Here is a 57,671-nt window from a genome sequence, read left to right on the forward strand (position 1 = left end):
ACATAGATTAATCGCATGTAACTTACCAGTCAGCGTAAGATTTATTTAGAGAAAATTATTAAAAAAAATAACGGCTTGGAATAAATTTTCCTAAACCGTTATCTAATCTTTTTTAAGTTTAACCGCTACATGTTCTTAAATTCACGATTCACTTTAAACGTGTCTGAGGTGACATAAGCTTCCATGTTGCGGACACTGGTCTCTAACTTCTGGAAATCACCCTCTAAAGTGTTCAACAGAGACTCTGCAGTTTGCCCTTTTTCCCAAGGCTTCTGCTTGAGCGTATGCTCTTGTTTGGCCTTCATTTGGTCAACATACTGAGGTGGTTGTTTTTCGAGCATAAATGTCAAAGCTAAATACGCTAATAACACCAGAAAACTACCACCAAGCAGTGCAGCAGAGATAACCATGATGCGAACTAACCAAACTTCAAGGCCGAAATAGTTCGCTAACCCTGCACACACGCCAGACAACTTACCGTTAATTGGATCGCGATACAGATCTCTACTCATAGTTTCGTCTCCAGTTAGGTGACTCCGCATCCAGTATTTTTTCTAGCGTTGTTACGCGGTCTTGCATCGATTCTGCCTGTGCTGAAAGCTTATGCAGACGTTGAAGATCCGTTTCCGATAGCCCATTACTGGATTTCTTCTTGCTGCGGTAATGTAGGAATAACCATAGCGGTGCCACGAAGATCAAAAAGACAATCAGTGGACCTGCAATTAGAAATGTGGACATAGACAACTCCTGAATTATTTATCGCGGTTTTCAACTTGTTGCTTCAGCTTCGCTAGCTCTTTTTCAATTTCATCTTGAGCCTGCAGTTCTGCAAATTCTTGGTCTAACGATTTTGCATTGCCTGTCTTCGCGTAAACATCCGCTTCAGCTTCTAATTCATCCACTTTACGCGAGAATTGCTCAAACTTCGCCATCGCTTCATTAGTTTTGCTTGAGTGCAGGTGTTTTTGAACATCACGACGGTTGCTCGCTGCATTGTTGCGGATCATCAGTGCTTGTTGCTTGGCACGAGTCTCAGCAATCTTAGTTTCAAGCTTGCCAATCTCGCTGGTCAGTTTTTCAATCGTTTCATGCACTAACGTTTGCTCTGTATGTAGACTCTTGATGATGTCTTCCAGCTTTTGCTTTTCGATCAGCGCTGCTCTCGCTAAATCTTCGCGTTGCTTAGTCAGTGCCAGTGTCGCTTTATTCTGCCAATCAAGAATTTGAGTTTCGATTGCTTCAACTTTACGTGCTAGCTCTTTCTTGTCTGCTATCGCTTTTGCTGAGTTAGTGCGCACTTCAACTAGCGTGTCTTCCATCTCTTGGATAATCAGGCGAATCATCTTTTCAGGATCTTCAGCCTTATCTAATAGTACGCTGATGTTTGAATTTACGATGTCTGCAAAGCGAGAAAAAATACCCATGAGGAACTCCTTAATTACAATTGAAGGCAAATGCGTTTTAAATCGTTGTGCGACTCATCACCACTTGCTCGCTAATTTACATTTGTTGTTAAACCTACCATAAGTAATCCAAGTAGCGTGCCAACTTTTAAGACATTAATTATCAGTCACTTACAATGTAATGGCGATTAACCTGAACCATGCTATGATGAATTTAACCAAGTATTGGTATTTTTCACCATTACAGCCCTTATATGATCTCCACCAGCGCTCAGCTACTACAAGGACCCGCTATGCAGCAGAATCTTATTGGTGAATCACCTAGCTTTCTCTCTGTTTTGGACAAAGTTTCTCAACTGGCTCCAATAGAGAGACCTATTCTGATCATTGGCGAGCGTGGCACAGGTAAAGAGCTGATTGCACAGAGGCTCCATTACCTCTCAAAGCGTTGGGACCAGCCCTTGATCTCGCTAAACTGTTCAACACTAAGCGAAGGCTTGATTGATTCAGAGCTGTTTGGTCATGAGTCAGGCTCCTTTACCGGTTCAAAAGGTCGCCACCATGGCCGATTTGAAAGAGCAGAAGGCGGCACACTGTTTCTTGACGAACTGGCGACAACTCCCCTTGCAGTTCAAGAGAAACTATTGCGGGTTATTGAATACGGACAATACGAACGTGTTGGTGGGCAAAAAGCGCTAAGTGCAAATGTAAGGCTGGTATGTGCCACCAATGCAGACCTACCAGAAATGGCATCTAAGGGCGAATTCAGAGCCGATTTACTCGATAGATTAGCGTTTGATGTAATTACTATCCCGCCGCTTCGTGAACGTAAAGAAGACATCACATTACTGGCCGAATATTACGCAATTAAGATGTGTCGAGAGTTAGAGCTTGATTTGTTTGTTGGCTTTGCACCATCGGCCATTGAATCCTTATTGGCATACTCTTGGCCAGGTAATGTCAGAGAGCTCAAGAACGTCATTGAGCGTGCCATCTACCAACATGGCAAGAATCCATATCCTATTGAATCTTTGGTATTTAACCCGTTCAAGCCAGCATGGGACACGAATCAAGAATCCTCTCAAGAAACTGGCAATGATCCATCCAACAGCCATACTTCTTCTGAAGGTTCATTTTCTTTGCCCCTTGATTACAAAGCATGGCAAGAGCAGCAAGACATCAAGCTGCTCAATCAAGCGTTAAAACAGAGCAAGTACAACCAAAAACAAGCCGCCGAATTACTCGGACTCACCTACAACCAATTAAGGGGAATGGTGAGGAAGTACGCGATTGTCGGACAAGGCAGTGAGAAATAGCCACACTCATAGGATTATTATTTGGAGCCGAATAAATAAAATGTTAAATTGTCCGGATCTTGAGGCACCTCTAACGCCTCGTTTCGAAAAGTATTTCTTTTTATGAAAGCACTAATAAGACTATCACTGAGCATCTGCACGCTGAGCTTTTTAGCCGGATGTGGTGAGAGTGTGAATCACGAGCAAATTCGTGAAAAAGGCTTCATTTATTGTGGCCAAGGCAATCCTAGTACCTTCAACCCTCAATTGGTTGATAGCGGAATTACAGCTGAATCGCTGAGCCCGCAAATCTTCGACACGCTGCTCACACTCGATCCTATGACCTATCGACCACAACAGAACCTGGCAACAAGCTGGTCTGTCGATAAATCAGGTACAGAATACACTTTCAAACTGCGCCCTAACGTCGCGTTCCAGACCACAGATTGGTTTACGCCAACCCGTTCTATGAACGCGCAAGATGTGGTTTTTAGTTTCGAACGTATCATTGATAGCTCAAACCCATTCCACTATGTGGGTGGTGGTCTATACCCATGGTTTGCGGGCATCGACTTCAAGAATTTGATTGTCGATATCACGGCAGTGGACGACTTAACGGTTAAATTCCAATTAAGTCGACCAGATAATTCCTTTCTAAATAACATCGCGACCAGTTACGCGGTGATCCACTCTAAGGAATACGCTAACCAACTCGTGGCTGCTGATGAGAAGAATGAAATCGACTCAAAGCCGGTTGGTACAGGTCCATTCTATTTGGATGAATATCAAATCAATGACTTGGTGCGTCTTAAAAAGAACAAGCATTACTGGAAAGGTGATGTGCAAATGGACCAAGTGGTTTTCGATACCTCACAACGCGGAACCGGCACCCTCGCTAAGTTGCTGCGCAATGAGTGTGATGTGTTGAACTCGCCGATTTCTAGCCAGATCCCAATCATTCAAGCACATGAAGAGCTGCAGATATCCGCGACACCAGCGGTGAATGTCTCTTTCATCGCCCTTAATACAGAGCACCCAGCCCTACGCGACTCTCGCGTACGTAAAGCGCTGAACTTGGCTATCAACCGCCAGAATATTCTTGATTCGGTGTACTACGGTACAGGCACCAAGGCTTATACACTGCTGCCTCCGACATCTTGGGCTCATCAGAAAGACAACGTTCAAGTGCGTTATGACCGAAACTATGCGATAGCCCTTCTCAAAGAAGCTGGCGTAGAGCCGGGATTAGAGCTTTCAATGTGGGTGCCGCTAGAGCCAAGAGCTTACAACCCAAGTCCGCGTAAAACTGCGGAACTTATCCAAGCTAATTTAGCGGACATCGGCATCGAATTGAAACTATACACTGACGATCGATTCGACCGTACACAGCTGTCTTCAATCGCCTCAACAGATCTCCTGCTAACAGGTTGGATCGGTAATACTGGTGACCCTGATAACTTCTTACGTCCCCTACTCTCGTGCAGCTCTGAGCGCGCAGGTCTCAACGTATCGATGTGGTGTAATTCAGACTTTGATTTCCTTCTGGATTTAGCCTTAGAGATCAACCAACAAAGGCACCGTGTCAACTTGTATCGCCAAGCCCAAAACATTCTCAACGAGGAAGTTCCTGTGATCCCTCTGGCTCACGGAGTGCAGTTCCGCGTACATGATCGTTCACTAACCGGCTTTAAACAGAGCCCGTTCAATGCCCAACCTTTTGATCAAGTCAGAAGAGAGGTGCACTGATGTTTTGGTATACATTAAGACGTATTAATCTGTTCGTGATCACGCTTGCGATCCTGACGATGGTCGGCTTTTCGTTGCTGCGACTCGATCAAACCTCACCGTGGGCGATTCAAGATTTCTGGCCCGGTTGGATCAGCTATATCACAGAGCTATCAACACTAAACTTTGGCTTAAGCAAGCACGGTACACCAATCATTGATGAGCTTGTGGTTGTTTTCCCAGCGACATTAGAGCTGTGTTTCTTTGCCTTTGTATTAGCGCTCTTAATTGGTATCCCTTTTGGGACCATCGCGGGCATGAGACAAGGTAAATTTGTCGACACCACTATCTCGTTTACCTCGATGGCAGGTTACTCTGCACCTATATTCTGGGTCGCACTCTTGATGATCATGGTTTTCTCACTGCATTTTGAGATGTTCCCTGTTGGCGGTCGATACGATCTCCTTTACGAGATTGAACACGTGACTGGCTTTGCAATGATTGATGCCTTTTTCGCTGAAGGCCGCTACCGTGCACATGCTCTACAAAGTGTTATCGAACACATGGCGTTGCCGTGTCTCGTTTTAGCATTAGCACCAACGACTCAAGTTATTCGTCTCATGCGAGCATCAGTGGCTGAAGTAATGACGCAAAACTACATTCGCGCGGCACGTATTAAAGGTCTTTCAACAAGAGAGATCGTGACTCAGCACGTATTGCGCAATGCGATTCCACCGATTATTCCTAAGGTCGGTGTTCAACTTTCAAGTATGTTAACGCTTGCGATCATTACGGAATCTATCTTTAACTGGCCTGGCATTGGTCGTTGGTTATTGGACGCTTTATCGAATCAAGATTACGTTTCAATTCAAGCGGGTGTAATTGTGGTGGCAACTCTGGTTTTGACTGCAAATATACTGTCTGATCTGTTAGGCGCTATGGTCAACCCACTGGTAAGGAAGGAATGGTATGCTAACAAATAACGTCTACCAAGAAGAACAGATTCCTACCCAGTTTGAGCGCTTCTGGCGTAGCTTCCGCTCTAACAATCTTGCGATGTTTGGCTTGTGGTGTTTGATACTTATCATTCTGGTGACGATCACCTCTCCGTGGTTAGCGCCCCATGATGCGCAAGAGCAAACGGGTCATCTATTAACACCGCCATCTTGGGATCCAGCAGGCACTGTTGAATACTTCTTAGGTACCGATGATTTAGGTCGAGATATCCTTTCTCGCTTGATCATTGGCTCCCAGCTTACCTTTGGCGCTGCGGTCGTGATTACCTTTATCGCTGCGGTTATCGGCTGTCTCATTGGCGTACTTGCCGGTATGACGCGTGGTTTGCTATCAAGTACCCTAAACCACCTGCTTGATACGGTGATGTCGATTCCGTCTCTGTTACTGGCGATCATCTTTGTGGCATTTCTTGGCTTTGGCGAGTTCAATATCTTGCTGGCCTTATGTTTGGCATTGATCCCGCGCTTTATTCGCTCGGTCTACATTGCCGTGCATGCTGAAGTAGAGAAAGACTATATTCTTGCTTCTCGCCTTGATGGTGCGAACGACTTCTACCTGCTATGGAACTCGATTCTTCCAAATATTCTTACCGTAGTAGCACTAGAAATTACGCTGGCGTTATCGGTCGCAATTCTTGATATCACCGCCTTAGGTTTCCTTGGTCTTGGCGCTCAAGCACCGAGTACCGAATGGGGGTCTATCCTAGGTGATTCTGTAGAGCTGATTTATCTCGCACCATGGACAGTAACTCTACCCGGCTTAGCCATTATGTTTACAGTGATTGTGATTAACCTCGTCGGTGAAGGTGTTCGCCAAGCGTTAAATGCAGGAATCGAATAATGCCATTACTTGATATTCGACATCTAACCATCGAAATTGAGACCCCTCAAGGGATGGTTAAAGCGGTAGATCGAATGAGTATTACCCTCAATGAAGGGGAAATTCGTGGTTTAGTAGGTGAATCAGGCTCAGGTAAAAGCTTGGTTGCTAAAGCGATCGTTGGTGTTTGTAAAGAAAACTGGAAGGTATCTGCTGACCGTATGCGACTGGGGAACGTTGACCTGCTTCAACTGACACCAAAAGAACGCAGACGTGTGATTGCTCGTGACATCGCGATGATCTTCCAAGAGCCTTCTACGTGTCTTGACCCTTCTGAAAAAGTAGGCAATCAACTCATTGAAGCGATCCCTTCACACGCCTTTGAAGGTCGATGGTGGCAACGATTTAAGTGGCGCAAGAAGCAAGCTATTGCCCTTTTGCACAAAGTCGGCATCAAAGATCACTCTCGCCTAATGGACAGTTACTCATATGAGCTTACTGATGGTGAGTGTCAAAAGGTGATGATCGCAATGGCGATCGCAGCCAAGCCGAAAGTGTTGATCGCTGATGAGCCAACCAACGACTTAGACCCGATTACCCAATCCCAGATCTTGCGTTTATTGAGCCGAATGAATCAGATCAATAACACAACGATCATTCTGATCGGCCATGACTTAACCACCATCACTCAATGGGCAACTCGAATTACCGTTATGTACTGTGGTCAGTCGGTTGAATCTGCGGATACACAAAAGCTGTTGGATGCACCAAAGCACCCATACACAGTAGCTCTATTGAAAGCGATGCCAGACTTTAACGACTGGATCCCACACAAAGAGAAGCTTCAGTCGCTGCCAGGGTCGATCCCTCCACTACAGCATCTTCCTATTGGTTGTCGATTGGGCCCTCGTTGCCCATATGCGCAAAGACAGTGTGTGGAAATCCCACATACCAAACGAATCAAAAACCATAAGTTTAACTGTCATTTCCCTCTGAATATGGAGAAGAAAAAGAAATCATGAGTGCATTATTAGAAGTCAGTGAATTATCTAAAGACTTTACGACTCGCTCTGGTCTTTTCCGTAAGAAGATTCATCAAGCGGTTAAGCCGGTAAGCTTTACTCTTGAAGCGGGCCAAACGATCGGCTTTATTGGTCAGAACGGCTCTGGGAAATCGACATTAGCAAGAATGCTAGCAGGCATGGTAGAACCGACTGCGGGTGAGATTCGTGTAAACGGCGAAAAGCTAGAGCATAAAGACTATTCGACGCGCTGTAAGTTGATTCGCATGATCTTCCAAGATCCCAACACATCGCTTAATCCGCGTATTCAGATTGGCCGTATTCTGGAAGGTCCACTGAAGCGAAACACCAACATGCCGCCAGAAGCCCGTATGCGCCGTGTAAAGGACACACTATTACGTGTAGGTCTACTACCAGAACATGCTTACTTCTACCCTCAGATGCTTGCTGCGGGCCAGAAGCAAAGAGTTTGTCTCGCTCGTGCCTTGATACTTCAGCCATCAATCATTGTCGCTGACGAAGCTCTGAATGGTCTTGATATGGCAATGCGTTCTCAGATAATCAATCTGTTCTTGGAACTGCAGGAAGAGATGGGCGTATCATTCGTTTACGTATCTCAGCATCTCGGTATTGTTAAGCACATCACTGACAAGATCATCGTGATGCACGAAGGTGATGTGGTTGAGAGTGGGGATACCGATGAAGTGCTGACCAACCCAACTCACCAAATCACTCAAAGACTGGTTGAGAGCCATTTCTCCAAAGCACCAAACCACTAAGTTGCTACAAGGCTATATTCGGTAAGAGGGAAAGTATGTTAAGAACCGCTTCACTGCTTCCCCTTTTGCTTGCTGCTGTTTCTTTTAATGCCGTAAGTACACCACTCACTTGGTTAGACAAGTCGTTTGTCGAAACGGCCTTCTACAACGTCGCACTGCAACACGAATATTCCTCAGGTAATAAACCACTCGCCAAGTGGCAACAACCGATAAAAATTTGGATTGACCATCGTGTCGGCGATAAAGAGCTTCATCAAGAGCTCACAGAACTTCATATCAAACACTTATCTGAAGTTACCCAGCATCCGATAACAATCGTCAGTAAAGAGTCCGAAGCGAACGTTAAGTGGATATACACGAGGCAGAGTCAGTGGTTGTCTGAGGCGAAATCAGTACTCAAGCTCAAATCAACTCAGCATTTAAATAGCGCCATCTGTACGGCGGGTTATCGAACCAATTCTCAAGGTGAGATTGTTTACGCTGGGATTGTAATTCCCGTAGATCAGGCAAGATCTCGAGGCAAGCTCGTCGCCTGTATCGTGGAAGAGATCACACAGGTTCTTGGCCTGCCGAATGATTCAGACAAAGCCTACCCTTCTATTTTCAACGACCACACGCCAGAAGACTTATTATCGCCGTTAGATGTAGTGCTACTGCAACTATTGTATGAACCAGAACTAAAAGCTGGAATGACAAAATCTGAAGTAAAACCTATCGTTCGAAAGATACTCAGGAGATACAGCAAAACAGGTGTGCTTCAACAAGCTTCTAAAACCGCACAGCAAGCACCCTTGTATCAATTGATTGGATATTGACGAATATAAGTTGGAAGCGACTTAGATGGGATAATTGAATGATAGCGCTACCTAAGAAAGGCAGCGCTGACTTACGATGTTACTGTATGACGAAAGAACTAGCGCTTAGCAGCCTGTTTCTTCAGCTCGAAGTCGAATTCATCAGGGAACAGGATAACGCCTTCTTCTTGCTCATTAGGGAATACAACCACAGCAAGTTCGTCGTCTTCTAGGCCATTTGTCCAGCGGCTGTGCCATTTGTTCAATGAGATAGACTCAGCCTTACACTCAGCCCAGTCACCTGTCGCCCATGACTCAGCAAACTCTTGGTTTGGCCATACAGGTACGCAATCTTCGTCTTCTGTGTTTAGCATTACACAACCGTGCTCATCGGTTAAGATCCATACTTCACGGTTTGCTACGATTTCTTTCACACAGTACTTTAGGCGTTGCTCACCCGTATACTTATTGATTTCTGCGATTCTTTTATCGTCTAGCTGTGTAGTCATCTTAATTTCCTACTTTAGTCAGTAACTTTGCGCTTAAAGTTATTTTATGCAGAGTGCTTTTAACTGCAAATATTATCGATGAAGAAAAGTGCTCACTTCAAAGAAAAACGCCTGCTAAATTTAGCAGGCGTTTATTATTAAGTGACTTGATTAAACAAGCTCACCTTGTAGCCAAGGCCAGCCTTGCTTCTTACGGCTCAATGTGTTTTCCATCATTAGCATGCCGTCTTTTTCGTGCTTAACCAATTTCTCAGCCCATTCACCTTTGTAAAGAAGACGAGTTTGAGCAGTAGTGATGTCAGTTAGCATTACAGCTGCGAATGCTAGACCGTCTTTCTCACAACGCTCTTCAAGATCCGCTTCAAGCGCTTCGATCATGCCGTCAACTTGCTCAAGAGTCGCAAGCTCAACTTGACCAACAACGACATCGCGGCCATTGAATGGGTAGCCTTTAAGGTCTTTTTCTACTAGTTGTGCAGCAGATAGGCCTTCGATGTTTGTTTTAGCGATTAGAAGTGCTTTGATGAACGCATCAACGTCTTCTACGCCAGCGATTTCAGCAAGTTCAGCAACCGCGTCTTTGTCTTTTTGAGTACAAGTTGGAGATGCGAAACCAACAGTGTCTGAAAGAATTGCAGACATCATTAGCTTAGCGATTTGTTGAGAGATAGCGTGACCTTCAATCTTGAACATGTTGAAAAGTACTGTGTTTGTACAACCAACAGGCCAGATCCAAGCTTCCATAGGGTTTACTGTCATCACGTCGCCTAGACGGTGGTGATCGACAATACCTAGGATCTCTGCATCAGCAACATCATCTGGTGCTTGTGCTAGATCTGAGTAGTCTACTAGCCAGATTTTCTCACCAGCAACAGAAGTACGAAGTTCTGGCATGTCTGCACCAGCAACTTCAAGAATGTGTTGAGTTTCGCGGTTGATCTCGCCTTGGCGAATTGGTGTCGCTTCCTCGCCACGAGCTTTAAGAAGCTCAGTTGCAACTAACGCACTACAAATACTGTCACTATCAGGGTTTTTGTGACCAACAACTAAAATCATGTTTCTTCCTATTACACTAACAATTACGACTCTACCTATAGAGCCTCTCTTTATTAGGCATACTTTACCCTATTTTTTTAGATTGGTCATGTTTCGTCGGTTTCTCCCACATCCAGAATAGATAAAAAAACAAAGATGCAATTGATAATTATTATCATTCGTATATATTAATCCTAAGACATCTATTTTGAGTAACACCTATGGACCGACTAATCTCTTTATTACCAAGCAGTCGCGCTTCGAAAACAACTCAGTTTTCACTCTCATTCAAGCGCCTACTGTTACCTATTTCATTAGCAGCTTTGGTCGCGGCACCTGCAACGCGTGAATTGACCGTAACCACATTATCAGACGCCTTCTGGGCGGTATCTTGTTATGTCGCTTTAACCCTAGCGGTCTACCACTGGTTGAGCCTTTACATCAACAAAGACAACGTATTCAGCAAGCTGGTTCATCAGTCTCGTTCTAACCAAGTTGTGTTTGCCGCCTTAATGGGCGCCTTACCCGGCTGTGGTGGCGCAATCGTAGTAACCACTCAGTTTATTTCAGGTAAGCTCGGGTTTGGCGCTGTCGTCGCCGTGCTCGTATCCACTATGGGTGATGCTGCCTTTCTACTCATCGCCAGCGAACCAAAAACGGGATTAGCTATGATGGCGATGGGGGTCATTGTCGGTACTGCGTCAGGCCGAATCATTAACCTATTCCATGCCGATGATTTCTTACGTCCAAAACAAGCTGAGACAAATGTATCTGCCGTTAACTGTTCGTCTCAATCTCAGACCAAAGAAGCTGTGTCTAAAAAAGCGATTAACCTGCAAGGCTACCTTTGGTCGGTTCTAATTATTCCTGGAGCAGCGGTTGCCCTTCTTGGCTCTTTTCAAGTTGATGTCAACGAACTGCTCGCCTTACCCGAGATGTCTATGGAATGGGTCGGCGCTATTCTGTTGATTAGCTCAATGTTTCTTTGGGGGCTAACTCGCGAGATTGAAGATTACAAATCGGCGGTAAGTGAAGATGAAAAGTGTGTCGGCTCTCACCCACTGCAAAAGACCGCTCAGGACACAAACTTTGTTACCGCTTGGGTGGTGGTTGCCTTTTTGTTCTTTGAGTTTGGTTCTGTGATAGCAAATGTTGATTTTGCGACGCTATTCTCAAGCTGGGGAATTATGCTCCCCCTGGCTGGAGTCCTGATGGGTTTGCTACCGGGCTGTGGGCCACAATTATTGGTGACTAGCCTTTACCTTTCAGGTGCGCTTCCACTTTCAGCACAGGTAGGTAATGCAATTTCAAATGATGGTGATGCCCTATTCCCTGCCATTGCAATGGCACCTAAAGCTGCATTGGTCGCTACGTTGTACTCTAGTGTGCCCGCATTAATCTGCGCATACGGATATTGGTTTATGTTCGAGGTTTAGATCTCACAGCTCGATAGGTCTCTATTTAGGTCGGTACTTGGTATCGACCTTTTTGCTTTCTAACCCTTTGTCACTCTAATCACTACCCTCCACCGCTCTTATTTGTAAACGCCCTCTAACCTATACAGTTACTAGCTCCCCCTCAATACGCTCTACACCGTTGCTTTACCGTAAATACAAGGCTCGGTAGATAAAATACAAAAAGCCCCTGTAAGAGTGCTTACAGGGGCTTTAATTCAAGCTTTAATCTTAGTTTTTAAGCGAGATGCTTAAGAAACTTCGATTGGGCCACCGAATGAAGTTACTGGAGGCAGTTTGCCTTGGAACTTCTCGAAGTCTACCAAACATGTGTTTGCTGACGTCGCCTGAGCTAGCTCAGAAGTACCGATGTCTTGAGTCAGTGTGTTTGGATCGCCGTATGTATCTAGCGCGCCCACTTTCTCGTTGATCGGACCGTACCAAGCGCCTTCTTCGATACGTACAACACCAGGAGCGTAGCTATCCATTAGAACAGCACCTGCTAGTAGTTGACCACGGTCGTTGAACACACGTACTACGTCACCGTCTTTGATGCCTTTCTTCTTAGCATCAACTGGGTTGATGTAGATTGGCTCACGGCCTTGTACCGCGTAAGTCGCACGCCACTCTTCAGATTCACACATCTGAGAGTGAAGACGCTTGTCTGGGTGACAAGATTGTAGCCAGTACGGGTGTTTGTCAGAGCCTGGACCACCGTGTGAACGTTCAGATTTCTCGAACCACATTGGGTGTTCCTGACAGTGCTCGTAACCCATGTTGCCAACAGTACGGCTTGTGATTTCGATGAAACCAGAAGGTGTACCTAGAGCATTGATCTCTGGATCTTCACGGAATGAAGCGTGACGAGTCCATGGCTTACCTTTACCGAAGTCTAGGAAACCTTTTTCCCAGAACTCAGCGAACTCAGGCATTTCGAAGCTGCCTTCGTTTGCTGCGCGACATTCGTCGTACAGAGATTTAACCCACTGCATTTCGTCCATACCACGCGTGTAATCGTCGTAACGACCCCAACGTTTAGTTAGGCTAGACATGATCTCGAAGTCAGTCTTAGACTGGAACAGAGGATCCACTAGTTTGTGCATCGCGATCAAACCACGGCCAGAGTATGCACCGTAACCATCGATATCGTTACGTTCCCACTGAGTACATGCTGGAAGCACGATGTCAGAGTGACGACAAGTTGCAGTCCAAGCGAAATCAACAGCAACTACAGTTTGTAGGCTCTTGAATGCTTTACGCATCTTGTTGCGATCTTGGTGGTGGTGCCACGGGTTGTTACCACTGAATACCATCATCTTGATATCAGGTAGTGTTACCGTTGCGCCATTCGCTTTGATCTTCTTACCAGGCTCTAGCAAGCTATCAACCCAACGAGCAACTGGGATTACGCGGCTGTAACCGTTGTAATCTGTGTTTGTGTACTTAGGCTTCTGACCTTGGTCGATGTTCAGCGGGAAAGAACCCGGAGCAGCGAAACCAGTTGAAGATACACCGATACCAGAGTAGTGGTGACCGTAAGAGATACCACCGCCAGGTAGACCGATTTGGCCAACCATTGCCGCGATAACTGCACACATCCAGTAAGGCTGTTCACCGTGTTGTTGACGCTGGATACTCCAACCAACAAGAATCTGTGTACGACCGTTAACCAGCATCTTAGCGAAGTCACGGATAGAATCCGCGCTAGCGCCACAGATAGCAGCAGCCCACTCAGGAGTCTTCTCAACTTTATCTTTCGTTTCACCTTGAACGTACTTGATGAAGTCTTCAAAACCTAGACAGTAAGTTTCGATGAATTTCTTGTCGTATAGACCTTCATTGTAAAGTACGTGAGCAACACCAAGCATGAACGCCACGTCAGTTTGTGGGTTGATGTAGAACTGCTCGTTTTCTAGGTAACGACCTGTTTTGTTCTTAACAGGGTCAACAGAAACAACATTGATTTCTTTCTTAGCAACTTTTTCTTTCAGCTGTTCTAGGTATGCGAACGACTCGTGAGTCTCACATGTCCAACCTACTTGAAGGTTTTTAACTGGATCGTTACCCCAAAGAACAATGTTGTCACTGTTTTCTAGGATAAGTTCCCAAGATGTACCTTGTGCATAAACTTCAGTAGAACCTAGTACGTAAGGCATGATCGTTTGACCAGCACCTGTCGAGTAGTCACCGATTTTCTTCACAGAGTATCCGTGAAGCGCCATTGCACGTTGCATGTGGTTAGTACAGCTGTGGAACTGACCAGTTTGTCTCCAACCAGTTTGACCTGTGTGAAGTGCCCATGGACCGTAATCTTTCTGTACGCGCTCTAGTTCGCGGTAAACAAGGTCTAGTGCCTCATCCCAAGTCACACGAATAAAGCGGTTGTTACCACGCGTGTCTGCGCTGTATTTATGCTTCTTAAACCAATCTAGGCGAACCATTGGGTAACGCACACGAGATGGGCTGTAGATAATACCCTTGATACCTTTCAGCATTTCAGTTGGGTGCTGATCGATTTCTAGAGGTTTAATTTCTTGTACTTTACCCGCGTAAACGCGAGCTCGGAATGCACCCCAGTGAGAACCAGAGACTTTCCATGTGCCGTCTGTTTCTGCAGCAGATGCTGAAGCCGACGCCAATAAGCTTGGACCGATAACCGATGCCGCACTCGTCGTTGCGACACCTTTCAGAAAACTTCTTCTTGTAATTGCCATTGTGTTACTCCAATTGACGTCTTATTAGTGATGGCCTTCAGAAAAATCTGATGAGTGCTTCTGTAGATACTTAAGAACCAATGCTTCTGTATCTGTATCGAAGTTAACGAATGCAATCATACCATCTAGCATGCCTACCCAACCGTTAGCACTGAAGTGCGCTTCATCTGGTTGTGAGTGACAAGTTGAACAGTTAGATTGATACGCTTGACCAGCTGCGTTCCAGATTGGATCGAAGTTATCAACCATAGACTCTTTCTTCATCCAAAGTGCTAGGTTAACTTCTTCCCATGGAAGGCCAGTTAGCTCATCTTCTTTCTTCTCGCCAACAGTGATTACGTCACTTTGAGATACTTCTTTCGTCAAGATCGCCGTTGAGATGTTCATACCGAAGTCTTCTTGGATTACACGTCCGAAGCCTTTCGCTTTACGCCAACCGTCGATTTGAATCTTGATCATGTCGCCTTTCTCATCGATCACAGCAACTTTACTTGCAGGGCTTAGTAGACCCGCTTCAACGGTTGCAGTCTCATCCGTGTACATTGGAAGGTGACGAATTGAAATCACGTCTGAACCGTTAGAGTAAGAAGTGCTGCTAGCAACTTGCTCAAGCTCACCAACGATACCACTAGCCGATTCCATATCTAATGGGAGGTTGTGAGCAATACCTTTGTGACAGTCAACACAGCTTTGATCACGCTCTGCTGCGTTCTTCATTTGAATACGCGCTGTTGGGCGCATGTTCTCGAAATCCATTGAATCGTAGTTGTGGCAGTTTTTACACTCTAGAGACTTGTTCGAAGAGAAACGGTCCCATTCGTGTTTAGCCAATTCAATACGACGAGCTTCGAATTTCTCTGGCGTGTCTAGATCACCAAATACTTGAGCGAATACTTCTTTAGATGCTTGCATCTTACGAGCGATTTTTGCTGTCCATTCATGTGGAACGTGACAGTCAGGACAAGTAGCACGTACACCAGATGTGTTTTTCCAGTGAACCGTTTCTTGTAGCTCTACGTATACGTTGTCACGCATGGTGTGACAGCTTACACAGAACTCTTCTGTATTTGTGTGTTCTAGCGCTGTATTGAAACCGCCCCAGAAAATAACACCGGCGATAAAGCCACCCATAGTTAGTACACCCAAACTGATGTGTACTGCTGGGCGTGTCATAGTGCGCCATAATTTAACTAAAAATGATTTCATGTTTAGCTCTCTTAAATATTGATTTTAAAAATTGTTGTTACTAGAGGGCATTACATGCCGCCGTGAGCACCAGGAGGTCCGAATACAAACACTTGTAATGCCCAAACTAGGAAGCCGTAACCACCTACAAAAGCAACACTTAATATTGGAAAGAGAACCACTGCAATGAAGAGGAAAGATTTCCACTCCAGCGAGCGTTTTTCGCCAGTTTCAATTTTGTTAACATCACTCATACATTTTGCCTATTTTGTATTTAGTAATTTCGAGTAGCCCATTCTAGGGGGCTAAAGTTCTTGAGTATCTAACAACAAATTTTAAACCATACGCAAAGTAGGGTTCAATGAAATCTCCCGTTATAACCCTTGCTAATCAATACTTTTTTGAGCTCATCCAGAGTTGTTTTCAGTTAAAGAAACATATTAAAAAGTATTAACAAATGTGAAGAATTAAGTATATTTCAAAGATGTTAAAAACCAACACCTTTGCAACTACATTGTAACTGTTTTTAACGTTTTACCTACTAAGTAGTAGCTAAAAATGCCTTAAACGACCAATAATTTGTACTCGCATTGTTAATTTATTGAGTACTTTTTGAATTCAGTGTTGAAGAGCTGAAATGCATCATTTGGCACTTTCAGATATGATGTGTATCCAATTAAAAGGAAGCACTATGCAAGACGTTATAGACATATCTTGGTGGCAGTTGCTGTTTTTTAGCTCACTTCTTATCCTGCCCATTGCAATTAATCACAAGCTGAAATTAGGTCTGGGTAAAGAGGCCACTATTAGCATTGTTCGCATGGCTGTTCAGCTATTTCTAGTTGGTGTTTACTTGGAGTACCTGTTCACTTTGAATAGCTTATGGGTCAACTTATTGTGGTTGTTCGCCATGATAATAGTGGGTGCGAGCTCAATTGTTGAAAAGTCCAAACTGCCCCGAAAGCTACTGCTAGCCCCAGTAGCCGTTAGCCTTGCAGTGACCTGTGTACCTATTGTTCTATTCATCTGCTTTTTCATTATTAAACCGACGCCGCTATTTAATGCGCAGTACCTTATTCCCATTGCGGGGATGTTATTAGGCAATAGCTTAAGCAGTAATATCGTGGCACTGCAGAACTTGTTTGGTGCTTTTGAAACCCAAAGGTCAGAATATGAAGCAGCAATCGCCCTAGGAGCCGCACCAAGCTACGCTGCTGCACCTTTTGTACGTACAGCGATCCAGAAAGCGATGTCTCCGATTATGGCGTCTATGGCTACGACCGGCTTAGTAACGCTACCAGGAATGATGACAGGACAAATTCTTGGAGGGGCTTCGCCAATGATCGCAATTAAATATCAATTGATGATCATGTTGGCTATTTTCGTGATGATGAGCTGCTCTTTGGCCCTCGCATTACACCTATCTTTAAAGACATCACTTACTAAAGAGGGGCGAGTTCTCGTTCAAATCCAACCTTCGAAATAACCTCTCACCTCTTTTGAGATCTGGTTACTCACTGAATTTGAGACAGGTTATCCACAGAATCTGTGGATAACCAAATCAATATAGATCCTTTTTTGTCCACTTCGCCCTTTCAAAAGATCATTCACATTGATCTTTGCTTACTTTCAACGACATATGCACATGTGCCGATCATTGTTGTTGAGTCTTTTCTTATTAATTGAGGGCATGAACGACATGGTTTTCCACAAATAAAAAACGGCCTGCAATGCAGACCGTCTTTTTAATGTCATAAGTAAGTTGAGTGTTTAAGTGAGCTTCATCAACGCTCAGGCTACTCACTGATAATTAGTGGCGCTATGTCTTAGTCACGCAGGTAGATTAACCAGTACCACATGCCGACAAAGATACCACCGCCGATGATGTTACCTAAAGTCACAGGCAATAGATTATTCATCAGAAAGTCGATCATGTTTAAGTCGACATAATCGGCAGGGTTAGCACCTGTCATGGTCCAGAACTCAGCAGGAGCAAATGTCTTAATACCGATAGCAAGCGGAACTTGGAACATGTTTGCAATACAGTGCTCAAAGCCTGCTGATACAAACATCGCCACTGGCAGGATCATCACTGCGATCTTATCAGTGAGTGTGCGTCCGCTGAATGTCATCCATACCGCTATACACACCAGCACATTACACATGATGCCAAGCGCGACCGCTTGAATGAAATCATGGTGCATTTTGTGTTGAGAAATCGCCATCGCGTTTAAGCCAACCTGACCATGATCAAACATGTATTGCTTCGTCAGTAGCATACAAGCCACCAGCAATAACGCACCAATCAGGTTTCCAATGTAAACCGTCGCCCAGTTTTTCACTAAAGTGTGCCAAGTGATTTTGCCACTTGCACGAGCCACCAAGGTTAGTACCGAACTGGTAAACAGTTCACCGCCAGTAACTACAACAAGAATTAAGCCCAAGCTAAATGCTAGGCCGCCCAACAAGCGAGTAATACCCCATGGCAGATCGCCAGCACCAGTCGTTACGATGGTGTAGAACACAAACGCAATACCGATATGGATACCAGCAGAAATCGCTAGAAGAAAAGATTTGATTGGATCTTTGGTTGCTTTACCTACGCCAATATCTGCAGCGCGCTCAGCCATTTGTGGCGGTAATAATGAGTCAAATTGGTTTAGATTCATGATGATTTACATTTTGAAACATGTCGTCGGGAGCGCGATAATCCTCTCTTTCATTTCTGAATTCAAGAGCTATTTTAAGCCTTAATTATCCTCACCAACCAAGAACACGCCAAACCTGGAATGATATTGAAATTTCATACGACTTTAGTAGTAAAAAGAAAAGTCTGGTGAATGAAATTTTATCAATGATAAAAACAACACATCTATAAATATCAACAAGTTACGTTAAAACCTAAGAAATGGCGTACACTAAAACCGTGTTTTTAAGACTTTTATTTCTAGATTTTGACATAGATCAACAGAACGTAAAAAAGCGCCCTCAGGCGCTTTTAACTCAATCACAGTTCAAGAGATTCGTTGTCTTAAACCGACGGTTCAATCACTTCTTCAGACACAGATTCTAAAGCAGCATCCGTAAGGTCTGGTTCTGGGCTAGGGAGTGCTAGATCAGGATCGCTTTCGTTAGCAACTTTACCACCAAGCGTCTTCAGGCTGTCCACTAGTTCTTCTAAGCTCTTAATATGTGCATCACTCTTGGTTATCTGTTCGTCGAGAAGTTGACTACGTTTTGTTACTTCTGACAACTGCTGCGCCTGCTGCTGGTTTGCGTTTTCTAATGTCGCAACTTGTTCAGTTAGAGACTCGATTTCAGATTTCAGCAAAGCTGTCATGTCTGAGCTTTTAAGCGCTTTAATGCTAGCAACAATTTTTTGAGACTGAAGACGTAGCACAACGTCACGGTAATCTTCATCATTGATCACTTGTGAAATGCTTAATAGCTGATTTTCAGCATTCAACACCGATTGCTCGAACTTGTCCCCTTTTACGCTCGCAAGTACTTTAACTTCATGAGCGACACTTCGTACGTGGTCTAACTCAAACTCCGCAGCCTTAACAGCATCTTCAATAATAGACTTTTCACGAGGGCTCGCTTTGACCTGATTCTCAGCTAACGCGATTTGTGCAGAGGCCTTAGCAAAGGTCAACGGCACAACGTCATCAAAATCTTCATCTTCTAAATACTCTAATTCGTCTTTTAACGGTTCGATGTATTTCTTATGTGCGACTTTCACTTCCAACAGCCGAGCATTGTTGAGGAATTCAACTTGAGCTTCTTGAGCGTCTTCTAGCTCATCAACTAATACATACTCAAATAGTTCACTGTATTCCGAATACAAACGCTTATAACTCGAAGCAAACATGGTGTCAGCACCAAGGTATTTTAGGTAATCCATTTGCACGATCGAATCAGCGAGTACTCTATCCGCTTTTTTCTTAAGCACTAGGATTGCGTCATAGTTTGATTTGATTAGTGCGATTTTCTCGTCGAAGGCTTCAGCGTAAGTTAAGCTCGAAAAAATAGAATAACTTTTAGTCAGACGCGTTTCGTCTTTTAGTAAATCGGCATAAATACTTTCAGCGTCTTCCCATGCGTCTAGCAACTCATTGTAATTCTCTGGAGCATAGAGAGACAATTGAGCATGACTTTCAAGCTTGGATTGCCACTCTGCGTAAACAACCTGTACTGAATGAAAAGAACGGACCTCTGCTGCAGATTCATTGTTGTTATTTGTGGTTTGATTTGCGTCTGTCTGCTCTGAGGGTGTGCTTTGACAACCTGAGATTGCAAATAGCATGCTAAGAACTAATGCTACTTTGTTTGCTCTCACTGATGCATTTCCTTTTTTGTACAATATTAGCTGAATGCAATATATTTCTAGTCCAACAATATATTACAACCATTTAGCAATAAACATCATTCGCCATTTAAGTGGGCACAAATCACTCAATCCAACCAAAATAACTTCACCATGCGACGATTAATCATTCAATTTGGTATCAGTTATCAAATCTATTTATTTGCTGTTGCTTGAGCCGAGAATGCGCACTAAGGTGAAGGTAGAGAACGTTATGAATTTATAGGTTAATTATGAAGTACAACGCTGAACATATTGCTGATTTAAACCTCCTTCTTCAATTTGATGTAAGTAGCGCTGCTACCGGCATTAAAGTTCATCAAGAGGCTAGCCAAGAGACTCAAGACGCCGTTAAGCGCCTATTCGAAAAAAACCTTTGTACTCAACCAGACGGTGGTTACCTAACCGATGAAGGTATTGAGATGGCAGAGCGTGCAGACAAGCTACTTCGCGTACTTAAATAAAGCGCTACTGTTATAGTAAAAACTCCACTCGCTTCGGCCGTGGAGTTTTTTCATTTTTGGCCAAAGGTTTGTTAGGCTTATTAAATCCCTAGCTTGTCGTTGTGAGGAAAAGATGGCTTCTATATTTATTGTTGGTGCTGGATGGGTAGGCGCACCTTTATCTGAACACCTAGAAAGACATGGCAATCGCGTCGTCGTCACTAAAACGACCCAAGCAGGTGCAGACACGCTCAGTAGTAAACGTATTCCCTGCGAAGTATTCAGCTTTGACTCGTCAAACCCTGATCAAACCGTGGGACAACTCTACTCTTTACTGCTCGAAAACAACTCCGAGATAGTAATTGGTAGCTTCCCTCCCGGCTTTAGAAAAGGCGCAGGAAAAGAGTATGCCGACTATTGGCAGTTACTTATTAGCGCTTGTCAAAAAGCCAATATTAAAAAGCTCATCATGGTCAGTTCAACGACGGTATACCCAACTAAACCGGGCATTCTTTATGAAGATGACGCATCACTTGCGCTTGCACTCGCTGACAGCGATCAGGCTAACTCATTTTCCGATAACGCACGAATCATGCTTCAAGCTGAACAATCGGTAATAGATTCTGATATCGATTACACCATCCTTCGTTTTAGTGGATTGATTGGCCCAAATCGTCACCCATCAAGATTTGCTAGTAAACTAAAGCAAGTGAGCAACCAAGCCCCAGCGAATATGCTGCACCTTGATGATGCGATTGGTGCGGTTGATTTTGCAATCAGTCACCTGCATAACGAAGTCGCGAATGTAACAACGCCAAACACAGTAAGCAAAGCGGAGTTCTATGCTGCGGCCTTAAAGAGCGCGAATAGTAACGAGCCACTTCCACCTATTGTTAATGACCCAGACAAACTGATCTCTTCAAAAAAGATTCTCGACTTAGGTTATTCGTTTAAGTTTGAATCCACATTGGACGCTCTTCATGACTAAACAACCATTAAATAAGCTGCACCGTTCGATCGATACGCTTTGGAATTTCATGTCTATGGGTCATAAAGTTGAGCCTTCAGACTGTATTTTTGTGTTATGCAGCAACGATACAAGAGTCGCGGAATATGCGGCCGAGCTTTATCACCAAAAAATAGCGCCCTACATCGTTTTTTCCGGTGGTGTTGGACGCTTCACTGAAGGCAATTTTGACCGTTCAGAGGCCGAAACCTTTGCGGCGATTGCGCGAGACAGTGGTGTACCGGAATCTGACATTATCATTGAAAAACAGGCGACTAATACTGGTGAAAATGTCCGCTTCACATTCGAATTGCTTACTGAGTGTGGCTTATCCCCGAAAAAACTGACCTTAGTGCAGAAGCCTTTTATGGAGAAACGAACCTACGCCACCTTCAGTAAACAATGGCCTGAAGAGACAACGGAAATAACCGTAACCTCCAAATGGCAGGACTGGGTCGATTACTTTAATGAAGAGTTGCCATTAGATATGGTGTTAGGCGCATTGGTGGCGGATTTTGAACGCATCAAATCGTACCCCGCTAAAGGTTTTCAGATTGAAATGCCTATCCCAGAGGAAGTGGATCACGCCTATCAAGCGATTAAGAAACTCGGCTTTGAATAGATAGCGATAACCAATAAAAACAAAAACGGTGGCACTGAGCCACCGTTTTATTATTCCATTACTTTGTATTTCAGTTATCACCGAAATATTGAAAAACGCTTATTTACCTAGCGCTTCTTTGTAGTGAAGGCGACATACAGACACGTATTTATCGTTGCCACCAATTGCTACTTGATCACCTTCCGCGATCGCGACACCGTGCTCATCGGTACGGATTACCATGTTTGCTTTGCGGCCACAGTGACAGATGGTTTTCAGTTCCACCAGCTTATCAGCCCAAGACAGTAGATACTTACTGCCTTCAAACAGCTCACCAAGGAAGTCTGTTCTTAGCCCGTAACAAAGCACAGGGATATGCAGTTTATCAACCACTTCTGTTAGCTGATATACCTGCTCTTTCGACAAGAACTGACACTCATCGATAAGTACACAGTGACGCTTTTCTTGCTCGTTCAGCTCGTTAATCGCTTCAAAAAGATTCGTGTCACTCTTAAAAAGCTGTGCTTCAGATTGAAGACCAATTCGAGAGCTCACTTTACCAATACCGTAGCGATCATCGAGTGCTGCCGTAAAGATCACCGGCGTCATGCCACGTTCTTGGTAGTTAAATGAAGATTGAAGAAGCGTTGTTGATTTACCCGCATTCATTGCCGAGTAGTAAAAATACATCTGAGCCACAGAAATATTCCTGTCTAATAAAGTTGAATATAGAAAAGGTGAAATTCGAGAATTTTTGCTAGAAAAAAGGGCTGAAAATCAGCCCTTTTTTATAAGATTACTTACGACGCCAAGTCGTACCTTCTGGGCCGTCTTCCAGAACGATGCCTAACTTGTTTAACTTATCACGAGCAAGATCGGCATTTGCCCAATCTTTTGAAGCACGAGAGTCGTTACGCAGTTTGATCAGAGCTTCGATTTCAGCCACTTCGTCATCATTACCCGCTGCATCACCTTGTAGGAATGCTTCTGGATCTTGGTGAAGAATACCGATGATGTCCGCTAGTTCACGCATCAACGCACCAAGTCCACTCGCCTTTTCAATGCTTTCTGTCTTGATACGGTTGATTTCACGAGCCATTTCAAACAGCACTGAGTATGCTTCTGGCGTATTGAAGTCATCGTTCATTGCTGTAGAGAAACGAGTTACGTACTCTTCACCACCAGCAGGTGCAGCAGTAAGGTCTAGGCCACGAAGTGACGTGTATAGACGCTCTAGCGATGCGCGAGCTTGGTTTAGGTTGTCTTCACTGTAGTTCAGTTGGCTACGGTAGTGACCAGACATTAGGAAGTAACGCACTGTTTCAGCATCGTAGTGTGCTAGCACATCACGGATAGTGAAGAAGTTACCTAGTGACTTAGACATTTTTTCTCTGTCTACCATCACCATGCCACTGTGCATCCATGTGTTTACATAGTCAGTACCATGTGCACAGCAAGATTGCGCGATTTCGTTCTCGTGGTGTGGGAATTGTAGATCTGAGCCGCCACCGTGGATATCGAAGTGGTTACCCAGAATAGACGAGTTCATTGCTGAACATTCAATGTGCCAGCCTGGACGACCAGGACCCCATGGGGATTCCCATGTTGGTTCACCTGGCTTAGACATCTTCCAAACAACGAAATCTAGCGGGCTACGTTTTGCAGACTCTACGTCAACACGAGCGCCAGCTTGAAGCTGATCGAGGTCTTGCTTGGAAAGCTTGCCGTATTCTTCGAACTTCTTAACTTCGAACATTACGTCGCCGTTGCTTGCAACATAAGCAAAACCACGTTCAATCAGCTTTTCTACAAGCTCAATGATTTCAGTAATGAATTCCGTTGCACGAGGCTCAACGTCTGGACGCTTCATGTTCAACGCATCGAAGTCTGCATGCATTTCACCAATTAGGCGCTCAGTCAGAGAATCGCAAGACTCACCGTTTTCGTTCGCACGCTTAATGATTTTGTCGTCGATGTCTGTGATGTTACGAACGAACGTTAGGTCGTAACCTAAGTAACGCAGGTAGCGAGTCACAACGTCGAAAGAAACGAACGTACGGCCATGACCAATATGACAGAGATCGTATATGGTTACCCCACAGACATACATGCCGACTTTGCCAGCTGTAATTGGTTTGAATTCCTCTTTCTGTCTTGTGAGCGTGTTATATATCTTTAGCATGATCTCTAACTATTTTATGGATTAATCAAAATAAGCCCGCAGTATAACAAGTCATACCTTAATAGGTAATACCTTTCACCACCAAATCGGCTAAACTCCTTGTTATCTATTGACGATTTCGTATTTTGAAACTCAATCAAACTAGGCTAGAATCGCCTTTCATATTAAAAATACAGTAAGGTAACAATCATGATCATCCTTCACACAAATTTTGGTGACATCAAAGTTCAACTAAACGAAGAAAAAGCACCAGAAACAAGCGCAAACTTCCTACAGTATTGCCGTGACGGTTTCTACGACAACACACTATTCCACCGTGTTATCGATGGTTTCATGATTCAAGGCGGCGGTATGACTTCTGGCCTTAAAGAAAAAGCGACTCGCGCAACTATCAAGAACGAAGCAAATAACGGCCTAGCGAACAAAGTTGGTACGCTAGCTATGGCTCGTACTATGGAACCACATTCAGCGAGCTCTCAGTTCTTCATCAACGTAAACGACAACTCTTTCCTTAACTTCCGTAGCGAAAGCCTAGACGGTTGGGGTTACTGTGTATTCGCAGAAGTTGTAGAAGGCATGGACGTAGTAAACAAGATCAAAGGTGTTAGCACTGGTTCTATGGGTATGCACCAAGACGTACCACTAGAAGAAGTGATCATCACTGGTACAACAATCGAAGCTTAATTTAGCCTTCGATTCGTATTCAGCATTGATACATCAATAATTAGGACAAGGGAGCACTCGCTCCCTTTTTTTCAAACTGTATGAAAACATATTTTATCTCAGACCTGCACCTTGCTCCGTCACGACAAGACATCACGGACTGCTTCCTAACCTTCATGAAAAATGAAGCGGTAGAAGCCGATGCACTCTACGTGTTAGGCGACCTTTTCGAGTTCTGGATTGGTGACGACGACAAGAGTGAGTTCGCGACTTCTATTCGCCAAGCTTTTATCGATTTGGTGAAAACAGGCGTACCCTGTTACTTCACGCAAGGTAACCGTGACTTTTTGGTCGGTAAAAGATTTGCAAAACAGACTGGTGTGCAGCTTCTAGACGAAGTGACAACTATCGATATCTACGGACAAAAAGCCGTGGTACTGCATGGCGACACTCTATGTACTGAAGATGTCAAATACCTCGCCTTCCGTGAAAAAGTCCATCAACCTTGGCTACAGTGGATCTTCAACAGAATCCCATTCTTCATTAAAAAGAAGATCGTCTCTAAGGTTCAGTCAGATATTAAAGATGACAAACAGACCAAATCTTTGGACATCATGGACGTGACACAGCAAGAGGTCGAAAACGTGATGGCGAAAAATAATGTCGACCTTATGATCCACGGTCATACACATCGGCCGAACGTCCATACTTTTGATGCTAACAATTGCACTAAAACACGTATCGTACTTGGTGATTGGTATACACAAGGTTCCGTGCTGGTCTTTACTCCACAAAGTTTTGAACTACAGAATCGAGCGTTTAGCAACAGCTTTCAACAACAGTCTTAAACTTTCAGTTTGATTGTTATAGTGGGTCAGAGTTTCTTCGATTGTGTATGGTAATTTCTAGCAAATTAGCTATTATCTCTCTATCAGAAATAAACCGAACACAGTACCAAGTTGAAATATTCATACGTAGCGCGTCAACCCATACTCGATGCAGATAAGAAAACCATAGGTTACGAGTTGCTATTCAGGGATGGTCCTAAGAACACTTTCCCTGAAGTAGAACCGGAGCTCGCTACAAGCCGTTTGCTATCTGACCATTTCTTATCGACCCACTACAATACATTGGGTGATAAGCTGGGTTTCGTTAATTTCCCCTATGCAAGCCTGATCAACTTAGTCCCGACTCTGTTCCCCAAAGAAAGTTTAGTCGTTGAGGTTCTTGAAGACTGCGAACCGACCGATGAGTTACTTGAAGCAATTAAGACTATCTATGATGCGGGCTACACCATCGCTCTGGATGACTTTGTTCCAAGTAAGGCGTGGAAGCGCTTCTTACCTTACGTATCGATTATCAAATTCGACATCCGTCTGATATCTATCGAAAAAGCCTCAATATTTATGAGCTCTATGCAAGGGCTGGATATCAAGTTTCTTGCCGAGAAAGTAGAGACTTACGAGGAATATCAGCAAGCAAACAAAGCCGGTTTCAGTTACTTCCAAGGGTATTTCTTCAGCAAACCTGAAATGATCCAGACTCGCGCTCTCAACCCCGCTTTTCTGACCATCGTCCAGCTACTGAAAGAGATAGCCAACGATCCTATCGATTTTGGTGAAGTAGAACGACTGATCACGTTAGACGTGACGCTTTCCTATAAGCTACTAACCTACGTAAACTCAGCAGGTGGTTCAGCAACCACCATCCGCTCGTTCCGCCAAGCACTGGTTTATTTAGGCGAGCAGAAACTGCGTAAATTTGTATCTCTCGTAGCGATAGCATCGGCGAAAGAAGACAAACCAGATTCACTTTATGGCTTAGCGGTGATTCGCGCTCGTCAATGCGAACTGCTAGTCGAAAAGATGAACGTGAAGGTTGAGCCCGGACAAGCTTTCTTAACCGGTATGTTCTCGTTATTGGATTCATTGTTTGATCAACCGTTAAAGCAAGTGCTGGATTCAGTACCAATTGACGAAGAGATAAAACAAGCACTAATACTACGCAAAGGTGTATTAGGCGCGGTCTTAGCCATGGTGGTCGCTTATGAGCAAGCTCGATGGGATGAAGCAACTCGTATTCGCAATCTCCTCAAACTCAGCGAGGCTCAACTCGGCCTTGCCTATGATGAGGCGACGGCTTGGGCTCAAGATTTATTAGCTCCCGCCTAAACATCACGAATCTACTTAAATTAAAACTACACTTTGGTGAGCTTTAGTTTCTTGTTAAACTCCAACGCATTCATTTATGGCCTCTTACTCAGAGGCCATTTTTACAGGATTTGACCATGTCTTTATGCCCATGTGGTAGCAACAATACTTACCCAAAGTGCTGTGAATCAGCACACCTTGATCACAGCTCAGTAGAAACGCCAGAGCAGTTGATGCGCTCTCGTTATTCCGCGCATGTTTTAGGATTGGTCGATTATGTGGTTGCTACCTATCATCCTAGCTGTGATGCTGAGTCTCAAAGAGAAGGGATTGCTGAATCAATCGACAGTGATTGGGCGGGGCTAGAGGTTATCGATACCGCGAAAGGTTCTCACGAAAACGAGGGCTTTGTTGAGTTTAAAGCTTATTTCAATGAAGACGGCGCACAATACTGTATGCAAGAACGCTCTCGTTTTGTTCGTGAAAACGGCCTTTGGTTCTATATCGATGGTGAGTTCCCAGAACAAAGCCAACCAGAGCCCGAGATAGATCCTCGCCTAAACCAAACGGTTGAAAGCTTCAAGATCGGCCGTAATGACCCATGTATTTGTGGTAGTGGTAAGAAGTACAAGAAGTGCTGCGGGTAACTCGCGCAACTAGGAAGTCAGATTAACAGAAGAGATTCCTGATGTCGCTAAGGCTCCTTGGAGTGACGAGACATAAAGACAAAGAACTCGACTCATAGATTGACACTAAAAAGCCCCGTAAACGCAATGTTTACGGGGCTTTACTTATCTAGATGTATCCTAAAGATAGATTACTTATGGCGCTCTTTAAGTTTATTAACTACGTCGTTCATTGATAGACCTTGGTCTTGAAGAAGAACCATTAGGTGGTAAATCAAATCCGCAGATTCACACACTAATTCCGCCTTATCGCCCGACGTCGCCGCAAGCGCGACTTCAACGCCTTCTTCGCCCACTTTTTGCGATATACGCTTGGTGCCACGGGCATATAAACTGGCAGTGTAAGAAGACTCAGGATCTGCGTCCTTGCGGGCAGCCAGTAGCTGCTCAAGTTGATGAAGCCACACCATCTGAGACTCTTCTTGTGGGTCAGAATCCCAACATGTTGTTGTACCCAAGTGGCATGTTGGGCCAATTGGATTAACTTTAACCAACAACGTATCGTTGTCGCAATCAAGTGACATGTTCACCAGTTGCAGAACATTTCCTGAAGTCTCACCCTTGGTCCAAAGGCGCTCTTTAGTACGAGAGAAGAAAGTCACTTGACCTGTTTCGCCCGTCTTAGCTAGCGCATCTTGGTTCATGTAACCCATCATCAGCACTTGGCTTGATTGGAAATCTTGTACAATCGCAGGAACGAGACCGTCGACTTTATCCCAATTGATACGTTCAGCTAGCGTATTTACTTCTGTCGCTGCAAAACTCATAGACGCACCTCTACACTTTGTTGTTTTAGATACTGCTTTAATTCACCAATATTGATGACTTGTTTATGGAATACTGAAGCAGCGAGCGCTCCATCCACATTGGTTTTGTTATAAGCTTCAGCAAAGTGCTCCATTGCACCTGCGCCACCCGAAGCAATCAGAGGCACGTTACACACTTCACGCACCATGTTGAGCTGCTCAAGGTCGTAACCGTTGCGAACACCATCTTGGTTCATCATGTTTAGTACGATTTCACCTGCGCCACGCTTTTGTACTTCCTGCACCCAATCTTTGGTTTCCCATTTGGTTGCTTTGGTACGCGCTTCATCGCCTGTGAATTGGTAAACCTGATACTTACCGGTCTCTTTATCGAAGTATGAATCGATACCAACAACGATACACTGCACGCCGAACTTATCAGCAAGATCAGTGATCAGTTGTGGATTAGCCAGTGCTGGCGAGTTGATGGATACTTTATCAGCTCCAAACTCTAGAATGCGCGCTGCATCTTCTGCTGATTTAATACCACCAGCTACACAGAAAGGAATATCGATCACTTCAGCGACACGCTTTACCCAACTCTTGTCGACAACACGGCCATCACTTGATGCCGTGATATCGTAAAATACTAATTCATCCGCGCCCTCTTCTGCGTAGCGCTGTGCTAGCGGAACGATGTCGCCAATGATTTCGTGGTTACGGAACTGAACGCCCTTTACCACTTGTCCGTCACGGACATCCAAACAAGGGATTATTCGCTTTGCCAACATGCAAACGCCTCCTCTGCGGTGAACTTGCCATCAAGTAGCGCACGCCCCACAATCACACCAGCCACACCGCTACCTTTTAGAGCTTCGATGTCCGCTAGGCTGCCAATGCCGCCTGATGATTGGAATTGAACCTGCGGGTACTGCTTACAAAGATCCACGTAAAGCTCTACGTTTGATCCTTCTAGCGTGCCATCACGAGAGATATCAGTACACAGCACGTGCTTAAGACCAACGGTTAGGTAATCTTCAATCAACGCTTCAATGGTCACGCCTGAATCTTCCTGCCAACCTGAAATCGCCACTTTGCGAGTGCCGTTTTCGTCAATGTTGATGTCCAAAGCAAGAACAATTTTTTCAGCTCCGTACTTTTCCATCCAACCTTTAACAAGCTCAGGCTGCTTCACTGCTGTTGAACCAACAACAACACGTTGTGCACCGGCTTCAAGTAGGTCAATCACATCTTGCTCATTACGTACACCACCACCAATTTGAATATTAGCCGGCGTACCATCAAGTAGCTTCGCGATCAGGTCTAACTGGCGAGCAGTGGTGTCTTTTGCGCCTGTTAAATCAACAAGATGCAGCCAGCCAGCACCAGCTTGGTGATATAGATTGAACTGCTCTGCTGGGTCTACTTTGTATTCTGTCACTTGCCCGTAATCCCCTTGGAATAAGCGAACTACTTGGCCTTCAATTAAATCTAATGCGGGAATAATCATTTACATTCCTTATATGGCAACGTTAGCCGCTGCCTAATCCTTATTACAATTCCAAGAAATTCTGAATCAGCTTAGAACCAGCTTTTGATGAACGTTCTGGGTGGAACTGAACACCATAATAGTTACCGCTTTGCACCGCTGCGGTAAACGGATTACCGTAATCACACTGTGCGATGGTGTAGTCACCTACTGGCATTGCGAAGCTGTGAACGAAGTAAAAGTACTCGCCTTCTTCAATGTCTTTAAATAGAGGGTGATTCGGTGTTGCTGTGACGGTATTCCAGCCCATGTGTGGCAGTGGTAAATCGCCCGTATCCAGTAAACGAACCTCACCCTCGCACAAGCCTAGACATTCAACTAGCTCGTCAGCCTTTTGGCCTTTCTCTTGAGACAATTTACCAAGAAGCTGCATACCTAAACAAATGCCAAGTAGAGGCTTCTCTACTTGCTTTACAAGAGCGACAAGGTCACGTTCTTGTAGGTTTTTCATCGCTTCACTTGCTGTGCCTACACCGGGTAGGAATAACTTGTCAGCTGCAAGAACCACTTCTGGCTCTTTTGAAATTTCAACCGCATAGCCCAAACGTTCAATGGCGAACTTCACCGATGAAACATTGGCACAACCAGTATCAATAATGACGACTTTCTGCTCTTTCATACCCATTCCTTACAGGACGCCTTTGCTGCTCGGTAACTCAGTACCTTCAACTTTAATTGCTTGGCGAAGTGTACGACCAAACGCTTTGAATAGGCTTTCAATGATGTGGTGATCATTGTTGCCAGCAGAAGAAAGGTGCAGCGTACAAGCTAGCGTGTCAGTTAATGAGCGGAAGAAGTGAACCACCATTTCCGTTGAAAGGTCACCCACTTGCTCACGGCTAAATTTAGCATCGAACTTCAGGTATGGACGGCCAGAGAGGTCTAGCGCACACTGAGCGAAACACTCATCCATTGGCAGGCTAAAGCCAAAGCGGCCAATGCCACGTTTGTCACCTAGCGCGTCTTTCAGAGCTTGGCCTAACGCAAGTGCTGTGTCTTCTACTGTGTGGTGATCATCAATGTGCAGGTCGCCTTTCACGGTCAGGTTCATTTGGAAACCACCGTGTGTCGCGATTTGATCAAGCATGTGGTCAAAGAAACCCATACCTGTATCGATCTTGTTGCCACCGGTTTCATCAAGGTTTACCGCTACCTTGATGTCAGTTTCTTTGGTGGTACGAACCACTTCAGCAACACGAGCGTTAACCGTCAGGTCTTTTACAATTTGTGGCCAGTTTAGCGTGCCTTCCGTTTCAGCATCTGGGCCATATTGAATACCGCGGATTGCCATGTTCTCTGCAAGTTGAAGATCCGTTACTCGATCGCCAATCACAACAGAGTGTTGGAAGTCGACTTTACCGCCCTGTAGATATTCTTTAACCATGCCTAGCTTAGGCTTACGGCAAGAGCAATTGTCTTCGTCAAAGTGAGGGCAAATAAGCACGTCATCAAACTTTACGCCTTGAGATTCGAACAAATCCATCATCATATTGTGTGGCGCATCGAAATCTTCTTGTGGGTAGCTATCAGTACCAAGGCCATCTTGGTTAGTTACCATCACTAGACGGTAACCAGCATCTTGCAATGCAAGTAGGCTAGGAATCACTAGCGGTTCAAATTTTAGTTTGTCTAAACGGTCTACTTGGAAATCTACTGGCGGCTCAACAATTAAGGTGCCATCGCGGTCTATAAAAAGTATTTTCTGTTGTTTACTCACTTGAACTTCCTTTTAATTTTAAATCTGGTGGCCTAGCAAAAATCAAACGCTAACCCAAAATATTGATTTCATTTGTCAGCCTATTATTCATCGAATAAAGGCTAACAAATGTTATTACTGGCAAGCCTTTCGTTACTGATAAAAGTTACGAATGAATCCAAGTGTCTTTTCGCACTCTTCGCGGTTACCAATACTAATTCGAACACAGTCTTCAATTGGCGAATTACGTAAGATAATGCCACTGTCCCATGCCGCTTTAAACAATTCGTCACCGTTCGGGAATTTAACCAAAAGGTAGTTACCCCAACCATCAAATACCGTAACGTTAGGCATCCCCATTAGGCCTGCCTGTAAGTATGCTCGGTTAGCGCTCAAGTCCAAAACCTGAAACTTTGCTCTTGCAAGACCTTGTTCTGAAAGTGCTTGAACCGCGATATCCGCAACAGGGATTGGCACTGGATATGGCGCAATCACTTTCAACAATACATCGATAAGCTCTTGGTTCGCCAGCGTAAAGCCACAGCGTAGTCCAGCCAATGCAAAAGCTTTAGACAAGGTACGCAGAATCGCTAGATTCGGGTATTGCTCAAGTAAATCAACGGTTGACGCTTCTGGGCAGAAGTCGATGTACGCTTCATCCATCACCACAATCGCTTTGTCTTGAGTCATCTCAAGTAACTTGATGATGTCTTTACGTTCAACCAAATTACCAGTCGGGTTATTTGGGCTACAAACAAACACCACTTTCACGTTGTCTAACTGAGCTTCAATCGCTGGAAGATCGAGTTGCCATTCAGCAGTTAGAGGTACAACTTTGCGCTCAACACCAATCGTCTCAGCGCTAATCGCGTACATACCATAGGTTGGTGGGCAGTAAAGAATAGCGTCTTCGTTCGGCTCACAAAAAGCACGAATCAGCAGTTCAATACCTTCATCGGCACCACGTGTTGTCAGAGTTTGATCTGATTTCACACCTGCATATTGAGCATAAGCATCAATCAACTCTTTAGGCTGACATTCGCTGTAGCGATTAAGACGAGACAAGCTTACGTTGTACTCGTTATCGAATGGGGATTCGTTGGCGTTTAACCAAACGTCACCCGTGCCGCCAATGCGTCTTGCAGACAAGTAAGGTGTAAGAGCCTGAACTTGTTTTCTCGCTAACTTTTCCATGCCCTGCCCTTATTTTGCTTGGTTTAACTTTTCAACTCGGATGGTCACAGCGCGTTTGTGTGCATCCAAGCCTTCGGCTTCCGCCATTGTTACTACAGTCGGAGCTAGACCTTTTAAGCCATCGGCTGTCAGTTCTTGCACCGTCATACGTTTAGAGAAATCGGCTAAACCAAGGCTAGAATACGTCTTTGTGTAACCGTAGGTCGGCAATACGTGGTTAGTACCAGAGGCATAATCACCTGCAGATTCTGGAGACCAGTCACCAAGGAAAATAGAGCCTGCATTATCTAGCAATGGCAGCAATTCTCGTGGATTCTTGGTTTGAACGATCAAGTGTTCAGGACCGTAGAAGTTCGAAATAGCAATCGCTTGAGTGATAGATTCAGCAATGATAATTAGGCTTGATGCCAACGCTTGCTGAGCGATACTCGCACGAGACAGTTCTTTCAATTGTTTTTGAACGGCTTCGGTTACTTGATCTGCAATCAATGGCGATGGTGTTACCAACACCACTTGCGAGTCAGGTCCGTGCTCCGCTTGGCTCAACAAGTCAGCCGCAATGAAGTCTGCGTCTGCCGTTTCATCAGCAATCACTAACACTTCTGATGGGCCTGCTGGCATATCAATCGCCGCGCCACGGAAGTCGTTGCTCACTTGGCGTTTCGCTTCAGTTACGAAGGCATTACCTGGGCCGAAAATCTTATCGACTTTAGCAACGCTTTCCGTACCGTAAGCCATCGCAGCAACCGCTTGACCACCACCAACGTTGTAAACCTCATCGATCTTACAAAGCTTAGCGACGTACAAAATTTCGTCAGCGATTGGTGGAGGCGAACAAAGCACAACCTTACGACAACCTGCGATTTGAGCGGGAACACCTAACATAAGAACCGTTGACGGAAGCGGCGCACTGCCACCCGGGATGTACAGACCAACCGTGTTAATTGCACGTGTCACTTGCTCACACACAACACCTGGTTGCGTCTCAACCTTAATTGGCTGAGGTTTCTGAGCTTCATGGAACTTAGCAATATTGCTGTAAGCTTGTTCTAACGCCTGCTTCATTTCTGGAGTTAAACGAGCGCTCGCTTCTTCAATCTCATCCGAGCTCACTCGAATTGATTTTGGAGTCACGCGGTCAAACTTCTCAGTCAGTTCTTTAAGCGCGGCATCACCCTCATTTCGTACTTTTGCAATAACATCAGAAACTGTCGCTGTGATGTTTGCACCTTCAGTAATAGCGGGACGCTCTAATACCGAGTCTTGCTGTGACTCACTTAAAGATTGCCAAACAACGGTTCTCATCGTCATTACCCCATCATTTTTTCGATTGGTAGTACTAGAATCGAGCTAGCGCCCAACTCTTTCAGCTGTTCCATCGTTTCCCAGAACAAGTTCTCTGTACTTACTAGGTGAACAGCAACTTTATCTTTGTCCGTTGACAGTGGCAGAACCGTTGGATCTTCAGCACCAGGCAGTAGTGCTTTGATTTGCTCCAGCTGAGACGTTGGCGCGTGTAGCATGATGTACTTCGACTCTTTCGCTTGTTGAACACCCTGCATACGAGTCAGTAGTTTTTCAATCAATGCTGTTTTGTCTGCGTCGAATTCACCAGTACGTTGAATCAAGGTCGCTTTAGATTGGAAAATCACTTCCGCTTCTTTTAGGCCGTTTGCTTCTAGCGTCGCACCAGTAGAAACCAAGTCCGCGATTGCGTCAGCAAGGCCAGCGCGAGGAGCTACTTCAACCGAGCCTGTTAGCATACAAGTGCTGAAATCAACACCCTGCTCGTCCATGTAGGCTTTAAGTAGTTGTGGGTAGGTTGTTGCAATACGCTTGCCCGCTAGATCTTGTGGGCCGTTGTACTCTTCATCTTTGTTAATTGCGATAGATAAACGGCAGCCACCGAAATCTAGACGACGTAGTGTTTCGAACTCTGCTGGCTCTTTAAGAGCAAGGCGATCTAGACGAACTTCTTCAAGCTCATTTTCACCGATAAAACCAAGGTCAACCACACCGTCCATGATAAGACCTGGGATGTCGTCATCACGAACTAATAGCAGGTCAATTGGCATATTTAGTGAATGAACCACTAGGCGCTCACCCATGATGTTAAATTTAACACCACATTTTTTTAGTAGGTCTTGGCACTCTTTACTTAAGCGACCTTTCTTTTGAATTGCGATTCTTAGGCGTTGTGTCTGCATTGCTGTATCCCTGTGCAAATATTTGAATTTATTGATTATTTAAAAGCGCTAAAACTAAAAAACCCTCGGAAGACTCTGTCATCCCGAGGGTTTAAATCTAAATTCTTTTGACTTAACCTCCGGGAGTAATCTTGCTCCCGGGTATACGTAAATCTCCCCGAAAGACTAGATAGGGTGATGATGGTGATGAATGTTCATTACTAATTTACGCATACTTATCAGCTCTTAGGTTGTTTGCTGTCTTGTCTCCACACTAACTAAGGTAAGATCCTTTTTCAACCATTTATTCGAACTTTTTTCACGAAACTTAAAATTAAATTAACAGGCATAAAAAAGGGAGGCCAACGCCTCCCTGATAGTTTACTGATTAACTTTCGTTTTTAGCTTTTACATGTCGCCATTTTGCAACGAGAGAAATAAGCCAGAGCGAAACATACAGCTACGAACGTTAGTGCTGCAGCGCTGAATGCGATACCAATAGAAGCTGTCATACCTAAGGTAATAAAGCCAATACACGATACAAATGCGACTGAAAGCGCGTACGGAAGCTGTGTCGATACGTGGTCGATGTGGTTACAACGAGCACCAGTAGAAGACAGAATCGTCGTATCAGAGATTGGAGAACAGTGGTCACCAAATACTGCACCCGCTAGAACCGCACTTAACATAGGAAGAATCAGTGCGATATCCGATGCTGCTGCCATGTCACCTGCGATAGGTAGCATGATACCGAACGTACCCCATGAAGTACCTGTTGAGAACGCCATAACGCCCGCTAGAAGGAACAAGATAACTGGTAGCCAGTGGTAATCGATGCTGCCCGTTACTAGAGATGATAGGTACGAACCTGTTTTCATGTCGCCGATTACAGAACCGATAGTCCATGCGAACACAAGGATTAGGATTGCGCCAAACATAGAGCTTGCACCAATCCACATTGTTCTTGCGATATCGGCCATAGATAGCTTTTGCTTGAATACTGTCGCTAGTGCTACTAGTAAGCCGATAACACCACCGTAAACAAGAGATTTACCAACATCTGTATTTTCGAATGCACCAAGTAGGTTAAACGCTTGACCATCAGCAGCTAACGCCTGACCGCCTGTGTAAAGCATCGCAGCTACAGTCGCTACGATCAATGAAACGATCGGCATGATTAGGTCAGAAACAGAACCGTTCTCGCTCTCTTCGATATCTAGCTCTTCGTTTAGATCGTGAGCTTGCTGGCTATCGTTGTCACCTTCAAAACCACGGCCTTGAGACGCTTCGATCTCGTGATCGCGCATCTTACCAACATCTAGACCGAACCACGCCACTGCGAACACCATAAGAAGTGCAAATACCGCATAAAAGTTCATTGGAATTAGACGAACGTAAGCGCCGAGAGCTGAATACTCAGTCACACCGTGTGTTACTAGGATGCCACCAATAATAGTAATGATGTAAGCACCCCAACTAGAAGCTGGCATGATCACACACATAGGAGCTGCAGTAGAATCAAGAATATAAGCTAGCTTAGCGCGAGATACGTAGAAACGGTCTGTAACAGGACGAGAGATTGCACCCACTGCCAAGCTGTTGAAGTAATCATCAACAAAGATGAATACACCTAAAAATGCAGCAAGCAGTTTTGAACCACGCTTGCTCTTAACTCGAGATTGAGCCCACTCAGCGAATGCACGAGTACCACCAGAAAGCGTTAATAGCGCTGTTGTCATTCCAAGAATAATTAGGAAAGCAATGATGCTCATGTTCCAAGTATTGATACCACCATCTTCGATGAAAACACCAGATGCTTTAGTAAATACGTAGCTAGCGGCATTACCTACTGAATAGTCAGCCAGCAAGATGGCACCCATAACGATACCGACACCCAAAGAAACCAATACACGGCGGGTAACAATAGCAAGGCTTAAAGCCACAAGTGGCGGAAGCAAAGATAAAGGAGATGTTGCAAAATCTATTAAATTCATGATCTTCAAAAACCAGTTTTTTATTTGGCTAGAGATCTACTGCAGACAAACTTGATACGGCTGACCAAGTTCATGTTGAACTAAGCGAAAGGGAAGTGAACACTTCACCCAACCCTACAGTAGCGCTCCATAGTTTAAAATTAAGACTATGGCAGTGTTGTACCTATTGAGCACAACCCCAGCAAATTGCTTAGATATACAATTTACTTCGGCAATTACACCTTTCATTCCCGTTCATTGGCATCACCCCAACGAAAACTACTTTTTATAATTGCACCTCTACGTGCGACAACATTATTAACCAATCAAACAATAGTTTAACAAATGATTAACCAAAGCATCGCATCAGGTAGCCGCAATTGTACCCATCAAGAGCAACAATGCAACATATCATTCCGAGAAAAAGCAGCTTTTTATTTATGAACTAATCAACCTAAGAGTAGTCAACATAAGGTAATTACTCCACCAGTCACATATCAGTTTTTAAGATAATCTTAATATCTATTATAAATTCAATAGAAAGGTGCATGGAAATTTTCAACTATTCATCTCACTTTTATATTTAAATATGTAATAGAAGAAATACTATTTGTTTTATTCCTAAGCTCTGTTTATTATTAGGTGGATTATTTAGTTTACCTTGATGGAAAATATCATGTCTGAATTAACAAAAACTCTATTAAATATCCGTAGCCTTCGCGCATTCTCACGTGAATTAACTCTTGAGCAATTAGAAGAAGCGCTAGACAAGCTAACTATTGTTGTACAAGAGCGTCAAGAGTCTGAAGCTGAAGAACGTGCAGCAAAAGCAGCACAAGAAGCTAAACTTTCTGCTATTGCTGAGCAAATTGCAAAAGACGGAATTGATGTTGCTGATCTTATTGCTGCACTTTCTGGTGAAGCAAAATCTAAAACAACAAAAGCAAAACGCGCTCCTCGCCCAGCTAAATACAAATACGTAGACGCAAACGGTGACGAGAAAACTTGGACAGGCCAAGGTCGTACGCCTTCAGCTATCCAAGAACAACTAGATGCTGGTAAATCTCTGGAAGATTTCGCTATCTAAGCGTTTAGTTTGCAGAGTGAGTAATCCAATTACCTACTAAGCAATAGAATTAATATTTAAGTCGACCAAAGTATTATTTACGGCTTCAATATATTCAGAAACAAAAAAGGCTCCTTTCGGAGCCTTTTTTATATTTTGTTACTCTTCAATGTTTTTTATAAACATAGATGCGCATTTGATAAACTCATGCGCACCAGATAAACAAAATCTCTTATCTTTCCCAGTACGCTTCTTCTAGGCTGTCTTCTCTTTCAGGAAGGCCGCGAGATAAACGTGGAGAGTGCTGAACTAATACTTCGTAACTTGCACGGTTTGAGTATTTACAAACTTGTGAGAAAGAAGAATATGTCAGGAATGAATGTTGGTGCTTGCTTGAGTTTGGCACGTTTTCTTTGTGGTACTTATTCGCAGCCATATCATGCAATAAAGCCGATAAAGCAGCATCACCAGCACCATTAGTATTTTTGATCTTTTCTGGACCGCCCATATAAGGAGCAATATGTGAATAAACTTTCGTTGGGTTTTCACATAGATCTTTATGAGCCGGACGACTAAATTCGTAACGGTTGAATTCGGCAATTGAACCAGGAAGCAAAGGCAGTGATGTTTCACGCTTCGCTGCATCTTCTGTGTAACCCGCCATAAATAAGCCAACAGGACCTGCTGTACATAATACTAGGTCTACCCAGTCTAGCGCTTTATCAGAGGCAGCTAGTGGATCGCTTTCGCCAGTTAAAGCTTCAGCTTCGTCTTCATTCATTGCAACAACAGTTACGTGTTGCTCTAAGAAATCTTTCCAGAATTCAGGATCGTCTTGAATAACAAATTTCGTACCCAGTGTTAAAACAACAGGCACATCGTATTTCTTCGCGTATTCGATCGCTTTCATTGTTGCTTCAGGCATAGGGTCACCTGGTTTACAACGAACTAAATAAGCAGTTAATACTAAAGCAGAAGCACTTTTGAAAATCTTTTCAGGAATACTTTCTGGATTTAGTTGGTTCATTTGACCTTCGCTAATTGCGAAAGTACGTTCACCGTCTTCAGTAATTAATGCAAAGCAGCGACCAATTGCGCCATCTACCCCTTGTAAATGGTTCAAATCCATTCTGCTTGATGTATTACATAAATAGCGGTAACCATAACTACCGATTTTAATATCTTGGCTCATTACGCCCAGCAGTGTTGAGCGGTCATCCGCCAGGACTGAATAGTTGTGTAATGTATTACCAATAGTGCCACCAGCATATTCATTGGTAATTAAGCACTGTTCTTTGAGTTCTTGATATAAAGACTCAGCCGCTTCATCACCGATAACCAGTGAGTGTCCCTTACTTAAACCGTACTTCTCAATAAGTTCAGAACTCACTTTTGCTTCAATATCCACCAAAGTTTGGTCAATACCGATAATATGAGTACGTGACATTCTTTTACTGCTTTGAGCTTGGCTCACTAATGGATCACGAGCGTGAACCGGAAAATAGTGCTTTGATTTACGTTGTCCAGGGAATTTCATAGGGCTAGTCTAAGTCAAGGGGAAATAGGTGGCGGATTCTACCGCGCTATATTTAACGCGGCAATCATTCAAACTATAGCAAACGTTTGCTGAGCTATTTTTTTATTCGCCTTCCATAAAGCTTAAATCAGGCAGCATCTCTAAATGCTCGGCATAACGCTTTTGGTTAAACTCTGCGCCATTTTTCATTACGTCAAATACTTCAACGGCAAGTGCACATGCCATTGCTGCAATTGCATCTTCACGCGGTGTGCCTGTCATCATCAGACGCATTAACGTCTCTTTTACCTTAATTGGCTGGCCGTCTTCTAGCTGATTTTCAATAATTTCAATCAACTGCTCTTCTTGCATAAATTCGTTTTGTTCAGACATTTTTTTATCTCAGGTCTTGGATTTCGAGCGACTATGCCACATATACTTCTGACATCCTAGCGACTCACCTCGCTCTCATGCGATTCCTAACAAACTCAGCGCACTATTTGTGCAAATGAAACTGTGATTCCGGTCTCGGATCTGTCACGGCGTTTCTCTTTCTGTTAGAATCTGCGACCAAGTAATAGTAACGGTGTTTAGACATGTCAGATATCAGCTCTGGAAACAGCGAAAAGAAAGTAATTGTCGGTATGTCCGGCGGTGTAGATTCGTCAGTATCGGCGTATCTTCTTCAGCAACAAGGCTATCAGGTAGAAGGCCTTTTCATGAAAAACTGGGAAGAAGACGATAACGAAGAATACTGCACAGCAGCTGAAGATCTTGCTGATGCTCAAGCGGTATGTGACAAACTAGGTATCCACCTTCACACTATCAACTTTGCTGCAGAATACTGGGACAACGTATTTGAATACTTCCTTGCGGAATACAAAGCAGGCCGTACGCCTAACCCAGATATTCTTTGTAACAAAGAAATCAAATTCAAAGCATTCTTAGAGTTTGCCGATGAAGTACTAGACGCAGACTACATTGCGATGGGTCACTATGTTCGTCGTACTTTCCCGACTCAAGAAGAACTAGAGGCTGGCGTTAAACCAGAAATGCTACGCGGTCTAGACAGCAACAAAGACCAAAGCTACTTCCTTTACACACTAAGCTCAGATCAAGTTGCGCGCAGCCTATTCCCAGTTGGTGAACTAGAGAAGCCTGAAGTTCGACGCATTGCTGAAGAGCAAGACTTAATCACCGCGAAGAAGAAAGATTCGACAGGTATCTGTTTTATCGGTGAGCGTAAGTTCACAGAGTTCCTTGGCAAATACCTACCAGCACAACCAGGTGATATCGAAACACCAGAAGGTAAAGTGATTGGTAAACACAACGGTCTGATGTACCACACATTGGGTCAGCGTAAAGGCCTTCACATTGGTGGTACCAAAGGCGGTGGCGGTAACGAAGACCCATGGTTTGTTGGCGAAAAAGACCTTAAACGTAATGTTCTGATTGCCGTACAAGGTAAGGATCACCCACTTCTAAAATCAGAAGGTTTGATCGCTTCTCAGCTTCATTGGGTAAATCGCACACCAATTACTGAAGTTATGACATGCACGGTAAAAACACGTTACCGTCAAACCGATATTCCTTGTACAATCATCCCAATTGATGACGAGAACATTAAGGTTATTTTTGACGAGCCACAAATCGCAGTGACCCCTGGTCAGTCTGCAGTATTCTACCAAGATGACGTATGTCTTGGTGGTGGTATCATCGAAAAACGCATCTAACTGATCGAACGACAAACGATAGAAGACAACTAGGAGTTACTACGTGGCTAATACACTTTATGACCGTACCATTGCTTTCGCCGGAATTTGCCAAGCTGTGGCTTTGGTTCAACAAGTAGCGAAAGACGGCCATTGTGATAAAGATGCCTTCGAAGCTTCACTCAGTGCTATTTTGAACACTAACCCAGCGAACACTGTGGGTGTTTTTGGGCGTGAAGCTAACCTAAAACTTGGGCTTGAGTGCCTAGTAAAAGGTATCGATAGTACTCCTGCTGGTAGCGATATTACTCGTTACATCATCAGCTTAATGGCGCTTGAACGTAAGCTATCATCTCGCAACGATTCTATGTCTCAGCTTGGTGACCGCATTCAAACAGCAGAGCGCCAGAGTGAACATTTCGACTTGTTTGATGAACAAATGATCAGCAACCTAGCGAGCATCTACCTTGATGTTGTAAGCCCAATCGGCCCTCGTATTCAGGTTTCTGGTACACCAGCGGTACTTCAACAAACCTCGAGCCAACACAAGGTTCGCGCCCTACTACTCTCAGGGATTCGAAGTGCTGTTCTATGGCGTCAAGTTGGCGGCAAACGTCGTCACCTTATCTTCGGTCGCAAGAAGATGATCGAGCAGGCTCAAATCCTATTAGCTCGAATGTAACTTATTAGCTCGCGCCTCGTCGCGAGCTTGTTTTTTGTATCAATACAACTCTCACGCAAACGTTTGCGCAATGTGCGTGACAATTGAGATTGTTACTGGTATAAACCTCTCAAAATTTAGAAAACTCAATTCAGGAGAACACCATGGAACTGTCAGCATTGACTGCTGTTTCACCAGTAGACGGCCGTTACGGAAGTAAGACTATTGCATTACGCAGCATCTTTAGTGAGTTTGGCCTACTAAAGTACCGCTCTATCGTTGAAATTCGTTGGTTACAAAAGCTTGCAGCTACTGATGCAATCAAAGAAGTACCAGCGTTCAGTGCAGAAGCTAACCAGTTTCTTGATGAACTAGCCGCTAACTTCAGCGAAGAAGACGCTCAACGTATCAAAGAGATCGAGCGCACAACAAACCACGACGTGAAAGCCGTAGAATACTTCTTGAAAGAGAAAGTAGCAGGCGTTCCTGAGCTTCACGCTGTAAACGAATTCATTCACTTTGCATGTACTTCTGAAGACATCAACAACACGTCTCACGCACTTATGCTAAAAGAAGCTCGTGACGAAGTTGTTCTTCCAGAGATCCGCAACGTAATCGACGCAATCAAAGCGCTTGCGAACGAATACCGCGACATTCCTCTTCTTTCTCGTACACACGGTCAGCCTGCTTCTCCTTCTACTATGGGTAAAGAGATGGCGAACGTTGCGTACCGTATGGAACGTCAATACAAGCAAATCGAAAACGTTGAGATCCTAGCGAAAATCAACGGCGCTGTTGGTAACTACAACGCACACCTTTCTGCATACCCAGAAGTAGATTGGCACCAGTTCTCAGAAGAGTTCATCACTGAATCTCTTGGCGTAACTTGGAACCCATACACAACTCAAATCGAACCTCACGATTACATCGCAGAGCTATTCGACGCGATCGCTCGTTTCAACACTATCCTTCTAGACTTCGACCGTGACGTTTGGGGCTACATTGCTCTTGGTCACTTCAAGCAGAAGACGATTGCTGGTGAAATCGGCTCATCTACCATGCCGCACAAAGTTAACCCAATTGACTTCGAAAACTCAGAAGGCAACCTTGGTCTAGCTAACGCTGTATTTGGCCACCTAGCACAGAAACTACCAGTTTCTCGCTGGCAACGTGACCTAACTGACTCTACGGTTCTTCGTAACCTAGGTGTTGGTGTTGGCTACGCAATCATTGCATACACTTCAACTCTGAAAGGTATTAGCAAGCTAGAAGTTAACCGCGAGGCACTACTTGCTGAACTAGACAAGAACTGGGAAGTTCTTGCTGAACCAGTACAAACAGTAATGCGTCGTTACGGCATCGAGAAGCCATACGAGAAGCTAAAAGAGCTAACTCGTGGTAAGCGTGTAGATGGCGAAGGCATGCGCGCATTCATCGACGGCCTAGAGATCCCTGAAGACGAGAAAGTTCGTCTGAAAGAGATGACTCCAGCGAACTACATCGGTCAAGCTGTCGAGCTAACTGACAAGCTGTAATTTTCGAATTTCGAATTGCAGAATAGACTAAGGCTTCCCATGTGGAAGCCTTTTTATTACGTGCAATAACATGCCCAGACACAGACTTACCAAACAAGAACACAAACCCTACCTGTCACCTCACTTTGATCGACCTAAGCTCTCAGAATAGGCAAACCACATTCCTTCCTATCGCCACTTAAACCACGATCAAAAAAGGCTCCCCGTAGGAAGCCTTTAGCACTCTCTCAATATATTAGAGATTACATGTTACGTAGAGAAGCAATACGCTTATCAAGCGGTGGGTGGCTCATTAGAAGCTCTGTTAGAGAACGTTTACCGTTGATACCAAATGCCATCATAGAACCCTCTAGTTGTGGCTCGTGGCTCACCTTTAGACGCTCTAGTGCAGCAATCATCTTCTCTTTACCTACCAAGTGCGCTGCACCTGCATCAGCATGGAATTCACGATGACGGCTGTACCACATGGTGATGAAGCTCGCTAAGAAACCAAATACCAACTCCAACACCATAGACACACCGAAGTAGACCATCATGTTGCTACCACCCTCTTCTTCGTTGTCGTTCGACGCCACAATGTTAGCAATGAAACGAGAAAGGAAGATAACGAACGTGTTCACAACACCTTGCATTAGCGTCATTGTCACCATGTCGCCGTTTGCGATGTGGCTAACTTCGTGAGCCAATACCGCTTCAGCTTCATCACGCGTCATGTTGTGTAGCAGGCCTGTTGATACTGCGACCAATGAATCGTCGCGCTTAGCGCCAGTTGCAAATGCGTTGATGTCTGGCGAATCGTAGATCGCCACTGTCGGCATACCAATACCAACTTGTTGAGCTTGACGGCTTACCGTCTCCATCAACCAGTGTTCTGTTTCGTTGCGTGGGCTTTCAATCACCATACCGCCAACAGAACGAAGTGCCATTTTCTTTGACATCATTAGTGAGATGAATGAGCCGCCGAAACCGAATACCGCAGCCATCACCAACAAGCCTGAGAGGCTACCTGGTTGCATACCTGTGACTGCGTATACAATATTAAGAACAACACTTAGTACCAATACAACCGCAAGGTTGGTTGCAAGGAACAACATTACTCGCTTCATTACTTATCTCCGCATGAAAGCTGTTTTTATCAAACTTATTGTTATAGACAAGGCAGACAGCAATTGATTCCAACCTTGACGACTTATACTTACTTATACATATAGTCTTAGATTAAGAAAACAAGGTTAAGCATTAAATTGAAACATTTGATTACGGGAGTAGCGCAATTTGCACTCGTCCATTAGACCTAAGTAGTATGGTCTACCTCTATCGTTCAGTTTAGAGTGTTAATCAATTAATGATTGGCTAGTTCATGTAACAAAAGGAAAGGATCATGGTTGAAGGTACTAACACTCAAATGGCTATCGATTTACTGTGCTGTCACCTGGGGATTACTGAAGAAGAAGCGAAAAAACAGATCGGTATTCTTACGCCAGAGGCTGCGCAGACAAACATCACAGAGACACAACAAGCACTAATGGGACTTACAAAAGAACATTGATCCCAAGCTTAACTCTACACAGGCTTAAAATAGCAAAAGGGCTGCAATCGCAGCCTTTTTTCTATTTACCCATAGTAACATTAATTGAAATATCGCTTAGCCAACAAATCACACTCATTTCGAAGAGCTTTAATAAATGGGTCACTTTCTAACTCAATGGTATGAAACAAGCTAAAGGGGACTTTCAAATCATTGCTTAGCAAACTCGTCTCTTTCTTTTCTATATCGCCCTTCTTAACAGCCCCTTCAGCAGTTCGATTAGGCAATAGTGCCCATCCTTGGTCTTGAAGCAGCTGTATGATTAAATCGCTACTACTAACAATACGCGTGCTATATGAAAACGCTTTTATAACGCCCTCTGCTTTCAATGCGTTTTCACTCAGATATTGGATTTCCAACTGAGCATCTTCAAGATCAAAAGTAGGTTTATGCGCCAACGAAGTATCGCTCCCAACATATACACCATAATCAATATACCCAAGGTGTTGGAAGTGAGCTGGAAATCCTAGGGAAATAGCGCCTCTAGTCGGGAAAATAGCAAAATCGAGTGCACCACATTTCAGCTCATCAAGGCCAACCTCACGATTTCTCGCCAACCAGTTAATACTCACTAATGGAAAGCATTTAGTTGCCCATAACTCGACACTCTTCAAAAAACCAAATGGAAAATCGACATCATAACCAATATTAAAATGTGTTCTCGACGCAGAGAATAAGAATTGACTCACTTCGGCCAACTTGCTCTCCTGTCTAATCACCAGAATCGCATGTGGATACAGTTTTTCTGCCGCAAATGTTGCTACTGCCTTTCTTCCTACGATATTAAAAAGAGCGTAACCTAAAGCATCTTCGTAAGACTTCACCAATTCCCTAACCGTTGTACGATCTTTATTTAAAGATCGTCCGGCTCCGCTAAAGGAGTGGTTCTCGTAAACAGCAATAAAAGCTCGCAGTTGTTCCAACGTATGCATAAAACACCTTTTGAACGCCTAACCCCATCATAAGTGATTTTTAAGAGTGTGAAATTCCTAGCATAATTGCTAGCAGTATTTCTTACTTGTTAGTGCTATGACTCCCAAAAAAAGATCAATAACTTCAAACCCACTGGTGCAATTTAATGCCCCACTCTTAAAGCAGCTTTTTGCTCTCGCACTCCCTATAACGCTACAAAGTATCTTTTTTTCTAGCAAAGGAGTGATTGACCTAATCATGATTGGTCAATTGAGCGAGAACGATATTGCAGCGGCAGGTGTCTCTAGCCGAGCCTTATTTGTTGCTACCATCATTCTCTCCGGTGTGACAACGGCTGGCGCTATCTTAATTGCTCAGTACTTTGGGAAAAAGGACGACCAAGGAACCAAAAGAAGTACTGCATTGACTTGGTTGCTATCAAGCCTGCTTGCACTAATGCCTTTCGGTGCTCTAGCACTGGCAAATTCACAAGTTATGGGTCTATCTTCCAATAACGTCGAAGTGCAAGCTCTGGGCTCTCAATATCTATTTATTACCAGCTTTAGCTTATTTTGCGTGGCATTTACTGGCAGTATCGCCGCGTACCTACGCTCAGTACACCAAGCTTCAATCAGTTTATATCTAAGCAGTCTTGGTATCATTCTCAATATATTGCTCAACTGGGTATTGATATTTGGACACTTCGGCGCACCTCAGATGGGATTAAAGGGGGCTGCAGTTGCCACGTTAATCAGTAGCTTGCTCGAAGTGGCAATAACGATCATTTACCTGAAACTGAATAAAAATGTAGTTTTGTTTAACCTGTCAGATATAAGACAAGCACTGCTGTTTTCTCATGTCAAACAGCTTACTCGTTTGGCTCTCCCTACCACTATCAACTTTGCCTTATGGGCCGGGGGCTTATTCGCTTACACCTCCATCATGGGGCGTTCTAGCGATGAAGGGCTGATAGTCTTGTCGATCATTACTCCAATTGAAGCCTTCTCTCTTAGCTTTTTAATCGGAATTGCAAATGCTTCGGCAGTTATTGTTGGTAACCACATCGGTGCAAAAGACTTTGATTCGGCATACCGCCACGCCATTATGATCACTGTGATCGCATTCATGGTTACTTTGTGTGTGTCATTATCGCTGTATGCACTAAAAGACACGATTCTCGCTCTCTTCACTTCCTTGGAAGCAACAACTATAGAGCTAGCAAATAAATTCTATGGGATTTTGTGCTTAGGAATTATTTTGCGCTCACTCCCAACAACCATGGTCGTTGGCGTGCTACGAGCTGGAGGTGATGTGAAATTTTGCTTATACCAAGACCTAATCACTCAATGGTGTTTTGGTATCCCTTTAGCCGCAATAGGCGCTTTACTGATGGGGTTGAGTCCGGAGTGGGTTTTCGCGCTTTTCTTTTTGGAAACTCTGTTTAAGTGGTTCGCTTGTATCTATCGATTTCGAAGTAAGCGTTGGTTTAACTACTTAGCTCAATAGACACGATTTACCTATACAAAAATTAAGAGACTAAAAATGAATATAATTACTTTGTATGAAGCCTACGGCGTCACCATCGCGACCTTACTTTTCATCGCCATTTATATATTTATCCATGTTAAGTACATTAGGCATCATGCTGCTCACAAACGATTCCTTGAGGCTTTGTGGGCATTAATGAAAAACACCATTCACGGTGAGCATATTCGCACCATGGGCTATAAGCCAGATGATAAAAAAGAAGATAGGAAAGTTTAGCCCTGCATACAAAAAAACCGAGTGAATAGATTCCACTCGGTTTTCATGAAATCAGTACGCAGAAACGATTAGAAATCGAAATATTCTCTACAAACCAAGATCAGCTGTTAAAGATTCAGTAGAGGTGCTACATCAATGTACTTACCAATATTCTTAGACTTCGCTTTTGGTACGTAAGGGATTTCACCTAACTTTGGTGCACCTAGCTTATCTTCAAGCATCGCAATAATATCCGCGTAATGTTCAGTGCCTGGATTAATACGGTTAGCCACCCAACCTACTAGGTTTAAGCCGTCAGCACGAATCGCTTCAGCAGTTAGCAGCGCATGGCTCAAGCAACCCAGCTTAATACCAACCGTCAATACAACTGGAAGCTGCTCTTTTTTAACCCAACTAGACAAGTATTCGTCATCTGAAACCGGTACACGCCAGCCACCAGCACCTTCAACTAGAACGATGTCAGAGTTTTGCTTATGCTCGTCTAGTTTCGCCGATAATACCGCTTCATCAATCACGACACCGTCATGCTTGGCTGCGATGTGAGGTGATGATGGTAGTAACAATGCGTATGGGTTAACGTCTTCGTAAGCAATATCTTGCGTCGCCGCTTCTTGAAGATGCAGCGCGTCGCTGTTACGCAACCCTTCAGGGTACTTTTCACACCCTGCAGCAACTGGCTTATAACCAATTGTTGATAAATCTTGTGCGGCCAAAGCTTGAAGAATCGCTTTTGAAACCACAGTTTTTCCCACTTCGGTATCCGTACCTGCAATGAATACTGCATCAATCATAATTGAATAACCCCTAAACAAACTTGATATGTTGCTGGTAAGAAACCTTGATGGTTTTTAAACTCTCGATATTCCCGTTCAACAAGCTGCAACATGCGACGACTTGTTAAACCTTGTGAGCGACCACTTACGTGATTAGCGCCGATACCTTTAAGGTCGCGCATCAGTTCAAATGAAGTGTCGTACCAAACGGTGATGGTGGGCAAGTCTAGTTGATGAACCGTACAGCTAGATTGCGCTAACGCAATTTTTACCTGATTGATTGTAATAAAATGGTTAACGTGTTGATGTGCGTCAATTTTGCTCCATGACTTTTCTAACTCAAACAGTGATCCATCGAGCAAAGTTGAGAAAATAACCCGCCCACCCGCTACAGTCACACGCTTCATCTCCTTCAACGGTGACGATAAATCGTCACACCATTGCAAAGCTAAGCTCGAAAAAACAATGTCAAAGCTTCCATTTGCAAACGGCAATTGTTCGGCATCAGCTTGCTGATATAAAGAGACGGCAGAACCACAACGCTGCTTTGCCTTCTCTAGCATTCCAATAGAGAGATCGGCACAAACCACTTCTGCACCACGATTCAACAATTGCTCTGAAAAATAGCCCGTCCCGCAACCAAGATCGAGCACCTTAACACCAGAAAGATCGTTTGGTAGCTTATCCAGCAATCGGTGACCAACATCGCGCTGAAACTCAGCGTGTTTATCATAGGTAGTTGCTGCCTTACCAAACGCTTCGGCAATTGCACTTTTGTCTTGGCCTAGGTATTCATGCACTACTGCTTCTTGTGACATTTACTGAGCCTCTTCCTTTAATACAGGTCTGGATTCGATAGCTTTAAGTAACAAACTGCTTAACTGGCTAACCTGTTTTTGAGTGTGATTGGCAGTTAATGTGATTCTCAAACGAGCTGTTCCTGCTGGTACAGTTGGCGGCCTGATTGCTGTCACCCAAATCTGATTATTTTTTAACTCATCTGCGACCGATAATGTCGTCTGTGCTTCGCCTATCACCAATGGCTTAATCGGAGTCTTGGTATCAACAAAGCCCGGTACGCATTTCATCTGCTCCGCATAATGAGCACTTAACTCTGTCAGTTTCTCTCTGCGCCACTCTTGGGTTTGAATCATCTGACAAGCATGCGACAAAGCGACAGCCTGTGAGGGCGGCATTGCCGTCGAATAGACATGATGACGTGCAAACTGGGTTAAGTAATCACCCACCTCGGCTGAACATAGAATCGCAGCACCGGAGAGACCAAATGCTTTACCGAAGGTCACCACCAAAATATCAGGTGTGATTTGCGCAGCATTGCAGCTTCCTGCCCCTCTGTCGCCTAATACACCGATGCCATGAGCGTCATCAACCGCCAACCAACTGTCGTGTCGATTGGTCAAGCAAGACATGATATCGAGAGGGGCTTGGTCACCATCCATGCTGAAAACGCCTTCCGTCACGACTAACGATTGGGGAGAACGGCTTAGTAACGACTCAAGGTGCTGCACATCGTTGTGCTTAAAGCGTTTCATTGTGGCAGGAGAAAGTACACCCGCTTCCATCAAAGAGGCGTGATTAAGCTTGTCTTGTAGCAAGACGTCATCTTTCTCGAGCAAAGAAAACAACAGGGCTTGATTAGCGCTGAATCCAGAACTAAAAAGAATGGCACGTTCGAAGCCAAGCCACCCACACAGCTGAGCTTCTAGGTTTCGATGAGCTGGGCTAAACCCGGTGACTAATGGCGACGCTGCACTGCCAGCGCCATACTGAGACAACCCGTTTTGCCATGCTTCGACCAACTCAGGATCGTTCGCCAGTCCCAAATAGTCATTACTCGAAAAGTTTATGAAGGATGAACCTTCACTACTAAGCAATGGACCATTACTGTTTTCAAGCACCTTGAGTTGACGAGTTAACCCTTGCTCACGGCGATGAACAAGGGCTTCTTCAATGCGAGATTTAAACCGTGGCATCGTAGAACATGTCATCTTTCGTAGGGCGAGCTGCAACGCGCTCCACCACTTGATCTAACAGTTCGTTTTCTTGAATTTCATCTGGCTTTTGAGCCACTTCTCGGCTGTTGATACCCAACTTTTTGAACAGCTGCATATCTGTATCTTCATCCGGGTTTGGCGTAGTCAGTAGCTTACAGCCATAGAAGATAGAGTTTGCACCCGCCATGAAACACATCGCTTGCATTTGTTCGTTCATGTTCTCACGACCTGCAGATAAACGAACCGCAGACTTAGGCATCATGATGCGAGCAATCGCGATCAATTTAATAAAGTCGAAAGACTCAACATCATCGACGTTTTCCATCGGTGTGCCTTTCACTTTAACGAGCATGTTGATAGGTACACTCTCTGGGTGTACCGGAAGGTTAGCCAGTTCAACTAGCAAGCCCGCACGGTCATTAGTGCTTTCGCCCATACCAATAATACCGCCCGAACAGATCTTCATACCTGCATCACGAACGTGAGATAGCGTGTCTAGACGATCTTGATAGGTACGAGTGGTGATAATGCTGCCATAAAACTCTGGAGAGGTATCAAGATTGTGGTTGTAGTAATCCAATCCTGCATCTGCTAACTCACCTGCTTGTTCAGGCGTTAGCATGCCAAGTGTCATACAGGTTTCTAGCCCCATACCTTTCACACCTTTAATCATATCGGTAAGGTGTGGCATATCGCGCTCTTTAGGGTTCTTCCATGCTGCCCCCATACAGAAACGTGTTGAGCCCGCATTCTTCGCTTTTTGTGCGGCATCCAGCACACGTTCAACTTCCATCAGGCGCTCTTTATCGACATCAGTTCGATAATGAGCACTTTGAGGGCAGTATTTACAATCTTCAGGACAGGCACCTGTTTTGATCGATAACAGCGTACTCACCTGCACGTGGTTGTGCTCTTGGTACTGTCTGTGAACCAGTTGTGCTTCAAACATTAAATCCATAAATGGTTTTTCAAGCAGTGCCTTTACTTCAGCGACTGTCCAGTCATGACGAACTTCCACGTGTCGATCCTTTTTTATTATTTGATGTCGCATCTCCATCAATAGAGATTGCATTTATGCTTGGCTAGTCTACCGACAAGCTTTAGACTGTCAACACATTGATAATAACAAAAGTTTACATCTGGTTATTTTTTAATCACAACAAGAACGGAAATCGTTATGGATCTCGCCTTTGATCGCCAGCATATCTGGCATCCCTACACATCAACGTTAACACCTCTGACCTGCTATCCTGTTACCAATGCAGACGGCGTTTACCTAGAACTAGAAGGCGGAAATCGAATTATTGATGGCATGTCTTCTTGGTGGTCAACGATCCACGGATACAATCACCCTGTCTTAAACGAAGCCGCACACAGCCAAATCGATAAGGTTTCACACGTCATGTTTGGTGGCATCACCCACCAGCCGGCTATCGATTTATGTAAGAAACTTCTAAAACTAGCACCAGACAATCTAGAACACGTATTTTTGGCTGATTCAGGATCAGTCGCGGTAGAAGTGAGCCTGAAAATGGCACTTCAATTTTGGCATGCGAAAGGACAACCTCGCTCTAAATTCTTAACGCTGAGAGATGGTTATCACGGTGACACGTTCGCTGCGATGTCAGTGACAGACCCCGATAACTCAATGCACAGTCTCTATAAGGGCTTTTTACCTGAGCATATTTTCGCTGAATCGCCAAAGACTGGCTTTTGGGATGATTGGAACCCAAGTGACATTGATAGTTTTCGTGAAAAGCTATCCGCACACCATGAAGAAGTCGCCGCCGTGATCTTAGAGCCAATCGTTCAGGGCGCTGGCGGTATGCGTATTTATCACCCTGAATTCTTGAAACAAGTTCGCTTGCTTTGTGATGAGTTTAACGTGCTGTTGATTTTAGATGAGATTGCGACCGGGTTTGGCCGCACAGGCAAACTGTTTGCCTGCGAGCATGCAGATATTCAACCGGATATTTTGTGTGTCGGCAAAGCTCTGACTGGTGGTTATATGACGCTCTCAGCAACACTAGCAAGCAAAGAAGTCGCGGACACCGTATGTGGAGGTGAGGCAGGTTGCTTCATGCACGGCCCGACTTTTATGGGTAACCCGTTAGCTTGTGCCGTTGGAGCAGCGAGTTTATCCCTCATAGAACAAGGCCATTGGCAAAATCAAACCCTACAAATTGAACAGCTTTTCTCTGAATTGCTGCCACCTTTGCGAGAGCATGCACTGGTTAAAGACGTTCGCTGGTTGGGCGCTATTGGTGTAGTTGAAACCCATTCACCTGTCGAGATGGAAGCTATACAAGCTCACTTTGTCGAGCAAGGTGTTTGGATTCGTCCATTTGGAAGGTTAATTTATATGATGCCTCCGTTTATTAGCGAACCACAACATATCGAGAAATTGGTCGCTGCTATCGATACTGCATTAAAAAATGCTCATTGCTTTAAATCGTAATTAAATAATGCGTTTATTGTTCTAAACAAGAGCGATGATTATTTCCGTATATCTTCAGTAATAAATCATTTAATAAAACTAAAAGGCCTTACATAAAAGTAAGGCCTTATCTATTTTGAAGATATCCGTCAGTTTAACGCAATTGACTATCTTTACTTGCTCGACGGTTAAACAATGAATGTCGATGTGCGTCATGCTCTAATAATGACTGACATTCGATACACAAACGAACGCCTTTTATCGCGAGTCGTCTTTGTTCTGGTATCTCGTCGCCACACTCATCACAATAACGCAAACTCTCACCACCTCGAAGGTTCCCTCTTACACGAGAGATCTCATCATCGATGGTGTTTTGTATTTGCTGGCTGACACTGTCGTCTCCAGCCCATCCTACGGCCATAAGCCCTCCTCAATACATAAACGAGAAAATCTTTACCTACCGCGGTAAGAGGACATTATAGCTACATATCAATTAAGTAATAATGACCAAAAATAACAAAACACTATTACACTATGGTAATAGTACTAAAATAAAAGTAGCTAAGGAATGCACCAACCTATTATTGAGGCAATAAAAAACCCAGCCAATAGGCTGGGTTTTCAATATTTTATGGACTCATTAAATCGTAAAACGATTAGCCGATGTGCGTTACGCCGCCCATGTATGGCTGAAGTACTGCTGGGATAGCAATACGGCCATCTGCTTCTTGGTTGTTCTCAAGAATCGCAACCATAGTACGACCAACAGCAAGACCAGAACCGTTTAGTGTGTGCACAAGTTCAGGTTTCTTCTCGCCTTTACGACGGAAACGAGCCTGCATACGACGAGCTTGGAAATCCCACATGTTTGAACAAGAAGAGATTTCACGGTAAGTCTCTTGTGCTGGAACCCATACTTCTAAGTCGTAAGTTTTCGCAGCGCCGAAGCCCATGTCACCAGTACATAGAACCACTTTACGGTAAGGAAGCTCTAGAAGTTGAAGTACTTTCTCAGCGTGACCTGTTAGCTCTTCAAGAGCTGCCATTGAGTCTTCTGGCTTAGTGATTTGTACTAGTTCAACTTTGTCGAATTGGTGCATACGGATAAGACCACGAGTGTCACGACCGTAAGAACCTGCTTCAGAACGGAAGCATGGTGTGTGAGCTGTCATCTTAAGTGGCAGTTCAGCTTCGTCTGTAATGGTATCGCGAACCATGTTCGTTACCGGTACTTCCGCAGTAGGGATAAGTGATAGCGTCTTAAGAGGTACGTCACTTACTTGCTCAGTTAGCGGGCTTGTGTGGAACAAGTCTTCGCCAAACTTAGGAAGTTGACCCGTGCCGTATAGGCTATCGTGGTTTACTAGGTACGGTACGTACATTTCTGTGTAGCCGTGCTCATCAGTGTGAAGGTCCAACATGAACTGAGCAATCGCACGGTGTAGACGTGCAAATTTGCCTTTCATCACGATGAAACGAGAACCTGAGATTTTTACTGCGCTAGCAAAATCAAGACCGCCAGACATTTCGCCAAGATCAACGTGATCTTTCACTTCGAAGTCGTAAGTCTTAGGTTGACCCCAACGAGAAACTTCAACGTTATCATCTTCGTCTTTACCTTCTGGCACAGACTCGTCTGGCAGGTTTGGAATAGACATAGTGATCGTTTCTAGATCAGATTGAAGCTCAGCCAATGCTGCTTTAGCTTGGTCTAATTCTGCGCCTAAGTTGCCTACTTCAGCAAGGATACGCTCAGCTTCTTCATGGTCGCCTTTTGCTTTCGCTTGACCAATGGACTTCGATCGAGAGTTACGTAACGCTTGTAGCTCTTCAGTTTTCATCTGAAGGGACTTACGCTTTTCTTCAAGTTCACGAATTGTCTCTACATCAAGGGCGAAGCCTCGACGTGCTAATTTTGCCGCTGTTTCATCCAGCTCAGCTCGAAGTAATTTAGAATCCAGCATTGCTAATCCTATGCTTTAGTTATTTGAATATTCAGTAGCTTGGCTACTGAATCACCACTAAACCCCTAAAACTGGTGCTATTTCAACCAATTTGTAACGATTTAATCTGAATTTTATGACTAGGTAAAGATATCCAAAAAAGACTACTTTTCATAGCGTTTTTGTGGGCTTTTTGCGTCCAAATCCGCCAGATAATCTAGCTTCTCGCCAATTTTGGTCTCTAAGCCTCGTTTTGTTGGGAAATAGTATTGTTTCTCGCCCATTTCAGGAGGCAGATACTTTTCACCCGCCGCGTAGGCACCTGGTTCGTCGTGAGCATAACGGTATTCTTGTCCATAGCCCATGTCCTTCATCAAAGTTGTCGGTGCATTTCGTAAATGATGAGGCACTTCATACTCAGGAAGATTATGAGCATCGGTTAAGGCTTGCTTCCAAGCTGTATAAACCGCATTACTCTTTGGTGCACACGCTAAATAGACAACCGCCTGTGCGATCGCGCGTTCACCTTCTGCAGGGCCAATGCGTGTAAAGCAATCCCAAGCAGACATAGCAACCTGCATAGCACGAGGGTCCGCGTTACCAATATCTTCAGAAGCTATCGCCAATAAGCGCCTAACGATATAAAGCGGGTCACAGCCTGCTGCAATCATTCGAGCCGACCAGTACAAAGCGGCATCAGGTTTTGAACCACGAATCGATTTATGAACAGCTGATATTAGGTCGTACCAAATATCACCCTTGTTATCAAAGCGAGCCACTTTCTCACCCGCCACTTCAGCAAGCAGTTGTAAGGTGATCGCTTTCTCGCCTTTGTCGTTGTCTTCTGCCATGTCGTACAGCAGCTCAAGGTAGTTGAGCGACATACGTGCATCACCGTTCACTAACTCAGCTAAGCGATCCAAAACATTATCAGCAAAGTGTGCAGGTACATCACCAAGGCCACGCTGCTTATCTTCAATCGCTTGACGTATTACCGTCGCAATATCATCGGTATTGAGAGATGTCAGCTTGTACACTCGCGCACGAGATAACAGAGCGTTGTTTAACTCAAAGGAAGGGTTTTCTGTGGTTGCACCAATGAAGGTAACCGTGCCGTCCTCTATATGAGGCAGAAAAGCATCTTGCTGGCTTTTATTAAAGCGATGGACCTCATCCACAAACAAGATGGTTCTGCGCCCTGCTTGCTTGTTTTCACGCGCTTTTTCAATAGCGATGCGAATGTCTTTCACACCCGATGTCACGGCGGACACACGCTCCACTTCTGCATTGGCATAATTGGCGGCCACTTCTGCGAGCGTGGTTTTACCAGTACCAGGAGGCCCCCACAAAATCATCGAGTGGATATGCCCCGCTTCCAGAGCTCTACGAAGAGGTTTACCTGGACCTAATATGTGCTGCTGACCAATATACTGCTCTACAGTTTCTGGTCTCATACGAGCAGCAAGGGGACGAAAATCTTCGTCCCCTGCAAAATCTAAGCTGTAATTACTCAATTGCAATCTCTTGATTCGTTGATGGCATTAATGCCTATCGACGTACTACCAAACGATCGACTTGATTCGATCAGTTTCTTTGGTCGTCGACCTCGACACCTTCCGGTGCCACAAAAGTAAAGCGGTCTGCCGCTGGTTTACCCAAATTCACATTACTGAAAGTAAACTCGCCTTTTTGACCGTCTTGTTCAATCACATTAAAGCCCTGAACAATGCCTTTTTCATTGATATTAATCTGGAAGTCACCCTGATTAGAGTCAACTGCCGTTGGTGTTAGTGTAAATTGGTTACCCGATTGCGCTACATTGTAGTTATCCCAATCGCTCTCTTGGTTGCGTGTCAGCAGTACAAAAGGCGTTTGCGATGTCGCTTGTTCTTGCCAGTAAATACTGACTTGCTCAATGAACGGGCTGTAATACCACAAACTCTGACCATCAGAGACTAATAGGTTCTCATCCGGGAACGTGGTTTCCCAGCGGAATAAGCTTGGGCGCGCAATTTCAACCGTGCCTTCACCTTCCATTACAACATCGCCGTCAGGGCTTGTTACCACTTGTTTAAAGTCAGCGCTAAACCCTGCGTTCAATGCCAAGCGGCTACTCAACTCTTCTTTCGGAGAAGCAAACACTGAGAAGCTCATAAATAAAAGTGCGAATACTTTTTTCATTAATAATCCTGTTCCAAGGTAAATCGGTCATAAAGCTATGACCGATTATTAAGGGTTGAGTTCCTATCTACACAATTAAGCGATTACTCTTTCGGTGGCGCTGGTGCTAAGACTTCTCGGTTACCGTTATGGCCTGGAGCACTTACAATGCCTTGCGCCTCAAGCTGTTCCACAATTCGTGCCGCTCGGTTGTAACCGATCTTGAATCGGCGCTGTACGCCAGAAACTGAACCACGGCGTGAATGAACAACATGCTCGACTACTTGATCAAACAGAGGATCAACCTCTTCATCACCTTCCATTTTCTCACCCGGAAGCAAGGTTTCTGGTGTTTGCTCGCCATTAGTGATTTCATCAATGTAATTTGGCTTGCCGC

Annotated in this window: 58 protein-coding genes, 1 riboswitch and 1 other annotated feature (1 of these 60 running past the window's edge); of the genes, 24 read left to right on the plus strand and 34 right to left on the minus strand. The window is 44.4% G+C overall.

Annotated features, from left to right (window positions below; all coding sequences use genetic code 11):
• Positions 1-125: 125 nt before the first annotated feature.
• The 3 genes from pspC to pspA are packed head-to-tail and all read right to left on the minus strand — an operon-like array spanning position 126 to position 1,424.
• The gene (gene pspC / locus F0228_RS12960; RefSeq protein WP_061031739.1) at positions 126-512 is read right to left on the minus strand and encodes an envelope stress response membrane protein PspC; all 387 of its coding nucleotides are present in this window, start codon (positions 510-512) and stop codon (positions 126-128) included.
• Positions 505-738, minus strand: coding sequence for an envelope stress response membrane protein PspB (gene pspB / locus F0228_RS12965; RefSeq protein WP_004742066.1), 234 nt, complete (start codon positions 736-738; stop codon positions 505-507). Before pspB ends, pspC begins: the two co-directional genes overlap by 8 nt.
• 14 nt (positions 739-752) lie before the next feature.
• Positions 753-1,424, minus strand: coding sequence for a phage shock protein PspA (gene pspA, locus F0228_RS12970; RefSeq protein ID WP_171762295.1), 672 nt, complete (start codon positions 1,422-1,424; stop codon positions 753-755).
• A gap of 272 nt (positions 1,425-1,696) precedes the next feature.
• Here pspA and pspF point away from each other — a divergent pair, with 272 nt between their 5' ends.
• The 7 genes from pspF (at position 1,697) to F0228_RS13005 (ending at position 8,875) form a co-directional block, all read left to right on the plus strand.
• A complete protein-coding gene (pspF, locus tag F0228_RS12975; RefSeq protein ID WP_061031740.1) occupies positions 1,697-2,719 on the plus strand; it encodes a phage shock protein operon transcriptional activator in 1,023 nt (340 codons plus the stop codon).
• A 102-nt stretch (positions 2,720-2,821) separates the two neighbouring features.
• Positions 2,822-4,444 (plus strand): ABC transporter substrate-binding protein SapA, encoded by a 1,623-nt coding sequence (gene sapA / locus F0228_RS12980; protein ID WP_004742060.1) that lies wholly within the window; start codon positions 2,822-2,824, stop codon positions 4,442-4,444.
• The gene (locus F0228_RS12985) at positions 4,444-5,406 is read left to right on the plus strand and encodes an ABC transporter permease subunit (protein WP_105059281.1); all 963 of its coding nucleotides are present in this window, start codon (positions 4,444-4,446) and stop codon (positions 5,404-5,406) included. Before sapA ends, F0228_RS12985 begins: the two co-directional genes overlap by 1 nt.
• Positions 5,393-6,280: a putrescine export ABC transporter permease SapC gene (gene sapC / locus F0228_RS12990; RefSeq protein WP_061031742.1), complete on the plus strand. Its 888-nt coding sequence runs from the start codon at positions 5,393-5,395 to the stop codon at positions 6,278-6,280. Before F0228_RS12985 ends, sapC begins: the two co-directional genes overlap by 14 nt.
• Entirely contained in the window at positions 6,280-7,281 is a 1,002-nt protein-coding gene (locus F0228_RS12995) for an oligopeptide/dipeptide ABC transporter ATP-binding protein (RefSeq protein ID WP_061031743.1), read from the plus strand. The genes sapC and F0228_RS12995 overlap by 1 nt, the downstream gene beginning before the upstream one ends.
• Complete coding sequence (locus F0228_RS13000; RefSeq protein WP_008222635.1) at positions 7,278-8,060, plus strand: ATP-binding cassette domain-containing protein; 783 nt, start codon at positions 7,278-7,280, stop codon at positions 8,058-8,060. Before F0228_RS12995 ends, F0228_RS13000 begins: the two co-directional genes overlap by 4 nt.
• Before the next feature lie 35 nt (positions 8,061-8,095).
• Positions 8,096-8,875, plus strand: coding sequence for a DUF2927 domain-containing protein (locus F0228_RS13005; RefSeq protein WP_171730162.1), 780 nt, complete (start codon positions 8,096-8,098; stop codon positions 8,873-8,875).
• 98 nt (positions 8,876-8,973) lie between these two features.
• On the opposite strand, the gene F0228_RS13010 is transcribed toward F0228_RS13005, so the two are convergent.
• Entirely contained in the window at positions 8,974-9,363 is a 390-nt protein-coding gene (locus F0228_RS13010; protein WP_004742050.1) for a DUF2750 domain-containing protein, read from the minus strand.
• Positions 9,364-9,513: 150 nt separating this feature from the next.
• The gene (locus tag F0228_RS13015) at positions 9,514-10,419 is read right to left on the minus strand and encodes a manganese-dependent inorganic pyrophosphatase (protein ID WP_061031745.1); all 906 of its coding nucleotides are present in this window, start codon (positions 10,417-10,419) and stop codon (positions 9,514-9,516) included.
• A 200-nt stretch (positions 10,420-10,619) separates the two neighbouring features.
• On the opposite strand from F0228_RS13015, the gene F0228_RS13020 reads away from it, so the two are divergent.
• Positions 10,620-11,834: a putative manganese transporter gene (locus F0228_RS13020; RefSeq protein WP_061031746.1), complete on the plus strand. Its 1,215-nt coding sequence runs from the start codon at positions 10,620-10,622 to the stop codon at positions 11,832-11,834.
• Between the two features lie 269 nt (positions 11,835-12,103).
• Here F0228_RS13020 and torA read toward each other — a convergent pair whose 3' ends face one another.
• The 3 genes from torA to torE are packed head-to-tail and all read right to left on the minus strand — an operon-like array spanning position 12,104 to position 16,005.
• Complete coding sequence (torA, locus tag F0228_RS13025; RefSeq protein WP_061031747.1) at positions 12,104-14,566, minus strand: trimethylamine-N-oxide reductase TorA; 2,463 nt, start codon at positions 14,564-14,566, stop codon at positions 12,104-12,106.
• Between the two features lie 24 nt (positions 14,567-14,590).
• The gene (gene torC, locus F0228_RS13030; RefSeq protein ID WP_061031748.1) at positions 14,591-15,772 is read right to left on the minus strand and encodes a pentaheme c-type cytochrome TorC; all 1,182 of its coding nucleotides are present in this window, start codon (positions 15,770-15,772) and stop codon (positions 14,591-14,593) included.
• A 50-nt stretch (positions 15,773-15,822) separates the two neighbouring features.
• Positions 15,823-16,005, minus strand: a complete 183-nt coding sequence (gene torE / locus F0228_RS13035) for a trimethylamine N-oxide reductase system protein TorE (protein WP_008222628.1) — start codon at positions 16,003-16,005, stop codon at positions 15,823-15,825.
• 437 nt (positions 16,006-16,442) lie between these two features.
• Here torE and F0228_RS13040 point away from each other — a divergent pair, with 437 nt between their 5' ends.
• Positions 16,443-17,237 (plus strand): ABC transporter permease, encoded by a 795-nt coding sequence (locus F0228_RS13040; protein ID WP_171762296.1) that lies wholly within the window; start codon positions 16,443-16,445, stop codon positions 17,235-17,237.
• A gap of 340 nt (positions 17,238-17,577) precedes the next feature.
• Here the strand turns inward: F0228_RS13040 and focA are convergent, their stop codons facing one another.
• Both focA and F0228_RS13050 read right to left on the minus strand, forming a co-directional pair.
• On the minus strand, positions 17,578-18,420 hold the full coding sequence (focA, locus tag F0228_RS13045) for a formate transporter FocA (protein WP_008222626.1): 843 nt from the start codon (positions 18,418-18,420) through the stop codon (positions 17,578-17,580).
• Positions 18,421-18,782: 362 nt separating this feature from the next.
• Positions 18,783-20,090, minus strand: a complete 1,308-nt coding sequence (locus tag F0228_RS13050) for an ATPase (protein ID WP_171730159.1) — start codon at positions 20,088-20,090, stop codon at positions 18,783-18,785.
• A gap of 260 nt (positions 20,091-20,350) precedes the next feature.
• Here F0228_RS13050 and F0228_RS13055 point away from each other — a divergent pair, with 260 nt between their 5' ends.
• The 3 genes from F0228_RS13055 to F0228_RS13065 all read left to right on the plus strand — a co-directional run bounded on the left by F0228_RS13055 (position 20,351) and on the right by F0228_RS13065 (position 22,188).
• Positions 20,351-20,581, plus strand: coding sequence for a TIGR02647 family protein (locus tag F0228_RS13055; protein WP_008223560.1), 231 nt, complete (start codon positions 20,351-20,353; stop codon positions 20,579-20,581).
• A 112-nt stretch (positions 20,582-20,693) separates the two neighbouring features.
• Positions 20,694-21,548 (plus strand): NAD(P)H-binding protein, encoded by an 855-nt coding sequence (locus tag F0228_RS13060; protein WP_105059277.1) that lies wholly within the window; start codon positions 20,694-20,696, stop codon positions 21,546-21,548.
• On the plus strand, positions 21,541-22,188 hold the full coding sequence (locus F0228_RS13065) for a YdcF family protein (RefSeq protein WP_171730158.1): 648 nt from the start codon (positions 21,541-21,543) through the stop codon (positions 22,186-22,188). Before F0228_RS13060 ends, F0228_RS13065 begins: the two co-directional genes overlap by 8 nt.
• A gap of 99 nt (positions 22,189-22,287) precedes the next feature.
• On the opposite strand, the gene F0228_RS13070 is transcribed toward F0228_RS13065, so the two are convergent.
• Both F0228_RS13070 and cysS read right to left on the minus strand, forming a co-directional pair.
• A complete protein-coding gene (locus F0228_RS13070; RefSeq protein ID WP_008223554.1) occupies positions 22,288-22,866 on the minus strand; it encodes a thymidine kinase in 579 nt (192 codons plus the stop codon).
• Between the two features lie 97 nt (positions 22,867-22,963).
• A complete protein-coding gene (gene cysS, locus F0228_RS13075) occupies positions 22,964-24,349 on the minus strand; it encodes a cysteine--tRNA ligase (protein ID WP_171762297.1) in 1,386 nt (461 codons plus the stop codon).
• A gap of 189 nt (positions 24,350-24,538) precedes the next feature.
• Here cysS and F0228_RS13080 point away from each other — a divergent pair, with 189 nt between their 5' ends.
• From F0228_RS13080 to F0228_RS13095, 4 genes are all read left to right on the plus strand, one after another.
• The gene (locus F0228_RS13080; protein ID WP_004742032.1) at positions 24,539-25,033 is read left to right on the plus strand and encodes a peptidylprolyl isomerase; all 495 of its coding nucleotides are present in this window, start codon (positions 24,539-24,541) and stop codon (positions 25,031-25,033) included.
• An 80-nt stretch (positions 25,034-25,113) separates the two neighbouring features.
• The gene (lpxH, locus tag F0228_RS13085) at positions 25,114-25,860 is read left to right on the plus strand and encodes a UDP-2,3-diacylglucosamine diphosphatase (RefSeq protein WP_105059275.1); all 747 of its coding nucleotides are present in this window, start codon (positions 25,114-25,116) and stop codon (positions 25,858-25,860) included.
• 111 nt (positions 25,861-25,971) lie between these two features.
• Entirely contained in the window at positions 25,972-27,183 is a 1,212-nt protein-coding gene (locus F0228_RS13090) for an EAL domain-containing protein (protein ID WP_061031754.1), read from the plus strand.
• A 116-nt stretch (positions 27,184-27,299) separates the two neighbouring features.
• Positions 27,300-27,809 (plus strand): YchJ family protein, encoded by a 510-nt coding sequence (locus F0228_RS13095; RefSeq protein WP_105059274.1) that lies wholly within the window; start codon positions 27,300-27,302, stop codon positions 27,807-27,809.
• Between the two features lie 170 nt (positions 27,810-27,979).
• Here F0228_RS13095 and hisIE read toward each other — a convergent pair whose 3' ends face one another.
• The 9 genes from hisIE to F0228_RS13140 all read right to left on the minus strand — a co-directional run bounded on the left by hisIE (position 27,980) and on the right by F0228_RS13140 (position 37,213).
• Entirely contained in the window at positions 27,980-28,615 is a 636-nt protein-coding gene (gene hisIE / locus F0228_RS13100; RefSeq protein ID WP_008223543.1) for a bifunctional phosphoribosyl-AMP cyclohydrolase/phosphoribosyl-ATP diphosphatase HisIE, read from the minus strand.
• Positions 28,612-29,385 carry an imidazole glycerol phosphate synthase subunit HisF gene (gene hisF, locus F0228_RS13105; RefSeq protein ID WP_105059273.1) on the minus strand — a complete coding sequence of 258 codons (774 nt, stop codon included), beginning with the start codon at positions 29,383-29,385 and terminating at the stop codon, positions 28,612-28,614. The genes hisIE and hisF overlap by 4 nt, the downstream gene beginning before the upstream one ends.
• Positions 29,367-30,104: a 1-(5-phosphoribosyl)-5-[(5-phosphoribosylamino)methylideneamino]imidazole-4-carboxamide isomerase gene (gene hisA, locus F0228_RS13110; RefSeq protein ID WP_171730156.1), complete on the minus strand. Its 738-nt coding sequence runs from the start codon at positions 30,102-30,104 to the stop codon at positions 29,367-29,369. Before hisA ends, hisF begins: the two co-directional genes overlap by 19 nt.
• Before the next feature lie 43 nt (positions 30,105-30,147).
• The gene (hisH, locus tag F0228_RS13115; protein ID WP_105059272.1) at positions 30,148-30,762 is read right to left on the minus strand and encodes an imidazole glycerol phosphate synthase subunit HisH; all 615 of its coding nucleotides are present in this window, start codon (positions 30,760-30,762) and stop codon (positions 30,148-30,150) included.
• A 9-nt stretch (positions 30,763-30,771) separates the two neighbouring features.
• Positions 30,772-31,860 carry a bifunctional histidinol-phosphatase/imidazoleglycerol-phosphate dehydratase HisB gene (gene hisB, locus F0228_RS13120; RefSeq protein WP_105059271.1) on the minus strand — a complete coding sequence of 363 codons (1,089 nt, stop codon included), beginning with the start codon at positions 31,858-31,860 and terminating at the stop codon, positions 30,772-30,774.
• A gap of 132 nt (positions 31,861-31,992) precedes the next feature.
• The gene (gene hisC / locus F0228_RS13125) at positions 31,993-33,033 is read right to left on the minus strand and encodes a histidinol-phosphate transaminase (protein ID WP_061031759.1); all 1,041 of its coding nucleotides are present in this window, start codon (positions 33,031-33,033) and stop codon (positions 31,993-31,995) included.
• Between the two features lie 9 nt (positions 33,034-33,042).
• On the minus strand, positions 33,043-34,344 hold the full coding sequence (hisD, locus tag F0228_RS13130) for a histidinol dehydrogenase (protein WP_105059270.1): 1,302 nt from the start codon (positions 34,342-34,344) through the stop codon (positions 33,043-33,045).
• Positions 34,344-35,240, minus strand: coding sequence for an ATP phosphoribosyltransferase (gene hisG / locus F0228_RS13135; protein WP_061031761.1), 897 nt, complete (start codon positions 35,238-35,240; stop codon positions 34,344-34,346). The genes hisD and hisG overlap by 1 nt, the downstream gene beginning before the upstream one ends.
• Before the next feature lie 53 nt (positions 35,241-35,293).
• Positions 35,294-35,430 (minus strand) — a sequence feature (His leader region).
• Between the two features lie 190 nt (positions 35,431-35,620).
• Positions 35,621-37,213, minus strand: coding sequence for a Na+/H+ antiporter NhaC family protein (locus F0228_RS13140; protein ID WP_061031762.1), 1,593 nt, complete (start codon positions 37,211-37,213; stop codon positions 35,621-35,623).
• 112 nt (positions 37,214-37,325) lie between these two features.
• A riboswitch (Lysine riboswitch) is annotated at positions 37,326-37,503 on the minus strand.
• A gap of 365 nt (positions 37,504-37,868) precedes the next feature.
• Here F0228_RS13140 and F0228_RS13145 point away from each other — a divergent pair.
• Positions 37,869-38,279 carry an H-NS family nucleoid-associated regulatory protein gene (locus F0228_RS13145; RefSeq protein WP_061031763.1) on the plus strand — a complete coding sequence of 137 codons (411 nt, stop codon included), beginning with the start codon at positions 37,869-37,871 and terminating at the stop codon, positions 38,277-38,279.
• 211 nt (positions 38,280-38,490) lie between these two features.
• Here the strand turns inward: F0228_RS13145 and F0228_RS13150 are convergent, their stop codons facing one another.
• Together F0228_RS13150 and F0228_RS13155 are read right to left on the minus strand one after the other, a co-directional pair.
• Positions 38,491-39,795 carry an inosine/guanosine kinase gene (locus F0228_RS13150; RefSeq protein WP_061031764.1) on the minus strand — a complete coding sequence of 435 codons (1,305 nt, stop codon included), beginning with the start codon at positions 39,793-39,795 and terminating at the stop codon, positions 38,491-38,493.
• 102 nt (positions 39,796-39,897) lie between these two features.
• On the minus strand, positions 39,898-40,167 hold the full coding sequence (locus F0228_RS13155; protein WP_008223525.1) for a hypothetical protein: 270 nt from the start codon (positions 40,165-40,167) through the stop codon (positions 39,898-39,900).
• A 203-nt stretch (positions 40,168-40,370) separates the two neighbouring features.
• On the opposite strand from F0228_RS13155, the gene mnmA reads away from it, so the two are divergent.
• From mnmA to purB, 3 genes are all read left to right on the plus strand, one after another.
• Complete coding sequence (mnmA, locus tag F0228_RS13160) at positions 40,371-41,507, plus strand: tRNA 2-thiouridine(34) synthase MnmA (protein ID WP_061031765.1); 1,137 nt, start codon at positions 40,371-40,373, stop codon at positions 41,505-41,507.
• A gap of 43 nt (positions 41,508-41,550) precedes the next feature.
• Positions 41,551-42,168 carry a high frequency lysogenization protein HflD gene (hflD, locus tag F0228_RS13165; RefSeq protein ID WP_061031766.1) on the plus strand — a complete coding sequence of 206 codons (618 nt, stop codon included), beginning with the start codon at positions 41,551-41,553 and terminating at the stop codon, positions 42,166-42,168.
• Positions 42,169-42,311: 143 nt separating this feature from the next.
• Entirely contained in the window at positions 42,312-43,682 is a 1,371-nt protein-coding gene (gene purB, locus F0228_RS13170; RefSeq protein ID WP_171762298.1) for an adenylosuccinate lyase, read from the plus strand.
• 242 nt (positions 43,683-43,924) lie between these two features.
• Here purB and htpX read toward each other — a convergent pair whose 3' ends face one another.
• Complete coding sequence (gene htpX / locus F0228_RS13175) at positions 43,925-44,788, minus strand: protease HtpX (RefSeq protein ID WP_061031768.1); 864 nt, start codon at positions 44,786-44,788, stop codon at positions 43,925-43,927.
• Between the two features lie 275 nt (positions 44,789-45,063).
• On the opposite strand from htpX, the gene F0228_RS13180 reads away from it, so the two are divergent.
• Entirely contained in the window at positions 45,064-45,231 is a 168-nt protein-coding gene (locus tag F0228_RS13180; RefSeq protein ID WP_162884288.1) for a hypothetical protein, read from the plus strand.
• Between the two features lie 80 nt (positions 45,232-45,311).
• On the opposite strand, the gene F0228_RS13185 is transcribed toward F0228_RS13180, so the two are convergent.
• On the minus strand, positions 45,312-46,202 hold the full coding sequence (locus F0228_RS13185) for a LysR family transcriptional regulator (RefSeq protein ID WP_061031769.1): 891 nt from the start codon (positions 46,200-46,202) through the stop codon (positions 45,312-45,314).
• A 97-nt stretch (positions 46,203-46,299) separates the two neighbouring features.
• Here F0228_RS13185 and F0228_RS13190 point away from each other — a divergent pair, with 97 nt between their 5' ends.
• The gene (locus F0228_RS13190) at positions 46,300-47,688 is read left to right on the plus strand and encodes an MATE family efflux transporter (protein WP_081090308.1); all 1,389 of its coding nucleotides are present in this window, start codon (positions 46,300-46,302) and stop codon (positions 47,686-47,688) included.
• A gap of 36 nt (positions 47,689-47,724) precedes the next feature.
• The gene (locus F0228_RS13195; protein WP_061031770.1) at positions 47,725-47,946 is read left to right on the plus strand and encodes a hypothetical protein; all 222 of its coding nucleotides are present in this window, start codon (positions 47,725-47,727) and stop codon (positions 47,944-47,946) included.
• A gap of 107 nt (positions 47,947-48,053) precedes the next feature.
• Here F0228_RS13195 and bioD read toward each other — a convergent pair whose 3' ends face one another.
• The 4 genes from bioD to bioB are packed head-to-tail and all read right to left on the minus strand — an operon-like array spanning position 48,054 to position 51,752.
• Entirely contained in the window at positions 48,054-48,737 is a 684-nt protein-coding gene (bioD, locus tag F0228_RS13200; protein ID WP_061031771.1) for a dethiobiotin synthase, read from the minus strand.
• Positions 48,734-49,537: a malonyl-ACP O-methyltransferase BioC gene (gene bioC / locus F0228_RS13205; RefSeq protein WP_105059268.1), complete on the minus strand. Its 804-nt coding sequence runs from the start codon at positions 49,535-49,537 to the stop codon at positions 48,734-48,736. Before bioC ends, bioD begins: the two co-directional genes overlap by 4 nt.
• The gene (gene bioF / locus F0228_RS13210) at positions 49,538-50,713 is read right to left on the minus strand and encodes an 8-amino-7-oxononanoate synthase (RefSeq protein ID WP_061031773.1); all 1,176 of its coding nucleotides are present in this window, start codon (positions 50,711-50,713) and stop codon (positions 49,538-49,540) included.
• Entirely contained in the window at positions 50,700-51,752 is a 1,053-nt protein-coding gene (bioB, locus tag F0228_RS13215; protein ID WP_061031774.1) for a biotin synthase BioB, read from the minus strand. The genes bioF and bioB overlap by 14 nt, the downstream gene beginning before the upstream one ends.
• Positions 51,753-51,911: 159 nt before the next feature.
• Between bioB and bioA the strand changes: the two genes are divergently transcribed.
• Positions 51,912-53,192: an adenosylmethionine--8-amino-7-oxononanoate transaminase gene (bioA, locus tag F0228_RS13220; RefSeq protein ID WP_061031775.1), complete on the plus strand. Its 1,281-nt coding sequence runs from the start codon at positions 51,912-51,914 to the stop codon at positions 53,190-53,192.
• 133 nt (positions 53,193-53,325) lie between these two features.
• Here the strand turns inward: bioA and F0228_RS13225 are convergent, their stop codons facing one another.
• The 5 genes from F0228_RS13225 to F0228_RS13245 all read right to left on the minus strand — a co-directional run.
• Entirely contained in the window at positions 53,326-53,592 is a 267-nt protein-coding gene (locus F0228_RS13225) for a DksA/TraR family C4-type zinc finger protein (protein ID WP_061031776.1), read from the minus strand.
• 235 nt (positions 53,593-53,827) lie between these two features.
• The gene (gene serS, locus F0228_RS13230; protein ID WP_004741995.1) at positions 53,828-55,135 is read right to left on the minus strand and encodes a serine--tRNA ligase; all 1,308 of its coding nucleotides are present in this window, start codon (positions 55,133-55,135) and stop codon (positions 53,828-53,830) included.
• 143 nt (positions 55,136-55,278) lie between these two features.
• Positions 55,279-56,628, minus strand: a complete 1,350-nt coding sequence (locus tag F0228_RS13235) for a replication-associated recombination protein A (protein ID WP_061031777.1) — start codon at positions 56,626-56,628, stop codon at positions 55,279-55,281.
• A gap of 70 nt (positions 56,629-56,698) precedes the next feature.
• The gene (lolA, locus tag F0228_RS13240; RefSeq protein ID WP_004741992.1) at positions 56,699-57,295 is read right to left on the minus strand and encodes an outer membrane lipoprotein chaperone LolA; all 597 of its coding nucleotides are present in this window, start codon (positions 57,293-57,295) and stop codon (positions 56,699-56,701) included.
• An 83-nt stretch (positions 57,296-57,378) separates the two neighbouring features.
• Positions 57,379-57,671, minus strand: the final stretch of a protein-coding gene (locus F0228_RS13245; protein ID WP_171730149.1) for a DNA translocase FtsK 4TM domain-containing protein. It continues 2,875 nt past the right edge of the window; only the last 293 of its 3,168 coding nucleotides appear in the window; its start codon lies off the right edge, out of view — the gene reads right to left on this strand; its stop codon occupies positions 57,379-57,381.

The organism is Vibrio sp. 99K-1 (genome assembly GCF_013114585.1).
Taxonomy (GTDB): Bacteria; Pseudomonadota; Gammaproteobacteria; order Enterobacterales; family Vibrionaceae; genus Vibrio; species Vibrio chagasii_B.

What these genes read in the sequence shown, in the direction of transcription:
- pspC (WP_061031739.1), bottom strand. Translation starts at nt 512, where the DNA reads ATGAGTAGAGATCTGTATCGCGATCCAATTAACGGTAAGTTGTCTGGC.
- pspB (WP_004742066.1), bottom strand. Translation starts at nt 738, where the DNA reads ATGTCCACATTTCTAATTGCAGGTCCACTGATTGTCTTTTTGATCTTC.
- pspA (WP_171762295.1), bottom strand. Translation starts at nt 1,424, where the DNA reads ATGGGTATTTTTTCTCGCTTTGCAGACATCGTAAATTCAAACATCAGC.
- pspF (WP_061031740.1), top strand. Translation starts at nt 1,697, where the DNA reads ATGCAGCAGAATCTTATTGGTGAATCACCTAGCTTTCTCTCTGTTTTG.
- sapA (WP_004742060.1), top strand. Translation starts at nt 2,822, where the DNA reads ATGAAAGCACTAATAAGACTATCACTGAGCATCTGCACGCTGAGCTTT.
- F0228_RS12985 (WP_105059281.1), top strand. Translation starts at nt 4,444, where the DNA reads ATGTTTTGGTATACATTAAGACGTATTAATCTGTTCGTGATCACGCTT.
- sapC (WP_061031742.1), top strand. Translation starts at nt 5,393, where the DNA reads ATGCTAACAAATAACGTCTACCAAGAAGAACAGATTCCTACCCAGTTT.
- F0228_RS12995 (WP_061031743.1), top strand. Translation starts at nt 6,280, where the DNA reads ATGCCATTACTTGATATTCGACATCTAACCATCGAAATTGAGACCCCT.
- F0228_RS13000 (WP_008222635.1), top strand. Translation starts at nt 7,278, where the DNA reads ATGAGTGCATTATTAGAAGTCAGTGAATTATCTAAAGACTTTACGACT.
- F0228_RS13005 (WP_171730162.1), top strand. Translation starts at nt 8,096, where the DNA reads ATGTTAAGAACCGCTTCACTGCTTCCCCTTTTGCTTGCTGCTGTTTCT.
- F0228_RS13010 (WP_004742050.1), bottom strand. Translation starts at nt 9,363, where the DNA reads ATGACTACACAGCTAGACGATAAAAGAATCGCAGAAATCAATAAGTAT.
- F0228_RS13015 (WP_061031745.1), bottom strand. Translation starts at nt 10,419, where the DNA reads ATGATTTTAGTTGTTGGTCACAAAAACCCTGATAGTGACAGTATTTGT.
- F0228_RS13020 (WP_061031746.1), top strand. Translation starts at nt 10,620, where the DNA reads ATGGACCGACTAATCTCTTTATTACCAAGCAGTCGCGCTTCGAAAACA.
- torA (WP_061031747.1), bottom strand. Translation starts at nt 14,566, where the DNA reads ATGGCAATTACAAGAAGAAGTTTTCTGAAAGGTGTCGCAACGACGAGT.
- torC (WP_061031748.1), bottom strand. Translation starts at nt 15,772, where the DNA reads ATGAAATCATTTTTAGTTAAATTATGGCGCACTATGACACGCCCAGCA.
- torE (WP_008222628.1), bottom strand. Translation starts at nt 16,005, where the DNA reads ATGAGTGATGTTAACAAAATTGAAACTGGCGAAAAACGCTCGCTGGAG.
- F0228_RS13040 (WP_171762296.1), top strand. Translation starts at nt 16,443, where the DNA reads ATGCAAGACGTTATAGACATATCTTGGTGGCAGTTGCTGTTTTTTAGC.
- focA (WP_008222626.1), bottom strand. Translation starts at nt 18,420, where the DNA reads ATGAATCTAAACCAATTTGACTCATTATTACCGCCACAAATGGCTGAG.
- F0228_RS13055 (WP_008223560.1), top strand. Translation starts at nt 20,351, where the DNA reads ATGAAGTACAACGCTGAACATATTGCTGATTTAAACCTCCTTCTTCAA.
- F0228_RS13060 (WP_105059277.1), top strand. Translation starts at nt 20,694, where the DNA reads ATGGCTTCTATATTTATTGTTGGTGCTGGATGGGTAGGCGCACCTTTA.
- F0228_RS13065 (WP_171730158.1), top strand. Translation starts at nt 21,541, where the DNA reads ATGACTAAACAACCATTAAATAAGCTGCACCGTTCGATCGATACGCTT.
- cysS (WP_171762297.1), bottom strand. Translation starts at nt 24,349, where the DNA reads ATGCTAAAGATATATAACACGCTCACAAGACAGAAAGAGGAATTCAAA.
- F0228_RS13080 (WP_004742032.1), top strand. Translation starts at nt 24,539, where the DNA reads ATGATCATCCTTCACACAAATTTTGGTGACATCAAAGTTCAACTAAAC.
- lpxH (WP_105059275.1), top strand. Translation starts at nt 25,114, where the DNA reads ATGAAAACATATTTTATCTCAGACCTGCACCTTGCTCCGTCACGACAA.
- F0228_RS13095 (WP_105059274.1), top strand. Translation starts at nt 27,300, where the DNA reads ATGTCTTTATGCCCATGTGGTAGCAACAATACTTACCCAAAGTGCTGT.
- hisIE (WP_008223543.1), bottom strand. Translation starts at nt 28,615, where the DNA reads ATGAGTTTTGCAGCGACAGAAGTAAATACGCTAGCTGAACGTATCAAT.
- hisF (WP_105059273.1), bottom strand. Translation starts at nt 29,385, where the DNA reads ATGTTGGCAAAGCGAATAATCCCTTGTTTGGATGTCCGTGACGGACAA.
- hisA (WP_171730156.1), bottom strand. Translation starts at nt 30,104, where the DNA reads ATGATTATTCCCGCATTAGATTTAATTGAAGGCCAAGTAGTTCGCTTA.
- hisH (WP_105059272.1), bottom strand. Translation starts at nt 30,762, where the DNA reads ATGAAAGAGCAGAAAGTCGTCATTATTGATACTGGTTGTGCCAATGTT.
- hisC (WP_061031759.1), bottom strand. Translation starts at nt 33,033, where the DNA reads ATGGAAAAGTTAGCGAGAAAACAAGTTCAGGCTCTTACACCTTACTTG.
- hisD (WP_105059270.1), bottom strand. Translation starts at nt 34,344, where the DNA reads ATGACGATGAGAACCGTTGTTTGGCAATCTTTAAGTGAGTCACAGCAA.
- hisG (WP_061031761.1), bottom strand. Translation starts at nt 35,240, where the DNA reads ATGCAGACACAACGCCTAAGAATCGCAATTCAAAAGAAAGGTCGCTTA.
- F0228_RS13140 (WP_061031762.1), bottom strand. Translation starts at nt 37,213, where the DNA reads ATGAATTTAATAGATTTTGCAACATCTCCTTTATCTTTGCTTCCGCCA.
- F0228_RS13145 (WP_061031763.1), top strand. Translation starts at nt 37,869, where the DNA reads ATGTCTGAATTAACAAAAACTCTATTAAATATCCGTAGCCTTCGCGCA.
- F0228_RS13150 (WP_061031764.1), bottom strand. Translation starts at nt 39,795, where the DNA reads ATGAAATTCCCTGGACAACGTAAATCAAAGCACTATTTTCCGGTTCAC.
- F0228_RS13155 (WP_008223525.1), bottom strand. Translation starts at nt 40,167, where the DNA reads ATGTCTGAACAAAACGAATTTATGCAAGAAGAGCAGTTGATTGAAATT.
- mnmA (WP_061031765.1), top strand. Translation starts at nt 40,371, where the DNA reads ATGTCAGATATCAGCTCTGGAAACAGCGAAAAGAAAGTAATTGTCGGT.
- purB (WP_171762298.1), top strand. Translation starts at nt 42,312, where the DNA reads ATGGAACTGTCAGCATTGACTGCTGTTTCACCAGTAGACGGCCGTTAC.
- htpX (WP_061031768.1), bottom strand. Translation starts at nt 44,788, where the DNA reads ATGAAGCGAGTAATGTTGTTCCTTGCAACCAACCTTGCGGTTGTATTG.
- F0228_RS13180 (WP_162884288.1), top strand. Translation starts at nt 45,064, where the DNA reads ATGGTTGAAGGTACTAACACTCAAATGGCTATCGATTTACTGTGCTGT.
- F0228_RS13185 (WP_061031769.1), bottom strand. Translation starts at nt 46,202, where the DNA reads ATGCATACGTTGGAACAACTGCGAGCTTTTATTGCTGTTTACGAGAAC.
- F0228_RS13190 (WP_081090308.1), top strand. Translation starts at nt 46,300, where the DNA reads ATGACTCCCAAAAAAAGATCAATAACTTCAAACCCACTGGTGCAATTT.
- F0228_RS13195 (WP_061031770.1), top strand. Translation starts at nt 47,725, where the DNA reads ATGAATATAATTACTTTGTATGAAGCCTACGGCGTCACCATCGCGACC.
- bioD (WP_061031771.1), bottom strand. Translation starts at nt 48,737, where the DNA reads ATGATTGATGCAGTATTCATTGCAGGTACGGATACCGAAGTGGGAAAA.
- bioC (WP_105059268.1), bottom strand. Translation starts at nt 49,537, where the DNA reads ATGTCACAAGAAGCAGTAGTGCATGAATACCTAGGCCAAGACAAAAGT.
- bioF (WP_061031773.1), bottom strand. Translation starts at nt 50,713, where the DNA reads ATGCCACGGTTTAAATCTCGCATTGAAGAAGCCCTTGTTCATCGCCGT.
- bioA (WP_061031775.1), top strand. Translation starts at nt 51,912, where the DNA reads ATGGATCTCGCCTTTGATCGCCAGCATATCTGGCATCCCTACACATCA.
- F0228_RS13225 (WP_061031776.1), bottom strand. Translation starts at nt 53,592, where the DNA reads ATGGCCGTAGGATGGGCTGGAGACGACAGTGTCAGCCAGCAAATACAA.
- serS (WP_004741995.1), bottom strand. Translation starts at nt 55,135, where the DNA reads ATGCTGGATTCTAAATTACTTCGAGCTGAGCTGGATGAAACAGCGGCA.
- lolA (WP_004741992.1), bottom strand. Translation starts at nt 57,295, where the DNA reads ATGAAAAAAGTATTCGCACTTTTATTTATGAGCTTCTCAGTGTTTGCT.